The sequence below is a fragment of the Pseudarthrobacter sp. GQ63 genome (genome assembly GCF_059758765.1).
The window spans coordinates 1-52,130 of record NZ_JCAXEF010000019.1 but is presented as its reverse complement, the minus strand read 5'-3'; the positions used below and the strand labels follow the sequence as shown (position 1 = coordinate 52,130).

The following is a 52,130-nucleotide window of genomic DNA, read 5'->3' as shown; positions in this document are numbered from 1 at the left end:
CGGAGGGGGAGCCGTTCCAAGCGACCGGTCCGAGTACCAGTAGCGCGAGGTGGCCGTGTTGGTGGCCATAACCACAACACCCGTGGTGGCGTTCACCCCCTGTTTAGTGGTGGTGACATTGTTCATGTTTGCTGACGCGCCGTCCTGGATAACCGGTGTTCCCCGTCCGGTGCCGAAGACAGGACTGTCCATGGAGGCGGTCTTCTCGTAGATGCTGCCGGACATTCCCGAATATGCGCAGCCGGATACTGATGTTGACGGGGCTGTATAGAACGCCCTCACCTGGTTATTGGCCGTATCCAACAGGATTTGAGGTCGGGAAACACAGTCAGCAATGGTTGCGATAGTTGATTTTGTGAACGCACCTGTTCCGGGTTTGAAGACCAGTAGCTGCAGCTGGGGCAAGGTCTTATCCGATGAGGTGCCGTCAAGGCTGGTCTTTGTCGCTGCGTAGACCCGTCCTGCCGAATCAGCCAAGAGGGCTTTAAGGTTCAGGTGATCGTCGGCCTGGCCTTTGCCCTGGACGGCGGGCTGCACCTTCCACGACGATGCTGCTGTTGGGGACGTCCCGTCGGTGCGGGTGGCCCAATAAACGGCTCCCGCAGGCTGGTCGCTCCACATCACGCCGATCTTGTTGTTGCCGAAGGCAACAACTGCCGAGATGTCATCGGGGGCGGGGTTTGGATCCGTAACAGGTAGCACGAACGGAGACCCCCAACTGGTCCCGCCCGGTGCGGACGAGTTCACGTAAACGCTGCTGGTGTAGCCGGAGCTTGAGCTTCCTGCCACCTGCGTCCACGTCGCCCAGATGGCGCCGGTGGTGTCCTTGTCGATTGTCAAGGACTCGCTGCTGTTGTTGTTGATGTTTGTAGGAAAGCCGGAGTCGAGCGTGTACTTGCCGGCACTGTAGCTGTACCTGTAGAGCTTGGCGGGCTGCCCCGAGACTGAAGCTTTTGCGCCGGAGTCCCCGGACACCGTCACCACATGGGAGGCGATGTAGAGTTTGTTCCCATCCCACAACGTGTCCGCTGACGCAGTGCCGCGGCTGTCATTCGTAACACCCGTGCTCACCCAGGTCCTCGTGGCCCTGTCCAGCCTATAGATCTGCCAGCCGGTTCCGGTGGTCCACATCTGCGCCCACCACGATCCGTCATTCCACCACAGTTTGCTCTGCGGTTTATCAGCGGTCGGGGGGTTGTCCACGCCGGAGTAACTGATGCTCTGGTAGCCGTAATTCTCTGCCGCATGGGCTGGGCCGCCAGACGTCAGAAGGCCTAGGACAAGCGCAACGGCCAAGGCCAGGGCTTGCGGAACGGGATGGCGAACTTTTGCTGTGTGCATATTCAGGTCCTTGGTGGCGCAGGTAGTCCTTAACGGCGTACCGCTGCTCTGGCGTCCCTCGCTTGAGTACGGGTGGAAGCCAATGTAGACCTCCGAAATTGCCGGGGGCAATGGGGGAAACCGGGAGTAAAACCACTAGGGGATACGGGGCTGCGGACTATTTCCTCCGTGTTTCCTTGTTGCCTGTCAGGCTCCACTTGTTTCGTGGGTGTACCTGCAGTTGGGCCAGGGCCAAAATTCGGCAGCCCAAGGCTGTGCCGATGCACAGCGCATCCGCTTATCGGCGCAATTTACAGTGAGAGAAATGTGTGACCGGCCCCACTGGAGGGCGCGGTCCTCAATCTTTCCGGCAAGTACTACCTGCCGATCCCATCTGCATAACCACCGAAGGACGGCACTCCCATGCCCGCTGACCAGCAGTTAGCCAAGTCGCTTAAGCCGCGGCACCTGTCCATGATCGCGATTGCCGGCGTTATCGGCGCCGGCCTGTTTGTGGGCTCCGGCGCCGCCATCCAGCAGGCGGGACCGGGGATCCTGCTCGCCTACATGGCTGCCGGCGTCGTGGTCATCCTGGTGATGCGGATGCTCGGTGAGATGGCGGCGGCCAACCCGGAGACGGGCTCCTTTTCCACCTACGCGGACAAGGCGCTGGGCCGCTGGGCCGGCTTCAGCATCGGCTGGCTGTACGCCTGGTTCTGGATCATCGTGCTGGGCATCGAGGCGACGGCCGGAGCGGCCATCATGCACCGCTGGGTTCCAGGGATCGACCAGTGGGTCTGGGCGCTCATCCTGATGGTCCTGCTGACGCTGACCAACCTTGGGTCCGTGAAGTCCTACGGTGAGTTCGAGTTCTGGTTCGCTTCCATCAAGGTCGCTGCGATCGTACTTTTCCTGCTCTTCGGCGCCGCCGCCATCCTCGGGTTCGTCCCCGGCGTCGCCGCCCCGGGGCTCAGCAACCTCACCGGCAACGGCGGATTCCTTCCGAACGGGCCGGGAGCTGTGCTTGCCGGGATCCTGGTGGTGGTCTTCTCCTTCTTCGGTGCGGAGATCGCCACCATCGCCGCCGGCGAATCGGAGAACCCCGTGGACGCCGTCAAGAAGGCCGTCAAGTCCACCGTGTGGCGGATCCTGGTCTTCTACATCGGGTCGATCGCCATCGTTGTCACCCTGCTGCCCTGGAATGACGCCAGCGTTGCCAAGAGCCCCTACGTTGCAGTCATTGAACTGTTCGGAATCCCGGGCGCCGGCACCATCATGGACGTCGTGGTCCTCACGTCCGTGCTGTCCTGCCTCAACTCCGGCCTGTACACCGCCAGCCGCATGCTCTTCTCGCTGTCCAAGCGGGGAGACGCCCCGGCCGCGTGGACCAGAATCTCCCGGCGGGGCGTCCCCGCTGCTGCCGTGCTCGCCTCCACCGTGGTGGGCTTTGTGACAGTGGGCCTCAACTACATCGCACCCGACACGGTTTTCCTCTTCCTGGTCAACACCTCCGGTGCCATTGCCCTGTTCGTGTGGCTTGTCATCGCGTCCTCCCAGCTGATCCTCCGCAAGCGCATGGGTGCCGCAGGCAAGGATCTTGCGCTGAAGATGTGGCTCTTCCCCTACCTGACATGGCTTTCCATCGCTAGCATCGTGGCGCTGCTGATCGGCATGGTCATCCTGGAGTCCACCAGGGAGTCCCTGCTGCTGTCCGTGGCCCTGGCGGCTGTTGTGGTGGCTGTGGGCGTGTGGCGCTACCGCAAGTCCGGTACGGGCCCGAAGGGCGGGGAGCCGCAGGATCCCACAACCCGGGAGTCGGCTGTGGAGGCCGCTTCGGCGTCGTAATTTCCCCGTTTGTTCGCTTGCACGTTTTCCACATAGGAGCCGTTGGTGCTGCAGCCCCTGCCAACACGGTCATAGCCTTGTGTCAGGCGCGAATCGCCTATCCGGTCCAGATGCACTAAGATATTGAAGTCTGTGCTGTGTCCTGCCTCCGTTCCGGCGGCGGGGCCCTGCATGGCATCGCAAATGAACCTCCTGTTACGGAAATGCCGTAACCGCTTAGCCCAAAGGAGGTGGGTTCACATATGCGTCCTTACGAATTGATGGTAATCATCGACCCCGAGGTCGAAGAGCGTACCGTTGAGCCGTCGCTTCAGAAGTTCCTGAACGTCATCACCAACGATGGTGGAACCATCGAAAAGGTTGACATCTGGGGCCGTCGCCGTCTGGCTTACGAAATCAAGAAGAAGTCTGAAGGTATCTACGCCGTGGTGAACTTCACCGCCAAGCCGGACACCGCCAAGGAACTTGACCGCCAGCTGTCTCTTAACGAGACCATCATGCGCACCAAGATCACCCGCCCCGAAGAGCAGAAGGTTGTTGCTGAGTAATTTCTGCACCGACTCTTCAATCTTTAACGCAGGAACGCACCCTTCACCCAGGACAACAAGGAGGCAGTAGATGGCAGGCGAGACCACCATTACGGTCATCGGTAATCTCACCAATGATCCGGAATTGCGGTTCACACCGTCCGGTTCAGCAGTAGCGAACTTCACCATCGCTTCCACCCCGCGTACCTTTGATCGCCAGTCCAACGAGTGGAAGGACGGGGAAACCCTGTTCCTCCGCGCCGCTGTCTGGCGTGAAGCAGCCGAGAACGTCGCCGAGTCCCTTACCAAGGGAATGCGCGTGATCGTGACCGGCCGCTTGAAGAGCCGTTCCTACGAAACCAAAGAAGGCGAAAAGCGCACCGTTATTGAGCTTGAGGTCGATGAAATCGGCCCCAGCCTGCGCTACGCCAATGCCAAGGTCAACCGCACCCAACGCTCCGGCGCTGGGGGTGCCGGAGGCGGCGCCCAGGGTGGCTTCGGCGGCGGCAACAGCGGCGGCGGCTTCGGAGGCGGCAACTCTGGTGGAAACCAGGGCGGCAACTCCGGTGGAGGCTGGGGCGGTGGCAACCAGCAGGCTGCGCAGGACGACCCCTGGGCAACGCCCGGCGTCTCCAACGCAGGCGGCTGGGGCAACGGCCCCGATTCCGAACCTCCCTTCTAAACACCCATTCAGGCCCGACGCCGGGACAGCCGAAAGTGCCTCCGGGCACCCAGGTGACTGCCGCCGTCGGACCACCACCATCCCGTGGATCAACATCCACGGGCTCCCTAGAATAGGAGCTCCACGATGGCTAAGGCTGAACTCCGTAAGCCCAAACCAAAGTCCAACCCCTTGAAGGCCGCTGACATCACTGTCATCGACTACAAGGACGTAGCATTGCTGCGCAAGTTCATCTCCGACCGCGGAAAGATCCGCGCCCGTCGCGTCACTGGCGTCACGGTGCAGGAACAGCGCAAGATCGCCCAGGCAATCAAGAACGCCCGCGAAGTTGCTCTGCTGCCTTACTCCGGCGCTGGCCGCGGCTAAGGAAGGGATTAACTAACATGGCAAAGCTCATTCTGACCCACGAAGTAACCGGTCTCGGTGCTGCTGGCGACGTTGTCGAGGTCAAGGACGGTTACGCACGTAACTACCTCCTGCCCCGCAACTTCGCCCTGACCTGGTCGAAGGGTGGCGAAAAGCAGGTTGAGTCCATCAAGGCTGCCCGCGCTGCCCGCGAGCACGCTTCCCTGGAAGATGCTCAGAAGCAGGCCGCTGCACTGTCCTCCAAGCCGGTCAAGCTCGTCGTCAAGGCTGGCGAAACCGGACGCCTGTTCGGCACCGTCAAGCAGGGCGACGTCGCTGACGCCGTCGAGGCCGCCGGCCTTGGCAGCATCGACAAGCGCAAGGTTGAACTGCCCGTGCACATCAAGTCGGTAGGTTCCTACCAGGCCAACGTCCGTCTGCACGAGGACGTTGCCGCTGTCATCGAACTCGATGTTGTGGCTGGCAAGTAGTCCCTGACTGCTGGAAAGACCCCCGCTGCCGGATTCCGGCAGCGGGGGTCTTTTGCTTGATAGCTTCGTACGGTGAACAGCACCGAACTTCCAGCCCGCAGCCGCCCGTTCCACCAGGTCGATGTCTTCGCCCGCGAGCCCTACCGCGGAAACCCGCTCGCCGTCGTCGTTGATGCCGAGGGTCTGACGCCGGAGCGGATGCAGCAGTTCGCCAACTGGACCAACCTGTCGGAGACCACGTTCCTGCTGCCCCCAACCGATCCGCGTGCAGATTACCGGGTCCGCATCTTTACCGGCAGTGAGGAATTCCCCTTCGCCGGGCACCCCACCTTGGGGTCTGCCCACACGTGGCTTGAGCGCGGCGGAATTCCGCAAACGGACGGCTTCGTTGTCCAGGAATGCGGCGCGGGCCTGGTTCGCGTTAAGCGCGACGGCGGGATGCTCGCCTTCGCAGCTCCCCCTTTGACCCGTTGTGGTCCAGTGGACGGGGCTATCCGTCGCCGGATCGCTGCGGGGCTCCGCCTGGCTGAAACCGATGTGGTGGATGCGTCATGGCTGGTGAATGGTCCCGAATGGATCGGTGTGCTGCTGGGTTCCGCGGAGCAGGTCAGGGCTGTGAATCCTGACGTCGCGGCCCTGGGCGGCCTGAAAATCGGGATTATCGGGCCGGGGCCGGGGGATGGCGGCGCAGACTTCGAGGTCCGCACGTTCATCCCGGGCGACGCCATGGTGGAGGATCCCGTCACGGGCAGCTTTAATGCGGGTGCAGCGCAATGGCTGATCGGCAGCAACAGGGCTCCGCAGGAGTACGTGGCGGCCCAAGGGACGGCACTGGGCCGCGCAGGCCGCGTCCACGTCAAAGCCGACGGCAGCGACATTTGGGTGGGCGGACACTCCACCACCTGCATCCGGGGATCAGTGCTTCTCTAGCGGGAATACTCCGTAAGCTCCCACCGTTCACCGTATAGATGCATGTGCATATATGCTGGAATGATAGAGCAACAGGAGAATGCCATGGAGACCCGCCGCATCACAGTCCTTTCCGCCGGACTCGGCGTACCGTCGTCGAGCAGGCTGCTGGCCGACCAGTTGTCAGCCGCAGCCGAGCGGCACCTGGACGGCGCCGGCCTCGGCGTGCAGGTGGACGTCGTGGAACTCCGCGACCTGGCGGTGGACATCGCCAACAACTTCGTCACAGGCTACGCCGCGCCCCGGCTGGCCGAGGTGATAGCCGGCGTGGAAGCTTCGGACGGAATCATCGCCGTGACGCCGGTGTTCAGTGCGTCCTACAGCGGTCTGTTCAAATCCTTCATCGACGTCCTTGATCCCAAGTCGCTCGACGGCAAGGCCGTCCTGCTGGGCGCTACCGGCGGCACGGACCGCCACCAGATGGTCCTGGACTACGCCCTGCGCCCGCTGTTCAGCTACCTGCGGACCAGGATTGTAGCCACGGGCGTCTTTGCGGGTCCGCAGGACTGGGGCACCATGGACGACGGCGGCTCCTCACTTTCGGACCGCATCGACCGGGCCGCAGGGGAGTTCACGCGGCTCCTTGAAGGGGCCCAGCCCGGCCGGAAGCCCGCTCCAATGGAGTCCCTCCCCTTCGAGCAGCTTCTGGCCGGCATCTCCGGCAACGGGTGACGGCCGGCCGGCGCCACACATGAGGTAGTGTCCCGTTCGAATTAGGGGTTGCAATTAAGGGCTTCGCGGTTGACACTGATCGAGCGTGGGGACCGACGTTCAACTCCGGGGAGCGCACATGGGCGGACATGCTACAGGTCGGCGTATTCATGCTGAAAGCCGGGGAGGTGGTTGCCTGGACGGTGCCCGTTCACGCCGGCTGGGGATCCCATGGCTCACCGCCCTGCTGGCAGCCCTAGTGCTTGCCTTGGGTGTGGTGGTGGTGCCGGGTGGGGCGTCCGCTGCCGAGGGTGACGTCGGGGTCGAGGGCCCGTCGCACTCGGGGACGGGAACGCCGACTGGTACCAAGCGGGCGACGAGTGCGTTGTGGTTCAACGACGGGCTCTGGTGGGGGAACCTGTGGGACACCGCCAGTTCGGATTTCCATATCTTCCGGTTCAATACCGCCACGAGCGCGTGGGTAGACACCGGCGTGGCGACGGACACCCGCTCGAACACCCACCACGACGTCCTCTGGGACGGGGCAACGCTGCATGTGGCGAGCTACCGGTTCGTCAATGACGGTCTGCCGGCTGAGCCCAACTTCCCGTCGACGATGCGGCGGTTCAGCTACGATCCTGGTACGAAGACGTACTCGCTGCAGAGCGCTTCAAACATCAACAACTACCGCGTTGAGACACTGTCCATTGACAAGGACTCGACAGGCCGCGTGTGGGCCACCTGGCAGCAGGGAAACCGCATCTACCTGAACGTCACGGGCACGGATGGCAGGACGTGGGGGACACCGTTCCCGCATCCTGCATCGTTGAGCAACGTGTCTGTTGACGACTCGTCAGCGGTGATCGCGTTCGGGCCGGGCAAGATAGGTGTGATGTGGAGCCGGCAGCTCGATGATTCCTCCGACGGCATGTACTGGAGCTATCACGTCGACGGAGCCTCGAATACCGATTGGACCACGCCTGTTGCTGCTGTCTCCGGGGAGCGCAGCGGTGATGACCATATGAACCTGAAGTGGCTTGACTCCTCGGGTGGCCAGGTTTTCGCCGCCATCAAGACGTCGTTCACCTCGGCGGCCCAGCCGCTGATCCAGCTGTTGGCGTTGAACGGAACCACATGGTCGGCGCACACGATCGCGACTGTGTCGGAGTGCCCGAACCGGGTGATCGTCCTGATCGACGAGAGCACTCGAAGGCTCCGGACCTTTGCCACCTATCCGAAGCCGAGCGGCACCACGAACGCCGGCACCTGCACCAGCTCGGGCGGTGCGATCTACGAGAAGTCCACGCCGCTGGACAACATCAGCTTCAGCAGCGCTAAGACCGCCCGGATCGTCGACGCCGACCAGTACGTCCACAATGTGACGTCGACGAAGCAGAACCTCAACAGCGCGGCGCGGGGCACAGCCAGCAGTGGTCTGTTGCTGCTCGCGGATGTGAACGCCACCAGCCGGTACTGGCACTTTTACGATCCCAGCAGTGGTGGCGGTGGTGGTGATACGACGGCTCCGGTGGTGTCGGGCACGTCCCCGGATAATGGTGCCACCGGCGTGGCGGTGTCGGCGGACGTGACTGCCACGTTCTCCGAGGCGATGGATGCGTCCACCGTTGGGTCGGGCACGTTTACTTTGGAGTCCGGGACGGGGGCGGTGACGGCCTCGGTGAGCCTCAACGGCGCTGGCAACGTTGCGACGTTGAGCCCTGACGCGGACCTGGCGGCCGGCACCACGTTCACGGCCACGATCGAGGGCGGTTCCGCCGGGGTGAAGGATGCTGCCGGGAACGCACTGGCGTCGGATAAGACGTGGACGTTCACGACGGCTTCGGCTGGCGGTGGCGGCACACCGGAAAGCGTCACGCTCACGGCCACCGCGGACAGCTATGTATCAAGCACGGCGACGGGGACGAACTATGGAACAAGTACCGTGCTGGCCGTGGACAACAGCCCGGCGGAGGTCACGTACCTGAAGTTCGATCTCTCGGCGTATGCGGGCAGGACACTGGAGAGTGCCAACCTGCAGCTGCGCAGCGCCGGGAGCGGGTCGAGGGGTACGCAGAACGTCAAGCTGGTTGCTGATGACAGTTGGTCCGAGGGCGGAATCACCTACACCAATCGGCCCGCTCTCGGCGCCGGCCTCGGCACATTCGGTCCGACGACGACCAACACCAACTACAGCGTTCCGCTCACGGTGAGCGGCTTGTCCGGTGAGCTCGGCCAACAGCTCTCCCTGGGCCTGGACTCCAGCAGCAGCGACGGCCTTGACCTCAACTCCAGGGAGGCCGGCAGTGCTGCCGCACCCAAACTCGTCCTCACCATGTCCGGCGGGAATGGTGGCGGTGGTGGTGATACGACGGCTCCGGTGGTGTCGGGCACGTCCCCGGATAATGGTGCCACCGGCGTGGCGGTGTCGGCGGACGTGACTGCCACGTTCTCCGAGGCGATGGATGCGTCCACCGTTGGGTCGGGCACGTTTACTTTGGAGTCCGGGACGGGGGCGGTGACGGCCTCGGTGAGCCTCAACGGCGCTGGCAACGTTGCGACGTTGAGCCCTGACGCGGACCTGGCGGCCGGCACCACGTTCACGGCCACGATCGAGGGCGGTTCCGCCGGGGTGAAGGATGCTGCCGGGAACGCACTGGCGTCGGATAAGACGTGGACGTTCACGACGGCTTCGGCTGGCGGTGGCGGCACACCGGAAAGCGTCACGCTCACGGCCACCGCGGACAGCTATGTATCAAGCACGGCGACGGGGACGAACTATGGAACAAGTACCGTGCTGGCCGTGGACAACAGCCCGGCGGAGGTCACGTACCTGAAGTTCGATCTCTCGGCGTATGCGGGCAGGACACTGGAGAGTGCCAACCTGCAGCTGCGCAGCGCCGGGAGCGGGTCGAGGGGTACGCAGAACGTCAAGCTGGTTGCTGATGACAGTTGGTCCGAGGGCGGAATCACCTACACCAATCGGCCCGCTCTCGGCGCCGGCCTCGGCACATTCGGTCCGACGACGACCAACACCAACTACAGCGTTCCGCTCACGGTGAGCGGCTTGTCCGGTGAGCTCGGCCAACAGCTCTCCCTGGGCCTGGACTCCAGCAGCAGCGACGGCCTTGACCTCAACTCCAGGGAGGCCGGCAGTGCTGCCGCACCCAAACTCGTCCTGGCGCTGGGGTAGTCCTACAGGACCGGTCAGGTAGTCCAACATGACGGGGATGATCGGGCCGCCCCAGGGCGGCGAGGCGACCGGCCAGGCCTAGTCGTCCAGCAGTTCGATGAACTCCCGGGCCTGCTTCATGGAGATATCTGAGTGCCGCGTGAGCGCCGAGGCAGCAGCCTCCGTGTCGCCGTTGCGGGCCAGGGTGCGTATCCGGCCATAGATCTCGTCGTTGAGCATGTTGCTGCTGACCTCGCGGGTCACGTCGCCCTTGCTGGCGATCGCCCGGTAGCGGTAGGGGAACCTTTGGGGCTCATCATCCTCATCGTCCGGTTCCGGGGTAGCCGCCTCCGGGCCCCGGTAAGGCTGCGGGTGTGCCGCCAGCGCTCCTACGGCGTCTCGTGAGGCGCGCAGTCCGTCGCCTGTGGCTTCGTAGTACAGCTTGATGGCTGCCATGGCCTGGCCCTGTGCGATCAGGGCATAGAGCCGCCGGTGTTCGTCCTCGGAAAGTTTGGCGGCCGCCGTGCGGGCGAGGTCGGCGGAGGTGGCTGCGGGCGCCTGCGGCTCGGCGCCCGCGGAGGCCTTCCGCCTGCTGATGGCGCGGGCCGCCAACGTGACTCCGGCAGCCACGGCCAGGAGGATGAGGACAGGGACCACAAGCGATTCCATTTTCTAGCGCCGTTCTGTGTACTTCCTGGCTGGGGCCAGGTCTGAATGCATCGCCTGGGTGTTTTGGCTTGGCCTCGTGGTGGACTCCAGGCGTGCGCGGGCGGCCGTGGCAGCCTGGACCTGGGCCGCGTAGTGCTGCGCTGAACGTTCCGCCAGGTCACGCTGGTATTTCTCGGCATCGGACAAGCCCGTATCCCGCGGACTGAGGGCCGTGGCCAGGCCCCAGATGAGCGCCACCAACACAATCGCCGGCAGCAGTACCAGCACTAGTTCGCCCATGTATAGAGCTTATGCCAGATCCGGTTTATCCACAGCAACATTCATCTATGCGCATACTCAACGGTCCGCTGGGGCGTTGACCCCGGGACCCGGATAGCAACGGTCCGCAGCGGTCGCGGGATGAACTGCATCACTGCCACGGAGGGGGCGGTTTTACTCCACCGGTGCTGCCATGGGCTGTGGATGAAATTATCCGGAAGAAATCTTTACTCCACATGCTGGCGGCGACGTTTCTGCTGGTCAGCGCGCTTAAGGCGCGTAAAGTTTTTTGCTTTCCACAGCCTTTCCCACAGGCTGTGCACAAGCTATGCCCTTTAGTGCACAGGTTTTCCACAGGGCCTGGTGCCTGTTGACTTTGCCGCTGGGGCGCGGGGGACTAGCGTAGCGGGGTACCTGTTTTTCAGGGCTCCTGTGGTTCCGGACGGATGCCGGGAAGAGCAGCCGCAGGGCATCCGGAGCCTTAAGAAGAGGCCCATTGTGGAAAACCTGTGGATATGGGGATAACTCTCAAAATTCCCGGCTGCAGGGCTGGATCCCCAGCGATTGTCACACCCCGCTGGTACACCTGGACAGGTAGCGGAGCCCGGCTTTCGGGCAACGCCCTAGCAGGACGGTTAACCACCGGTGCCACCAAGGCCCCGGCTCACATGGAGGACGGCAGCTTTGTCAATCGCGCATCTGGATCCGGTAGAGACAACCCGCGGATCTGAAGCCAGCCGCAAGCCGCCGCAGGACATCCCTGCCGAGCAGTCCGTGCTGGGCGGCATGATGCTGTCCAAGGATGCCATCGCCGATGTCGTGGAAATCCTCCGCGGCCAGGACTTCTACCGCCCGGCGCACGAAACCATTTACGAAGCCATTATCGACCTCTATGGCCGCGGTGAGCCCGCCGACGCCGTGACTGTCTCCGATGAGCTCACCAAGCGAGCTGAGATCAACAGGATCGGCGGCCCTGCCTACCTGCACGAGCTTATCCAGACCGTTCCCACCGCCGCCAACGCCGGCTACTACGCAGAGATCGTTGCCGAACGGGCCGTGCTCCGGCGCCTCGTGAACGCGGGCACAAAGATCGTCCAGCTGGGCTATGGCTCCGACGGCGAGGTGGAGGACCTGGTGAACCAGGCCCAGGCCGAGGTGTACGCGGTGGCAGAGCGCCGCACTGCCGAGGACTACGTCGTCCTGAAGGACGTCATGGAGTCCACGGTGGATGAGATCGAAGCCTCCGGCCACCGCGGTGAGGGCATGACCGGTGTGCCCACGGGGTTCTACGAACTGGATGAGCTCACCCACGGCCTGCACCCCGGCCAGATGATTGTGATCGCAGCCCGCCCGGCTGTGGGTAAGTCCACCTTCGCGCTGGACTTCGCCCGCTCGGCAGCCATCAAGAACAACCTGGCCACAGTGATGTTCTCGCTCGAAATGGGCCGGAACGAAATTGCCATGCGCCTCCTGTCCGCCGAGGCCACCATCGGGCTGCAGGACCTCCGCAAGGGCACCATCAAGGACGAGCAATGGTCCAAGATCGCCACCACCATGGGCCGGATGAATGATGCCCCGCTCTTTATCGATGACAGCCCCAACATGTCGCTGATGGAGATCCGGGCAAAGTGCCGGCGCCTGAAGCAGCAGCACGATCTCAAACTCGTGATCCTCGACTACCTGCAGCTCATGAGCTCCGGTAAAAAGGTCGAGTCCCGCCAGCAGGAGGTCTCCGAGTTTTCACGTGCGCTGAAGCTCCTGGCCAAGGAGCTCCAGGTCCCCGTGATCGCTCTGTCCCAGCTCAACCGTGGCTCTGAGCAGCGCCAGGATAAGCGGCCCATGGTCTCCGACCTCCGCGAATCGGGCTCCATCGAGCAGGACGCCGACATGGTGATCCTGCTGCACCGTGAGGACGTCTACGACAAGGAGTCCCCCCGCGCAGGGGAGGCTGACATCCTGGTGGCCAAGCACCGCAACGGCCCCACCAAGGACATCGTGGTTGCCTTCCAGGGCCACTACTCACGGTTCGCCAACATGGCAGCCGACGCCGGCGGCGGCGGCTTCTAGGAGCGCCGCCGTGGGTGCCCCGGGCTTAGCCCCGGGCCAGCAGGTGGTTGGGCAGCCGGTTTCCCGGGGCCGTGCCCCTGATTTCCAGCAGTTCGCGGGCATGGGCGTGCAGTCTCTTGTCCTCTTCGCTGACCGGCACCCACGAGGGTACGGGGACGGAGTTACCGTCCGCGTCGCGCGCCACCATCACTGTCAGGCAATAGGTGGTGAGGTTCATTTCGCGGCTCTTGGGGTCGCCTGAGCGGACATGTACGGCAATGTGCATGCCTTTGGTGCCGGTGTACACCAGCCGCGCCTCCACCTCCACCACGTGGCCAATCAACAGGGGACGGTAGAACCGGACCCCGCCGGAGAAGACAGCCACGGTGTCCATGCCGCAGTACCGGGAGGCGCACACGTAGGCGGCCTCGTCGATCCACTTCATGACGATCCCGCCGTGGACCTTGCCGCCCCAGTTCACGTCGGTGGGTGCGGCCATGAACCGCAGGGTAACCCGTTCGGCCGTACCCGCGTCCGTATATTCCTGCCGGTTCATGGCTTCGACGATCTGTTCGCGTACCTTGATCCGTGCCAGCGCGTGGTCCCGCTGTTCAATCTCTTCGGCGGTGACGGGTTCGAACTGCTGGACCGGGATCGGTTTTCCCTCCTCGCCCACAGCTACGAAAATCACCATGCACTGGCTTCGCATGGTGGCCGGACCGCCCTTGGGATCCCCGGAGGAAACCACGGTCCGGATGTGCATCGAGGACCGTCCGGTGTAGACGATGGTGGCCTCGACCTCCACCATGTCGCCGCTGTTGACGGGATCGGCGAAGTGAATGTTTCCCACGTAGGCGGTGACGCAGTAAGACTTCGCCCACCCCACCGCAGCGGCATACGCGGCCTTGTCCACCCACTCCAGGACGGTTCCGGCGTCCACGGAGCCGCTGTGGCCCACATCCGTGGGAGCGGCCAAAAAACGGAGTGTCACGGAGTTGGAGGCAGGCGTCTCGGTCATGCTGTGATCATACTGACGCCCGGTGTTACCGGCGGGTTGCCTCCAAAACGGGGCCGGACATGGCGCTGCCCCGCCCGCCGGGCTGGCGGACGGGGCAGCGGGCAGATCCGGCGGGTCAGCCTGCGCGGGTGTAGACGATGTCCGGCTGGGCCGGAAGTTCCATCCCAACACCCACGTAGAAGCTGGGGTGTGGCGGCTGGTTGTACGAGACGTTCTCGCGTGCAACCGAGAGCCGGTATACGGGATCGTGCATCAGCGTCCGGAGCCGGACGTCGGTCCCGGCGGTGGTGGTGTAGATGCGCAGCTCCGTGCTGTCCGACGACGGCCACGCAATTTCCTCGCGCCAGTCACCGAGGAGGTCGGCCTGGATGGCCGGGGTTCCCTTGGTGCCGTTGTTGGACTTCGCACCGGTTGCCGTGAGCAGCCGGTCGCTGGATTCCGTTTCCCAGTTCCACTTGGCGATGCTGGGCGTGCCGGTGGTGGTTGCCGCGTTCCAGTCATGGTCAACGATCTCCCGCAGCAGGTCGCCGTCCCACCAGGCCAGGAAGTTGGCTGCCGGGATGCTGTTGGCGATCAGCTCGCCCCTTGCGGAGCGCAGCTCGCCCACCGGGGAGTTCCAGGCAGCGTCGCCGCCGATGGCCCAGCCCTCCGCCCCCGCGTGGCGCGGGTCGATGTCACCGGCGGCAGCGCGTCCGGTGTCCTTGGCGGCCGGGATGCTCCAGAGGATCTCCCCGGTGCGCGCATCACGGAATGTGGCTCCCCTGTTGCCGCTGGCCCCCATGTCCTCGTGGGCCGCGAACACTTCCAGGCCCGGACGGGACGGATCGAGGTCGCTGGTGTGGATGGCATCACCGTGGCCCAGGCCAGTGTTGTACAGCGGCTTGCCGTTGTCGTCGATGGTCATGGAGCCGAAGACGAACTCGTCCTTTCCATCGGCGTCCACATCCGCTACGGACAGGTTGTGGTTGCCCTGGCTGCGGTACTGGGCGCCTGCGGCGTCCGAGTCGAAGATCCAGCGCTTGCTGATTTTGCCGCCCACGAGGTCGTAGGTGGCAAGCACGGTGCGGGTGTAATAGCCGCGGCTGAACATCATGGACGGGCGCTCCCCGTCCAGGTAGGCCACTGCGCCGAGGAAGCGGTCAACGCGGTTGCCGTAGCCGTCACCCCATGCTGCCACGTCACCACGGGGAGGGTCGTAGGCCACCGTGTCCATGATGGTGCCGGTTGCCCCGTGGAAGACACTGAGGAACTCCGGGCCCGTCAGCACGTAGCCGCTGCTGTTGCGGTGGTCTGCTCCAGCGTTTCCAATCACCGTTCCGGCAGCGTCGCGCGTGCCGTCCGCCGTCTTCATGGCAACTTCGGCCCTGCCGTCGCCGTCGAAGTCGTAGGCGAGCAACTGCGTGTAGTGGGCGCCGGCGCGGATGTTCGGACCCATGTTGATCCGCCAGAGCCTGGTGCCGTCCATGCGGTAGGCGTCCACGTACACCAGTCCGGTGTAGCCCGCCTGTGAGTTGTCCTTGGAGTTGGAGGGCGACCACATCTGGAGGATCTCGTACGTTCCGTCGCCGTCCAGGTCAGCCACGCTGGAGTCGCCGGCGGAGTAGCTGTAAGGCTGTCCGTCCTTCGTGTAGTCATCCGCGGGCTTGTCCAGCTTTACGGCCAGGTAGTTCTGCGCCAGCGGCGTGAACTCGGCGGTGAGCTGTTCCCCGCCGTTGCCCACGGTCTTGACGGCGTACCGGGACGATGAGGTCCCGGAGGGGTCCAGGAACGTGGTGCTGCTGCGGATCGGCTCCTCGGTGAGCTGGACGCCGTCGCGGATGACATGGAAGCCGATCTGTTCAGGGTCCAGGCCGAGCATGCGCCAGCCCACCCGCACGCCTTCGCCGGTCAGCAGGGCCACCGGTGCCCGGTCCAGGTTTTCCATCTGCCGGTTCACTACGGTGACCTTTTCGGTTCCCACCACGGGTGAGGGCGCGGATTCGCCGCCCTTGTTCACCGTGGTGACCCGGTAGTAGTACTTGATGGTGGTCAGGACCGAGTAGTCGGTGTAGTTCACTTCGGTGGCACGGCCCACGTAGCCGAAGGGGCCGTCGGGTGAGGTGGACCGGTAGACGAGGTATGCGGCAGCGCCGGACACCTTCTGCCACTTGAGCATGACGCTCGTCTTCTCCACTGCCTTCACGTCCACCTTGCCCGTGGCAGCGGGCACCGGAGTGGCGGGGTCAACCAGGGCGGTCTCCACCGTGTTGGACGGAACGGACTCGAGGCCGGTGTTGTCCAGGGCGCTGACGAAGTACTTGTACGTCAGTCCCGCGAAGGCAGTGGTGTCCTGGAATGACGCAGTGGCCACGTTCTCGGCGATCAGCTGCGGTTCGGCTTCGAAGGACGCCTGGCGGAACACCTTGTAGCTGGCGGCGTCTGCCACGGCGTCCCAGGCGAGGTCCACGGTGGGCGGCTCGGAAGCGGCATTCACACCAGTGGTGTGCAGGTTGGTGGGTCCCACGAGCAGCGGAGTGACCTCCAGGCCGTTGAGCCGCTGGCCGGAGCCGCTGATGGTGAGGTTGAGCTGCCCATCGGAGACCAGGACCTGGTTGATGATCTTGGTTGCCGACGATGCACGGCCGGACGAGACCTGGCCGTAGGCGGTGCCCTCGGCCGCAACGTCGGTCCTTGTGGAGCCGATCCAGTCGCTGTGGTAGGTCTTCAGTGCGTAGGTGCCGTTGGGGACGTCCAGCTGGAATTCGAAGCTGGAGCCGCTGAGGACGAAGTCCCGCAGCAGGTTGCTGGTGACCGCTCCCCGATCCCGGTCGCTGAGCACCGAGATGTCCTTGAACCCAAAGCCGCGCCCGGCGGCGTAGCCCATGGTCCGGTTGACTTCGGTGTAGCCCGCCTCGACCGGAGCTCCCACGGGCCCAAAGTCGAACTTGTACTTTGCCTGCTTGGTGGTCACGGTGAGCATATCGCTGGGTTCCGAAAGCCCCTTGCCGTTCATAGCGGCGACGCGGACGTCATACGCGGTGCCCTCAGCCAGTCCGCCGAGGTTGGCAGTGGGAACCGTTGCTGTGGTGGTCAGCTTGTAGGCGCTGTCCGGCTCGGAGGCCAGCTTGCGGTACACCTTGTAGATGTCCGCGCCTTCAACGGGCTGCCATTTGAGGAGCGCGCCGGCGTTGGACACGCTTCCGGCCACCAGTCCCTGCGGCTTGGCGGGAACGGACGACGGCGGTGCGACTTCCTCGACGCGGGAGGCCAGCGGAACGTCGAGCTGCTTTACGCCTCCCGCCACCAGCCGGGCAATCTGGATGGCGCCGTACTCCTGGAAGTGGGTGTTGTCCACTGTCCCGGTGGGGCGGTTAGGGTACACGCCGGCATCGACGTGGAGGAATACGGATTTGGTGTCCTCCTGGCCGATCTCGTCGTAGTAGGCGCGGCTCGAGGCGGACAGGTCCACCAGGGCCACGTTCTCCTCGGCAGCGAGTTCCTGCATCTTGGCCACATACTCGGGGAAGCTGACGCGGAACTTGCCGGTGGCTTCGTCGTAGTCCCGGCGTCCCACGGGGGTCACCAGGACGGGGGTTGCGCCGCGCTGGCGGGCGCCGTTGACGTACGTGCGTAGGTATTCCTTGTAATCGGCGGGGGAGGCGTAGCGGTCGTCCACGCCGATGGTGGCGTCATTGTGGCCGAACTGGACCATCAGGTAATCGCCCGGATTGATGACCCGCAGGATCTCATCAAGGCGTCCCTGGGTGATGAAGTTCTTGGAACTGCGCCCGCCGATCGCGTGGTTCTTGAAGGAGACGCCGTCCTCGAAGTACCGGTCGATCATCTGGCCCCAGCCTGCCTGCGGGGCGAAGCCGGGGTCGTAGGTCTGCACCGTGGAGTCGCCAGCGAGGTAGACGCCCGGGTCCGTGGTGGCCGTGCGCGGCGCCCGCGCCGCAACCACCAGGGAATTGATTTTGGCCGCTGTGCCCGTGAAGTCGAGGTTGAGCTGGCCGTCCACCAGGGAGATGGGGAATTCCATCTCCAGGTACTGGCCCGCCGGCTTGTCGGTGAGCTGGACCTTGGCCATCTTTTCGGCCGTGATGGCAATGTTCGTGGCTTCGGTCGCGTCACCGGCAATGAGCTTGACGGTGTAGTCGCCATTGGGCAAGTCCACCTGGAACGTGCTGCCCTGCGCCTGGACAAAGTCGGACCGCAGCGGGTCTCCGGTGCCCCGGTCCACACCGGAGGTGGCGGCCGTGTCCGTGAAGCCGAACCTCGCGGCGGCGGAGTACTGGCTGGTGGCCCCTACCGGCGTGTAGCCGTCGGCTGTGGCTCCGGGGCCGAAGTCGAACGTGAAGCCGCTGCCCACTGCAGGGAGGGCGGTGTCTGCCTGAACTGCGGGGAGCCCTGTGAAGGCGATGGCGGCAGAGGCAACGGCCGCCGTCACGGCTTTTGCGCCGGCCGGCAGCCTGCGGCCGGACGGAGGCCCTTCCTGTGGAAGCGTGGTCAGTTGCGGGGGTCGATTCACGAACATCTCCTTCGATGAGCGGTGGCAAGGCGGACCCAGGATTTTTGGAACGATTCAAAGACGCGCCGGCGCGTTAGTCGGACGTATACCGCGAAAGGTTCCGGGTGATGATTCGGGGAATGGCTGAGACCTGGGAAGGGTGCCGCAGTTTTGACTGCGGCAATCTTGGTTTACCAGCCCGGATGCCGTCATGGCAAGCGTTTTCCCAACTTTCCCGTGACTTTATGGGGTTAGATGTTCGGGATTGTTAGGGGTGCGTGGGCCCTGCAGCAGCCCGGCGGCGGCGGAATCGCCGGAAAGCGCCCGCTTCGCCGTCCCGGAACGGCGAGCCCGCAGTCTTCCGGCGATCCGGCGGTTCCGGGGGCGGGTTGGGCGGGTTAACGGCCGACGGCGGACGCGCACCGAGGTGCCCATCCGCCGTCGCGCGTTTCCGGACTCGAGCCGGAGGTGGTGGGTCAGGCCAGGACGGCAAGCCTTGAGTTGCTGCGGCCGAAGAGGGCGCGGTCCACTGAGGCGCGGCCGGCGCCGGTCAGGGCCAGGGCAAAAGCTCCAGCTGCGAGGAGCAGCACCAGCTCGTACCCGCCGTTGGCGGCAAAAACGCCGGCCGGGGCGTGAACCAGGAAGAGGGCGCCCAGCATGTTCAGGGCCAGCAGTGCTGCCACCACGCGGGTGAGGATGCCCAGGATCAGGGCGATGCCGCCTGCAAGTTCCAGCACAGCAACGGCCGGTGCGGCAATTTCCGCTGCCGGAACGCCCATCTTGACGAACGAGGCCTGCGTTCCCGCAATGGTCCATTCGTTGAACTTCTGCCACCCATGGGCGGCGAAAAGGAAGCCCAGGACAATCCGGAGGGTGGTGATGGCGGTGGTGGTGAGTCGTGACTGATTCATGGTTCCAGTGTCCACGGTAGATAGTTGAAGAGTCAACTATTAACGTCATAATGTGTCCCTAGTCATGCAAGTCGGCCTGCCTGCGGCCGGCCGATTAGGCTGACAGCGTGCCTTACCTGCCTGCCCCCGCCACCGCTGCGCCGCGTAAGGGGCAGGCCCGCGAAATCCTTCGGCTGGCCGTCCCGGCCTTCGGTGCGCTTGTGGCCGAACCGCTGTTCCTGCTTGCCGATTCCGCCATCATCGGTCACCTCGGAGTGGCGCAGCTGGCCGGGGTTGGACTGGCTTCGGCGGTGCTGCATACCGCTGTGGGCCTGATGGTTTTCCTGGCCTACTCCACCACTCCCGCCGTGGCCCGTGCCATCGGCGACGGCCAGCTGGGGAAAGCCCTGGCGGCCGGGCGCGACGGCGTGTGGCTGGCACTGCTGCTCGGCGTGGTCCTCGCAGTGGCCGGCTTCCTGGCGGCGGATCCGCTGGTCGGACTCCTGGGGGCGGACGGCGAGGTGCGCGCCTTCGCCGTCGATTACCTGCGCTGGTCCATGCCGGGGCTGGTGGCCATGCTGCTCATCTTTGCCGGCACGGGCCTCCTCCGCGGACTGCAGGACACCCGGACGCCGCTGGTGGTGGCCACTGCCGGCTTCGCCCTGAACATCGTGCTGAACCTGTGGCTTGTCTATGGGCTGGGATGGTCAGTAGCCGGCTCCGCGGTGGGCACCAGCGTGGCGCAATGGGCCATGGCCGGCGTCTACCTGGCCATCGTCAGGCGGAACGCGGTGCGCAACGGGGTGGGCCTGCTGCCCAGCTGGCGGGGCATCCGCAGCATGGCGCGCGTGGGATCCTGGCTGATGCTGCGCACCCTGAGCCTCAGAATCGCTATCTTGGCAACGGTGGTTGTGGTGACCTCGCAGGGCGCTGTCAACCTTGCCGCCCACCAGCTGGCAATGACCATATTTTCCTTCCTCGCCTTCGCCCTGGATGCGCTGGCCATTGCCGCCCAGGCGCTGATCGGCAAGGAGTTGGGAGCCTCGAATGCCGGCAAGGCGCGGCTCCTCACCGGAACCATGGTCCGCTGGGGGCTTGGCTTTGGCGCAGTGACGGGACTACTCCTCGCGGTAGCGGCTCCGTGGGCCGGTGCCCTCTTCACTTCCGATCCCGAGGTGAGGTCGGCGCTGGCCCTTGCCCTGTGGGTCCTCGCCGCGGGCCAGCCCCTCGCCGGGTACGTCTTCGTCCTGGACGGGGTCCTGATCGGCGCCGGGGACGCCAGGTACCTTGCCCTGGCCGGTGTGATGAATCTCGCCGCCTACGTGCCGTTGCTTGTGGCCGTTGCACTGCTGGGAGCCTCGGGCGGTGCGGGCCTGGCCTGGCTCTGGGCCGCCTTTGCCCTCGGCTACATGGCGGCCCGCGCCGTGACGCTCGGCCTGCGCGCCCGGTCGGACCGCTGGATGGTGCTCGGGTCCGCATGAGCGCCGGCCGGGATGCGTGCGAAGTTCGGCTGGCGCCGAGCCGCCACTAAACTGGACCGGTGACGCAACCAAGGACACCCGCAGGCACCACTTCCGGAACCGACGCCGGGCCCGGCCTTTGGCAGCCGGTCCTGCTCCGCTCGGCCGCAGCCCTGGTGTTCGGTGCCCTGACCATCTTTTGGGCGGCGCCCTCCATCGAGGTCATGGGATGGGCCGGAGGACTGTACCTTCTGGCCACCGGCGTGCTGCTGCTCCGCACTGTTCCCGCCGCCGGGCTGCCCCAGGGAGCCGCGCCGGGCAAGATGCTCTCGGCCGCGGGTGCGGTGATGGCAGGCGCGGGATTTGCCCTGGTGCTGATGCATGGGGACCTGCTGTTTGGCGTGGTCGCTGCCGTGGGCCTCGGCCTGGCGGGAGCGCTTGAGCTGGCCATCGGGCTGACGCTCCGCGGCCGCCACGTCCTGGCCCGCGACTGGATAACTTCCGGAATTATTGGCCTCGGCACCGCAGCCCTCCTGCCGTTCTTTATCGGGCTGGGCGCCCACGCGCTGCTGGGCGTGGCCGGCGGAGGGGCGATTATTTCGGGTGTCCTGTGGGTCCTGTCAGGCCTGACTCTCCGGCACGATGCCCGCAGCGCCGCCGGTAAGCCGTAAACTAGGAAAGCGCGGTTCTACTTCTTGTAGAAAAAATTGCCGGGCAAACCACCGCAACACTTAAACCAGGCCGGCCGGCGTGCCGCCTGCAGGGAGGAACCACCGTGGCAGACCAGCATCCAGGAAAACCGCGCAAGCTGCGGACCTCGGTGAGGGGCCCGCTGATGTTCTCCGCGTTCTGGGCCGTAATCGCTTTCCTTGCCGTTGTCATCTTCGCTTCCGGCGGCAGCGCCCGTGCCCCCCGCTTTGACCTGGCCTTCACCGCGGCCGGCATCGCATTCATCGTCACGCTGGTGGTGGCGGCAATGCTCTCCATGAGCCACAAGGAGAACGCAGAGCACCTGGGCAAGGGCTCAGGCGTGAACCTCAGTTCAGCCCGGAAGCCGTCCCATGGCTACGGCGCAGCCCCAAGCCTGCAGGACCCGCCGGCTGACGGCACGGACACCCGGGGCAGCCACTAACCGGTGGCCGCCTGCCGCGCCCGGTAGGCGGCGACGTGCGCGCGGTTGGCGCAGTTGCCCGTATCGCAGTAGCGCTTTGACCTGTTCCGGCTGAGGTCCAGGACGGCGGCATCACAATCCTCCGCCTCGCAGGTCCGCATCCGGTCCATCTCCTTGCCGCGGATGACATCCGCCAGGGCCATCGCGGCCTCCGTGCTCATCCTGTACACCAGCGGAGCCTCCGGCGTGGTGGCGTGCAAGTGCCAGTCCCAGTCGTCGTGCTTGACCAGCTGGGGCAGGGCGCGCGCCTCCCGCAAGAGGCGGTTTACCGTTTCCACCGCGGCGTCCTCATCCGCCGTCCACAGCTCGGAAAGCTCGTGGCGCAGGCGGCGGACGCTTTCCAGCTCATCCCCGTCCCGGGTGCGGGACCCGCTGAAGCCCTCGGCCGCCAGGAAGCGGTCCAGGTCCGCCTGGGTGGCAAGGCCCTCGCTCCCGTTCGCAGCTGAATTGACCAGGTTCACCACGGTCCGCAGTGCCACCTCAGTGTCAGGGGCAAAAACCATCTTGACTCCTTACAGCGCCGTCCCGTACTGTCATGACCATAACCCCATTTTACTCCTGACAGGAGGCGACCAATGTCCTCTGCACGCCGCGCGCCCGGCCGTCTGCCCGCAGCCAGGCGCGGCTTCCTCGCCTCCGGCCTGGGCATTGCACTGTTCTCCTCCGCGGTCTTCGGCCTTTCCGGGTCCTTCGCCAAGGCGCTCCTGGAATCGGGGTGGACGCCGGGGGCGGCCGTCACGGCCCGGCTCACCGGCGCAGCCCTGATCCTTGCCGTGCCCGCCATCCCCGCGCTGAGGGGCCGCTGGCATCAACTGCGGGACAACTGGGTGACCATCGGGCTGTTCGGGCTGATCGGCGTCGCAGCCTGCCAGCTCTTCTACTTCAACGCAGTTGCGAGGCTGTCGGTAGGCGTGGCGCTGCTCCTCGAATACCTTGCCCCGGTGATCATTGTGCTCTGGCTGTGGGCCGCCAGCCGGAAGCGGCCGCGACTGCTGACCTTTGGCGGGACGCTGCTGTCCCTCGCCGGCCTGGTCCTGGTCCTTGACCTGACGGGCGCCGTCAAGATCGATGTTGTTGGCGTCCTCTGGGGAATGGCTGCTGCCGTGTGCCTTGCCATCTACTTCTTCATCACCGCGAAGGAGAATGACACACTGCCGCCCATCGTGCTGGCCTCGGGCGGGCTGTTTGTCGGTGCCGCCGTGATGTGGCTTGCGGCTGCCACCGGCCTGCTGCCCATGGCATTCAACACGGCGGACACCAGGCTGGGACCCTGGATCACACCCTGGTGGGTGCCGCTGGCGGGGCTGGTGGTCCTGGCAACCGTGCTGGCCTACGTCTCCGGCATCATGGCCGCACGGGCGCTGGGCTCCAAGGTGGCGTCCTTCGTGTCGCTGACCGAGGTCCTCTTCGCCGTCGTGTGGGCGTGGCTGCTGCTCGGTGAACTGCCGGGGGCCATCCAGCTCCTCGGCGGCGTCCTGATCGTGGGCGGCGTGGTACTGGTCCGGCTCGATGAGCTGCGGGGGCTGGCCGCCGGCCGCGCAGCGGGCGGGGAGGAGCCTCGCGGCCAGGAACTGCCCAGGGCGGCGTCGCCGCTGGAACACGCGAACGACGTCGAACCCGTCCCTTAGCCGTTGCGGCACCAGGCCGGGCCGGCCCTTAAACGCGGCGGGGCCCGGACACCCGTGGGGTGTCCGGGCCCGCCTGACGGACCTTGCGCAGTGCGCAGGGACTAGTTGGAGGCCTGCTCCTGCTGTTCGGCGTTGCGCTTGGCCTTGGTGCCGGCTTCCCTAAGCGCGTCGGCCACCTTGGTCAGCATGGTGGTGTGGGTACCGGACCATTCGTCGCGGAACTTGTCCGCGTCCGGTCCCTTCCAGTTGGTGCTCTGCAGAAGGCTGTTGAGATTGGACTTCTGGTTGTCGATCTCGGTTGCACCTGCCTGAAGCTTGCTGCCCAGCTGACGAAGCTGCTGAACGTCTGCACCCCAAATAGCCATCAGTTTCTCCTCATAGAATCGTGGATCCGAACCAGGTCGGCATCCCCCTCGGCCCCCCGGCTCATCCGGAAGATCCATTGCCTAAAACCTACCCCGGCCCCTGAGGCAGCGTCGATGGGCAGCCCTGCCCATGCCGGGCTCCTCATGGCCGGTGCGTGTGCAAACCGTTCCGAGGGGGGTCGATCCCAGGCGTTCCAGAGCCTAGCATGGCTGTATGTGCCGGAATATCCGAACCCTCCACAACTTCGAACCGCACGCCACCTCGGAGGAAGTGCACGCCGCCGCACTGCAGTACGTGCGAAAGATCAGCGGCAGCACCAAGCCGTCCAAGGCCAACCAGGAAGCCTTCGATGAGGCCGTCCACGAGATCGCCCACATCACCCAGCACCTTTTGGACGCCCTTGTTTCGCAAGCGCCGCCCAAGGACCGGGAGGCAGAGGCAGCCAAGGCCCGGGCGCGGGCGGCCGTTCGCTACGGCGCCGCCTGAGCGCGGAAGCTGCGTGGCGTGCCATAGCCGGCCGGCGGCTGCTTTCCGAAGCTTCGCAGCCGCAGGGAGTTGGCCACCACCAGGACCGAGCTGGCGGCCATGGCGGCCCCGGCGATCATCGGGTTGAGCAGGCCCAGGGCAGCGACCGGGATTCCCACGGCGTTGTAGAAGAATGCCCAGAAGAGGTTGGTCTTGATGGTGGCCAGGGTCCTGCGGGAGAGTTCGATGGCCTGCGCCACCTGGGCAAGGTTGTTGCCCATCACCGTCAGGTCCGCGGCTTCGATGGCCACGTCCGTGCCGGAACCCATCGCAATACCCAGGTCAGCCTGGGCCAGTGCGGCTGCGTCATTCACGCCGTCTCCGGCCATGGCCACGGTGGCGCCGCCGGCCTGGAGCTTGCGCACCGCCTCCACTTTCCCTTCGGGCAGGACTCCCGCGTAGACGTCGTCCTTGTCTATGCCGACGGCGGCCGCCACCTGGGCGGCAACGGCCGCGTTGTCACCGGTGAGCAGGATGGGGCGCAGGCCCAGCCGCTTCAGGTGTGCGATGGCGGCGGCGGAGCCTTCCTTGAGGGTGTCCCGAAGGCTGATGATGCCGGCAACGAGACCGTCCACGGCCACCCAGATGGCGGTGGCGCCGGAGGCTTCCGCAGCTGCCAGTGAAGCCTGCTGCTCCTGCGGGATGGTGATGTTGTTCTGCTCCAGCCAGCCTGTCCGGCCTGCCAGGACCACCCGGCCCTCAACGGTTCCGGTAACGCCGCCGCCGGGCGCGGAACGGAAGCCTTCCACGGCAGGGAGGGCGCCGTCGTCGTCCGCTGTGCGCAGCCCCCTGGTATCCGCACGTGCCGCGGCAGCGATGGCCCTGGCCACCGGGTGCTCCGACGCTGCCTCCACGGCGCCCGCCAGGCGCAGCACCTCGCGTTCCCCGAAGTTCCCGAAGGCAAGCGTCGCGTCCACGGCAAGGACGCCGGTGGTCACGGTCCCGGTCTTGTCCAGCAAAATGGTGTCAACGGTGCGGGTGTCCTCCAGAACCTGCGGCCCTTTGATGAGGATGCCCAGCTGGGCGCCGCGCCCCGTTCCCGTCAGCAGGCCAACCGGGGTGGCGAGGCCCAGCGCGCACGGGCAGGCAATCACCAGGACGGCGACGGCGGCGGTGAACGCCGAGCGGAGGTCGTCGCTGCCCACGTCCGGTCCCGTGAAGAGGAGCCAGAGGACGAACGTGAGCGCGGCAATGGCCAGGACCACCGGAACAAAGACTGAACTGATGCGGTCAGCGAGGCGGGCAATGGGTGCCTTGCCGGTCTGCGCCTGCGATACGAGCCGTGCCATCTGGGCGAGGGTCGTCTCGGAGCCAACGCGGGTTGCACGCACCAGCAGGCGGCCCGAGGTGTTGATGGTGGCGCCCGTGACCCGGCTTCCCGGGCCTACCTCCACGGGCACCGATTCGCCGGTCACCAGTGAGGCGTCCACGGCCGAGTCCCCGTCCGTCACCACGCCGTCGGTGGCGATCTTTTCACCGGGGCGGACCACCAGGACATCATCCACCTGAAGGCGGTCGGCCCGGATGCGCTGTTCCTTGCCGTCACGGAGGACGGTGGCATCCTTGGCGCCCAGGTTCAGCAGTGCATGCAGGGCATCGCCGGCCTTTTGCTTGGCATTGGCCTCAAGGAAGCGGCCCAGGAGCAGGAACGTGGTGACGACGGCTGCCACCTCAAAGTAGAGGCCGCCGGTTTCCATGCCTTCCATCCCCGGATGTTCAGTCAAGCGGGGATCTGCGAGCAGCTGCCAGGCGGAGAACAGGTACGCCGCCGTCACGCCGATGGACACCAGCGTGTCCATGGTGGATGCAAAGTGGCGGGCGTTAATGGCCGCGGCCCGGTGGAATGGCCAGGCTGCCCAGGTCACCACCGGCAAGGCCAGCAGGGCTGCCACCCAGCCCCAGTGCGGGAACTGGGCTCCCGGCACCATCGAGATGACGAAGACAGGGACAGTCAGAACCGCTGCAAGGATCAGGCGGGGGCGGAGCTTCGCTGCGGGGAGGTCCCCGGTTTCGCTGGCCGGGCTTTGGTCCTGTTTGAGTGGCTGGCGGATGGTTGCCTTGTACCCCGCGGCCTCCACTGTTGCCGTGATCTGCTCGTCAGTGATGCCTGCCGGCACCGTGACGTGGGCTGATTCCAGGGGTAGGTTGACCGAGGCCTGCACGCCGTCGAGCTTGCCAAGTTTCTTCTCCACCCGGTTGACGCAGGAGGCGCAGGTCATGCCCTCGATGTCGAGTTCCACCACCCGGGTAGCGGGCTGGTGGAGGAGTTCCTGGTTGCTCATGGGGTCCCCTGTTTCAGTGGCGTTCTTAGGCTTCGTTGGCGACGACGAGGTAGCCGGCCTCGGCGACCGCTTCCCCGATCTCTGAAGGGGACAGCTCCGAGCTGGAGGTGATGGTCACTGTGGAGATGCCTCCGGCGTTCAGTTCCACGGTTACCTCTTCGACGCCGGCCAGCGCTTCGAGTTCTTCGCTGACTGCCGAAACGCAGTGGCCACAGGTCATTCCCGAGACGCTGACCCGTGTGGTGGTGGGGGAGGTGGTGCTCATGGCTGCTCCTTCAGGTTTGCCGGCGGTAACCGGCGCTTGTTGGGTAGGTTTTTCGTCAGCGGAGCAGCCGGCCGATGGCGTCGGCGGCTTCCTTAACCTTGGCGTCGATTGCGTCGGCGCGGGCTGCCGGGTCGGGTTCGGAGGCGGCCCCCACCACGCAGTGGCCGATGTGCTCTTCCACCAGGCCAAGGCTGACGGCGTGCAGGGCCTTGGTGACGGCCGCGACCTGCGTGAGGATGTCGATGCAGTACTTGTCCTCATCCACCATGCGCGCGATCCCGCGGACCTGGCCCTCGATGCGCTTTAGCCGGCGGAGGTAAGCCTCTTTATTGCCCGTATAGCCGTGCGGCGGCTGCAGGTCCGTGGCGTGCCCGCTGACTGCTTCTTCAATTCCGCTCATGGTCCCACCCTATACCCCCTTGGGGTATACCAGCAAGTACCCCCAGGGGGTATGGGCCGCCCTGGGCGGCCTCGAGGCCGGGGCACAAAAAAGCTCCGGAGTGCGTTATTGGGGGATACGCACTCCGGAGCAGCTTTTGGGCAATATCCGGGTTCCATCGCGCTGGAACCCGTCTTGCTTGATTCAGCATACTGGCTGGTAGTCCGGTCCGCCAGCACCCCGAATAACTACTTTCGCTTTAGTTTCACGGCCGGTCGTCATGGGCAGGCATCCGGTAGGGAACTATGAGGACAGGCCTGCTTTGGTGGTGCGTGAGCCAGGCACCCACGGACCCGCTGAGGGCTTCCGCCAGGCGATGGGAGAAGCCGCGCTCAGAGGTTCCCACGATGATCATCGGCGCGTCGCTTTCGGCTGCGAGCCGGGCGAGTGCGCGGGCAGGATCCCCGGCGAGGGTCTGCAGGGTCCATTCCGCCGCTGCGGTACCGGGCGGGACGCCTGCCACCGCCGCTTCTATGGCCGACTTAAGCTCCAGTGCCACGGCTCCGATGTTGGCGTCGTCCGTGTCGGGGTGCAGGGAAAGCCGGTGGGCGGGCCGCGCAGGGTCCCAGTCCACCAGGAAGCTGGCCTCATCCACATAGGCGCAGAGCAACCGCGTCCCCAGGCGGGCGGCGAGTGAGACGGCGGTCTGCAGGACTTCCGCGTGCTGTCCGGGTGCGATGCCCACCACCAGGGGCGGGTTACTGCTCATCTGTTCCGGGCTCATAGCTTATTTTCAGCCTCCTTGAATGCTCTTGGATAGGGCGTGTGGAGAGCGTGTGCCTTTCGGGCCGTCAGGGAACGGCGGGCGAGGCTGTGACAACCACGTTTTTCCCCCATGGGTCCTCCGTGTAGCAGCTGATCAGGACCAGGCGGTTGGGCACGATCTCCCAAATGGGGCTGTCCTTGAGGGTGGCCTTGAGGTACGTGGTGACGGTGTCCACCTGGTAAGGGATGGTGCCGGTTGCGGTGTCCACCTCGAACCGGTCACCCACTGTTGCCGCTGAACTCAGGTGATTAAAAGGTGCCTCCGCGCCGTCCCAGCTGTGGCCGATGACGTAGGTGGTGTTGGCTGAGCCGTGGCCGGGGGTGCCGAAGGGCGCCAGCCAGTAGCCGTCCTTGGTTTCGGGCGGCACAACGGTCTGGTTTGCCTGGGCGTCGCTATCCAGGTCCAGGCGGTGGACGGGGACGTCGAAGCCGGCGGATGGGTAGCGTATGCGGCGGGGCTCTGCGGCTTCGGGCAGCAGGGGGGCCGCAGCGGGACTGGCGGAGGAGTCGAAAGGCGCGGCGGTTCCTTCCGCTGTACCCGTAACCGCGATAGGCGCCGGGTCTGTGGCCGGGACGCCTGCGGCGGCTGGCTGGACAACCACCAGCGAACCCTCCGTGCTGACATCCGGGGCCGTGTGCGTCAGGAGTGGTGCGCCAAAGGTGATGGACAGGAACGCCAGGATGCCGCACAGGAGAATGGTCAGGTCCCCACGGTTCCAGCGCCGCGGTGCGCGCTTCGCGCCCGCTGCGTGCCGGCTGTGGACCTTGGCCATGGTGCTCCTCGATATTTACGAAGGGATTAGACGAAAGGAGGGAAGACGCCCCGCCGGGCACTGGCGGGACGCCTTCCCTGTCAAGGGCCGCAGCCCAGTCCGTGTTGACCAAGCCACGAGCCAGGGCTGCGGCGGTGCTGCCCCTGCTGTATCAGCCGGCCGGGGTGAACGGGCGGGACCGGCGGCGGAGAGCCACTGCCGCTCCTGCTGCCGCCAACGCTCCCAGCCCGGCCAGCCATGACGGGGTGCTGTCAGAACCACCGACGGCGGTCTGGGCGTTGTACCCCTGATTGGTACCGAGACTGGTGGCCCCGGTTACAGCGGTTGGCTGCTGGACGGCTGCCCGCTGAGCAGGCGCAATGGGCGCGGCTGCCTGCGGGGCCACACCGGGCGCTGCTGCCGGCGGAACCACCGCGGACTGCTCGGCAGCAGGTGTCAGCGCGGGTGTCTCCCCGGCGGGCGTCTGAACAACAGGCGTTTCCACCACCGGCGTTTCCACCACAGGTGTTTCCACTACCGGCGTCTCCACCACCGGTTCCTCCACCACCGGGTCCTCCTCAGCCGGCTCCTCCTCGTCCGGCACCTCCGGCAGTGTTTCGCCCGGCGGCAACGCCGCGCACTTGTCGACGTAGAGAAGTTTTCCGGCGTCGGTCCAGTTCTTGCCGGGCGACTCGGAGGTGGGCGGAATGATGTCCAGCGGGTGCTGGTCGTGGCCGTTCAGGCCGTTGATGTTGAATTCCAGCGGCGCCCAGCTGCCTCCGTCGTTGTGGCAGACGATGACTCTTTCAGGCGCTGCCATGGCCGGTGCCGTCACGCTGAGCAGCCCCAGCCCGACGACCCCCACAGTCACAAAGGTACGTTTCATTGTTTTCTCCCCAGGTTCTTTTGGTGAAACGGACCATGATGAGGAGGCCAGCACTTGCGCCGAATGCCCCAGCAACACGGTCAGCTTGCTTGAGTTTTCAGGCTAGGGGTGGCGGCCGGAGGCAGTCCTGAGTAGGGGGTACTCGTCTTTTCCGGCGGCCCGTCCATGCGGTTACTTGCGGGTACCCGCATCACCGGCGGACTCCCTGCACTGGCTACCTGCCTGCCACAGGTGTGTCTTGTCCGCGCATCCGCCCGGGCCTAACGTTGGAACATACGAAAGGTGCATAAAGTCATGGAAATCTACATGTGGTGGCTGGACCTGGACCTGGCAAGCAAGGAATGGCTGCGGGAAAACCTTCGGGCCGATGAGCTGCCCCTTCCGGTGCTCCAGGGGATTGCGGAAGCGGGCGGCCCGCATCCGGACAATCCGGCGGCCGTCCTGACCCCGGCGGACTGGGACTTTATCGAAACCCAGTCGGAGTTCGTGGACTAGCCCTCCGCACGCCCGGCAGAGAGGCAAAATAACCATTGCGGGCTGCTGTGCGCGGTGGTTGCATGGTGGGCATGGCAACCGCAGAGAGTTTTGTCTTAGCGATCGGGACCAAAAAGGGCCTCTGGCTGGCCACCAGCAAGGACAGGCAACAGTGGTCTTTCACCGGCCCGCATTTCCTGATGAGCGAGATCCCCAGCATTGGCATAGACACCCGGGAAGGCCGGACCAGGATCATGGTGGGCGTCCGCAGCGAGCATTGGGGTCCCACCGTTGCACACTCCGATGACCTGGGCGCCACCTGGTCCGAGCCCGAGCAGGGCGCCGTCAGGTTTCCGGAGGACACGGGTGCCGCGCTGGAGCGCATCTGGCAGATCTATCCGGACGCCGAAGCGCGGCCGGGCGTCGTCTGGGCAGGAGCGGAGCCCATCTCCGTCTGGAAATCCACCGACGGCGGTGAACACTTTGAACTGAACCGCGGGTTGTGGGACCACCCCCACCGCAGCGAGTGGGGCGCGGGCTACGGCGGTGCCGCCGCGCACTCCATCGTGGTCCATCCGGCCGGGGACACGGTCCACGTGGCCATGAGCACGGGAGGCGTCTACCGGTCGCTCGACGGCGGCACGTCCTGGGAGCCGCGCAACCGCGGCATTTCGGCCTACTTCATGCCCGATCCCAACCCGGAGTTCGGGCAGTGCGTGCACAAGATCGCAGCGGATGCCGCCGTCGACGGCCGCCTCTATGCCCAGAACCACCACGGCGTCTACCGCACGGATGACAACGCGGACAGCTGGGACTCCATCGCGGAGGGGCTGCCGGCGGATTTCGGCTTTGTAATGCTCACCCATCCCCGCCGGGAGGGGACAGCGTGGGTCATCCCCCTGAAAGCGGACGGCGAACGCATTCCGCCGGACGGCGAACTGGCCGTCCACCGCACGGACGACGCCGGATCCACCTGGCAAAGGCTCAGCAACGGCCTGCCCACCGGGGAGTACAACAGCGTCCTGCGCGATGCTGCCTCCGTGGACACAGCGGAGCCGGCCGGGGTCTATTTTGGGACGCGCGGCGGCTCGGTCTACGCGAGTGCGGACGAAGGCGGGACGTTCCAGGAGGTTGTGTCCCATCTTCCGGATGTGCTCTGTGTCCGGGCAGCCGTGATTGCCGGTGCCTGACAGCAGCTTGCGGGAAATCAGGGTGGTGCTTCCCAGCGTCCTGCAGCCGCTGGCCGGCGGGCAGTCCGTCCTGACTGCGCCCGCCGACGGGCCGGTTACGGTGGAAGAACTCCTCGATGCGGTGACCTCGGACTTCGCAGTGCTGGCCCGGCGGCTCCGTGACGAGACCGGCGCGCTGCGGCGCTTCGTGAATGTGTACGTCGGCGGGGACGAGGTGCGGCGCTTGCAGGGCCTGGAAACCGAGGTGGCTCCTGGCCAGGAGGTGCTGGTCATCCAGTCGGTTGCCGGAGGCTGAACGGCCCTGGTGTCGAAGATTCCGGTGCGGCGGGCAGCCCTTGCTGGCTACACCCGGGCCGCGGATCCCGACAATTTCAGGCGAGCCGCCAAACGCTGCATTCGTCCGTATTGATGGCTTTGCGCAGGCCGGTGAGCCGGTCCAGGATCCAGACCACGCCGATGCCCGGCGCGGTTTCCTGGACACTTCCGCGGCGGATCACAACGTCGTCGTAGGAAGGGCCCACGGAGAGGCGGGCTTCAATCTCGTCGCCGCGATGGAGCTGGTCCAGGGCGCGGACTCGGGTCACATGTGGTGTCGCTTTCTGCTTCATGGCGGGGCCTCCTGGCTGGGGCTGGTGCCGGCTCTTGCCTGCAGAATCCAGTGTGCCCAGGCAATGTTGCGCCCGCGTTTCCCCGCGGTTAGGCGCGGGTTAGTTCTTCGCGCCGGAGCTGTTTCCCGGACAGCGGTTCCCGGGCACCGCAGCAGGACTGGGCAAGGCCCGACGGCGGCCGCGGCCTTGTGGGGCTAGGGCAGTTCCACGCTGGCGCGGTATGCCGCCAGGAAGGTGGAGATGCGGTGCACAGCCTCCCGGATGTCCAGGACGGACGGAAGGATCACAAACCGGAAGTGGTCCGGCGTCGGCCAGTTGAACGCGGAACCATGCGAAACGAGGATCTTCTGGTCCTTCAGCAGGTCCAGGACAAACTGCTCGTCGCTGCTGATGGGGTAGAGCTCCGGATCGAGGCGGGGGAACAGGTACATGGCTCCCGCCGCGGGAACACACGTCACGCCCGGTATCTCGGTCAGGAGCTGGTAGGCGAGATCGCGCTGTTCACGGAGCCTGCCCCCGGGCCGCACCAGGGCGTCGATGCTCTGGTAGCCGCCAAGGCAGGTCTGGATGGCATGCTGGGCCGGGACGTTGGGGCATAGCCGCAGGGAGGCCAGCAGCTCCAGTCCTTCGCGGTACGCGGCGGTTGCGGCAAGTGGTCCGGTGATGGCAACCCAGCCTGCCCGGTAGCCGGGCATGCGGTAGGCCTTGGACAGTCCGCTGAACGTCAGGCAGCAGACGTCCTCGGCTACGGCCGCAGTGTGGATATGCTGGGCCTCCTCATAAAGCACCTTCTCGTAGATCTCGTCCGAGAACAGGACCAGGTGGTGTTTCCGGGCCAAAGCCGCGAACTGCTCCAGGATGTGCCGCGGGTAGACGGCGCCCGTGGGGTTGTTGGGGTTGATGATCACAATCCCCTTGGTGCGGCTGGTGATCTTTGCCTCGACGTCGGCCATGTCCGGCCACCAGTTCTCCCCTTCGTCGCAGAGGTAGTGCACCGGCTTGCCCCCTGTCAGCGTGACCGCGGCAGTCCACAGCGGGTAATCCGGTGCCGGGACCAGGATCTCGTCGCCGTTTTCCATAAACGCCTGCAGGCACATCGATATGAGCTCGCTGACGCCGTTGCCGACGAAGATGTCCTCCACCCCGATCTGCATCAGGCCGCGCGTCTGGTAGTACTGCGAGATGGCGGTCCGTGCGGAGAAGATTCCCTTCGAGTCGCTGTATCCCTGGGCGCCCCTCAGGTGGTGGATCATGTCCACCACCACGGACTCCGGCGTTTCCAGGCCGAACGGCGCCGTGTCCCCAAGGTTCATCTTGAGGATCCGGTGCCCTTCCGCCTCCATGGCCTTGGCGGCCTGGAGGATGGGTCCGCGGAGTTCGTAGCGGACGTTCTGGAGCTTGCTGGAGTGCTGCATGGGGCGCATGGTTGATTTTTTCACACCCGGGCGCCGACGACGTGCCGGCTACGGTCGGAGTACCGGTGGCCGTGCAGCCCCGGCACAGTTGCGTGGTGCTTCAACGGTGCCTGCTGCCTACCGCCGGCGGCGGTCCCGGCGCACGCCGCGGACGCCGAGGATGATCCCGCCTGCCATGAGCACCGCACCGATGCCCTGCAGGCCCGGGGAATCATCGGCGCCGCCGAGCACGAAGACGGCCCCACCGAGCACCACGACGAGCAGTGGGACCACCCACCTCACGAGATCCCCTTCCCGTCGCCGGGAGTACCTTGGGCAGTAACGTGAGAGCCGTAGTCCACCGAGGACCCCGCCGCCAAAGCCGCCGCTAAAGCTGCCAGCGTCATGGCGCCAGCCTGTCCCCTTTGCGGTGGAGGCGGTACCAGCGGTAGCCGTATCGTTCCAGTTCCACGGTGAAGCCGCCGTCGGGATTCAGGGTGACGTCGTCGCCGTCGAACAGGTCCAGCAGGGTGGCATCCCTGAACGCATTCGCGGGCCCGTCCTCAGCGCCCACCGTCCCCTTCACCTTCACGGGCTCCTCCCCAAAGTTGTGCAGGAGCACCAGTGCGCCGGTGTCCGTGCTGCAGGTGTGCGCGAAGACCGCCGGCTCGGACTGCTCAATGATGGCGAAGTCCCCCCAGCCAAGCTCTGCGGATTCCCGGTAGCGGCGGATCAGGGTGACCATGAAGTTGAACAGCGAGCCGGGGTCGCGTTTGGCGGCCGCGGCATTGACGTGCTCGGGACCGTATTCTCCCCGGGCCAGCGGTGCCACCAGGTCCGCGGCCTTGGCCGTGGAAAAGCCGCCGTTTTTCCCGTCGTTCCACTGCATCGGCGTGCGCACCGCTGCCCGGCTCTTTTGCCGGAGGTCCTCGCCCATGCCGATTTCCTCACCGTAGAACAGCACCGGCGTGCCGGGCAGTGCGAACATCAGCGAATAAACCATGCGGAGGCGCTCAGGGTCGCCGCCCAGCATCGGCGGAAGCCTCCGGCGCAGCCCTCGTCCATAGATCTGCATGTTTTTCCGGGGCCCGAAAGCGGCGAACACCTCCTCGCGCTCGCCGTCGCTGAGCTTGTCCAGGGTCAGCTCGTCATGGTTGCGCACGAACATGGCCCATTGGTTGTCCGGGTGCAGCGGCGGGCGGCTCTTGAGCGTTTCAGCCAGGGGCCGGGCATCCCCGCGGGCCAGGGACAGGTAGATGTACTGCATGGACATGAAATCGAACTGCATGTTGAGTTCGTTGCCGTCCGGCCCGCCGAAGAACTCCACCTGTTCCTTGTAGGGCAGGTTGACCTCGCCCAGCAGCACGGCGCTGCCGTTACGGCGGCTCACGAAACTGCGCAGGGCGGCAAGGAAGCCGTGCGGATCCAGGTTGGCCGCCTCGTCCCTGGGCTGCCCCCTGGTTTCCAGGAAGAAGGGCACCGCGTCCAGCCGGAACCCGTCCAGGCCCAGTTCCAGCCACAGCCCCATTGCCTTGGCGATCTCGTTCCGCACGGAGGGGTTGGTGACATTGAGGTCCGGCTGGTGCTTGGCGAACATGTGCAGGTACCACTCGCCGGTGGTTTCGTCCTTTTCCCACAGCGAGTCCTCTTCGCCCGGGAACACAACCTCCGAGGAGGTGTCCGGGGGAGTGTCGCTCCGCCACACGTAGTAGTCGCGGTACTTGTTGTCCGTGGATTTCCTGGCTTCGATAAACCAGGGGTGCTGGTCCGAGGTGTGGTTCACCACGAAGTCGGCGATGACGCGCATGCCACGGTCCCTTGCCGCCCGGATGAACTCCACCAGGTCCCCCATGGTGCCCAGCCGGGGATCCACGGCGAAAAAGTCCGTCACGTCATACCCGTCGTCCCGGTCCGGGGAGGGGTAGAACGGCATAAGCCAGATGCATGTCACTCCGAGCGCGGCCAGGTAGTCCACGCGCTGGGTGAGGCCGGCGAAATCGCCGGTGCCGTCGCCGTCGTCGTCAAAGAACGTCTCCACGTCCAGGCAGTACACGACGGCGTTCTTCCACCAGAGGTCCGAAGTTTCGGCGAGCCTCATGCGGGTGCCTGCGCCGGCGCCTGGACCTGCGAGCCCTGCAGCTGAGGAAGCACATCCGCTGCAAACGCATCAATGAACGGGGCCTGCTCCTGACCCACAAAGTGCAGGTAGAGTTCGTCGAAGCCCAGGGCCGCGTACGCCCCCAGCCACTCGGCGTGCTGGTCCAGGCTTGCCGAGACGTTGACCGCCTTCCTGACCTGGTCCTCGCCGATATGCCCGCTCACGCCGTCGAAATGCCCCGCTGTGGGGAGGTCCCACGGGACCGGCGGGGCGAAGGTGTTGGTCCGCCACTGGTCCAGGGCAATGGCTGCCGCGTCCTGTTCACGGGGGGCCCAGGACAGGTGCACCTGCAGCGCGGCCTTGCCGCGGCCGCCGTTGTCCCGGTAGGCCGCCAGCATGTCCTTGAGCTTGTCGGCGGGCTGGTTGATCGTTACCAGGCCGTCCGCCCAGGCGGCGGACCGGCGGGCGGTCTCCACGCTGATGGCCGGGGCGATGATCGGCGGCGGGGAGTCCGGCACGTCCCAGATCCGGGCCTGTTCCACGGTAACAAGGCCATGGTGTGTGACCTCTTCGCCGCGATGCAGCCGCCGGATTACCTCAACACACTCCTCCAGCCGGCGCTGCCGTGTTTCCTTCGGCGGCCAGGCGTCACCGGTGACGTGCTCATTCATGTTCTCCCCGCTTCCGGTGGCCATCCAGAACCGTTCCGGAAACATGCCGGCAAGGGTGGCAGAGGCGTGGGCGATGATGGCGGGGTGGTACCGCTGGCCCGGCGCGGTCACCACGCCAAAGCGCAGGCTGGTGGTGGCCAGCGCCGCGCCCAGCCAGGACCAGGCGAACCCGGAGTGGCCCTGCCGGGCGGACCACGGCTCAATGTGGTCAGAGCACATGGCGGCATCGAATCCTGCCTGTTCCGCGTGCTGGACGTCCTTGAGCAGTTGGGCGGGACTGATCTGTTCGTGTGAGGCGTGGAAGCCGACAGTAACCATCGTTAACCTCTACCGTCCGCAGGGGTGCCGTGTCGAGGGCTGCCCTGCCCGGCGCCACTTGTCAGATAAGTTTGGAGCTTGTAGTACTGCGCGTCCCGGAATTCCTGCGCAGGCGGCGGAGCTGGAAGGACGTACCACTCGTGGGCGGTGTGCTGGTGGGGCTGGCGGTCATCGGCGCGGTCATCGCCGTGGGGTACATTGCCGCGCGCTGCGGGCTGGGCGGGGAGCCCACGGTGTCGGCGCTCACGCGGACTGCCTTCTTCATCACCAACCCCGTCCTGCTGTTCACTGTGGTCCTGGAATCGGACCTCACCGTGGTCTTTTCCGCCTACGTTCCGCTGGCCCTGGCCACGGCGTCGGCCACCGCACTGCTGTACGTGCTGGCCAGCAGGCTGTGGTTCCGGCGGCCGCTGGCCGAGACCGCCATCGGTGCGATGGCCAGCTCCTACGTCAACGCCAACAACATAGGCATCCCCATCACGCTGTACGCCCTGGGCGACGCCACCCCGGTGGCGCCGGTCCTGCTGGTCCAGCTCCTCCTGTTCGCGCCCGTGGTCCTCACCTTGCTGGACTTCTCCGCCGCCGGCCGGGTGTCGCCCAGGCTGCTGCTCTCCCAGCCCTTCCGCAACCCGATGATCATCGCGTCACTGCTCGGCGTGGTCCTGGCCGCGTTCAAGGTGGACCTTCCCGATCCGGTGATGGCACCCCTTACCCTCCTGGGCGGGGCTGCCGTCCCGGTGGTGCTGCTGGCCTTCGGCATGTCCCTGCACGGCACCCGGATGCTCCGAAGCGGCGGGCACACGGCGGAGATCCTGACGGCCACAGCACTGAAGTCCGCGGTGATGCCGGCGGTCGCGTTCGCCGTGGGGCATTTCCTGTTCAACCTGGACCACCACATGCTCCTGGGCGTGGTGCTCATGGCGGCACTTCCCACGGCCCAGAACGTGTTCCTGTTCGCCGGCAAGTACGGGCGCGGGGTTGCCGTGGCCCGGGAAACCGTCCTGCTGTCCACGGCGGCAGCGGCGCCGTCGCTGATCCTCATCGTGTGGCTGCTGGCGGGCTGAGCCTGCCGTCTGCTGACCGTGGTCTTACGCCGGAGCACCTTCCCGGGCAAGAATGGGCAGCATGGAACTTCCCGTGATGCCGCCCGTCCCGCCCATGCTCGCCAAGGCCGTCAGCGGTATTCCTGGTGTTGCAGGAGGCGGGGAGCTCAGCTACGAACCAAAGTGGGACGGCTTCCGGTCCATCATCTTCCGCGACGGCGACGACCTGGAGATCGGCAGCCGCAACGAGAAGCCCATGACGCGCTACTTCCCCGAGCTCGTTGAGGCACTGAAGGAAAACCTGCCCCCGCGCTGCGTGGTGGACGGCGAGATCATCCTGGTGGGCGCCTCCGGGGACCGCCTCGATTTCGAGGCCCTGCAGCAGCGCATCCACCCCGCTGCCAGCCGGGTCAAGCTGCTCGCTTCCCAGACGCCGGCCTCCTTCGTGGCGTTCGATCTTCTGGCCCTGGGGGACGACGACTACACCGGGAGCCCCTTCACCGAGCGGCGGGCGGCCCTGGAAAAGGCCCTCGCGGCAAGCAAGGCCCCGGTCCACCTCACCGCCGCCACCACGGACAAGGACACGGCGGAGCGATGGTTCCGGCAGTTCGAGGGCGCCGGGCTGGACGGCGTTGTGGCCAAGCGCCTGGATGGCCGGTACGAGCCGGACAAGCGGGTGATGTTCAAGACCAAGCACGAGCGCACCGCCGACTGCGTGGTGGCCGGATACCGCCTGCACAAGAGCGGGCCGGATGTGATCGGCTCGCTGCTGCTGGGGTTGTACAAGGACGACGGCGGCCTGGCCAGCGCGGGCGTGATCGGCGCCTTCCCCATGAAGCGGCGCAAGGAACTGTATGAGCAGCTCCAGCCGCTGGTGACCACCTTCGATGACCACCCGTGGGCGTGGGCCAAGCAGGAGGAGGGGGAACGGACGCCGCGCAACGCCGAGGGCAGCCGCTGGAGCGCTGGCAAGGACCTGTCCTTCGTGCCGCTCCGCCCCGAGCTGGTGGTGGAGGTGCGGTACGACCACATGGAGGGGGAACGGTTCCGGCACACGGCCCAGTTCAACCGCTGGCGGCCGGACCGGGACCCGGAATCGTGCACATACGCGCAGCTGGAGGAACCGGTCGGCTTCAACCTGGCGTCGGTGCTGGAGACCGGCCGGCCGTAGGTTTGGGGAGGCCGCCGGCGTCCCCGGCCACCCGGGGTCGTGTCTTGCTGCCCCCGGCGGCGCCGGAACAGCCCATTTTTTGACGGGGAAAGCCCGCCATATGGGGGGAATGGCGGGCTTTCCGGTTCCAAAACCGGGCTGGACGGTTCTTCCAGCCGGGCGGGGTTCTACTTGAGGCCGAGCTGCGTGGTGGGGATCTTGTAGGACTCCTTGGCAGTCAGGGCGGAGATGGCCGCGATGCCGCAGATGACGGCGGTGAAGATGCTGATCTGGACCCAGCCGCCGGGCCTGATCCCGCCCATGGCCGCCACGATCGCCGGGGCGAAACCTGCCATCAGGAAGCCCAGCTGGGTGCCGATGGCCAGGCCGGAGAAGCGGACCTTGGTGCTGAACATCTCGGCGTAGAAGGACGGCCAGACGGCGTTGGAGGCTGCGTAGCCGCAGGAGAAGAAGCCGATGGCGGCCAGGAACATCAGCGGCACGCTGCCGGATTCAAGGCTCAGCAGGAAGACGGGCGTCAGGATGGCGCTGGCCACCGCCCCATAGATGAAGACTGGCTTACGGCCGATCCTGTCCGCCAGCATGCCGAAGAGCGGCTGGGTGCCCAGGGCCACGAGGTTGGCGCCGACGACCAGCCAGAGGGTTGTGGTTCCGTCCACGCCCGCCACGGTCTTGGCGTAGCTGATGGCCAGCGTGCCGAAGACTGTTGAGACGGCGGCGATGAAGGCGCAGCAGATCACGCGGAGGACGTCGCGCCAGTGGGCCTTGAGCAGGTCGGCAACCGGGAGCTTGGAGATCTGGGCGGTCTTCTGGGCTTCCTCGAAGGCCGGGGGCTCGTGCAGGGTGCGCCGGATGAAGAAGGCAACAACAACAACCACGGCGCTCAGCCAGAACGGAACGCGCCAGCCGATGCCGTACTTGATCTCGTCCGGGAGGGCCAGGACGGGGATGAAGACCAGGGCTGCGAGGATCTGGCCGCCCTGGGTGCCAGTGAGGGTCCACGAGGTGAAGAAGGACCGGCGGTTGTCCGGGGCATGCTCAAGGGTCATGGAGGAAGCACCGGCCTGCTCGCCGGCGGCGGACAGGCCCTGGCAAAGCCGGGCCAGCACCAGCAGGGCGGGAGCCCACCAGCCGACGGTGTTGAAGTCCGGCAGGCAGCCGATGAGGAAGGTGGAGGCACCCATCAGGAGGAGGGTGAACATCAGGACCTTCTGCCGGCCCACCCTGTCGCCGAAGTGACCCAGGATCACGGCGCCCACGGGGCGGGCCACGTAGGCGAAACCGAACGTGGCGAAGGACATGATGGCCGCGTTTGCGTCAGCATCCGGGAAGAAGACCGTGGGAAAGATCAGCGCGGCGGCGGATCCGAAAATGAAGAAGTCGTAGTATTCGACGGCGCTGCCCAGGAAGCTGGCGAGGGCTGCCTTCTTCGGCGTCCCGGCCGGGGCGGCAATGCCTGGCTCGGCGGACGGAAGTGTCTGGCTCATGGAGTTCCTTAGATGTGACGACTTTGTCGCGGATGGATCAGGGGGCTCGCGGCCGGCGCTGCCTTCAGGTGGAGGCGCGGCTCGGCAGAGGTGCGGGATAACCCGGGCAGTAGCCACATGGTGGGAGCTACTTGTGCGATACAGCAATAGTGACTGTGAGTGCGGTCACCTGTCAAGAAAATAATCACTATCTAGAAATAACTCTCACTATGTGGGAACATCGATGCATGAGTGTGAACCATGCCACAGTGGACAAAGACGTAGCTGCTGAGACCCCCGCAGACACCAAGGCGGCCAAGGCGGACCGCACGGACATGGTGGGCAAGGCCCTGGGCCTCCTGGTCCTCCTGGGCGATGAGCCGCGCGGGGCCAGTGCCGCAGAGATTTCACGGCGGGCCGAGCTGCCTTTCAGTACCACGTACCGCCTGCTGGGGTCGCTGACCCGCGACGGCTTTGTGGACTACGAGCCGGACGGCCGCCGCTACCACCTGGGCCTGCGGATCTTCCAGCTGGGCCAGCGGGTCTCCAATCACCACGGTTTCGCCGGCACCGCAATGCCGGTCCTCCGCCGGGTCACGGAACAGACGGGCGAGGCCACCATCCTCAGCGTCCGCGACGGCCTCCACCACCTCACGGTCAACAAGGTGGACGGTCCGCAGATGTTCCGGGTGACCAGCGACCCCGGCCACCTGGGCTCGCTGTCCACCACCGCGGTCGGAAAAGTGCTGGTCGCCTTTGCGGAGGATGCCGAGCGCGAGCGGCTGCTTGAGGACCTTCCGCTCGATCAGCTCACCGAAAAGTCCATCGCGGACCGGGACGCCTTCCGCGCGGAAGTCGAAAAAGTCCGGCGCCAGGGGTATGCCGTGATGGATGAGGAGAACGAGATGGGCATGCGTGCCGTCGCCGTACCCCTCCTCAACACCCAGGGTCATGCCTTCGCTTCCCTGGCAACGGCGGTCCCCGTCTTCCGCATGGGTTTGGAGGAACTGGCAGCGTGCGTCCCGCTGCTGCAGGAGGCCGCCGCTGAGCTCGCGGCGCGCCTACCGCAGCGCTGAACCAAGTTGTTCGAATGTAGAACAACAGTGCGCTGAGTGAACAAATGATGTACCGTAACTTTCAACACCGCAGCAGCAGCACCCGCTTGGCGCACTGCTCCTGCCCGGTGCCGTACCAAAGGAGCTGCACGGATGAGTAATCGAACTGAGTCCTACCTGGTGGGACTGGTCGGCGATGGCGTGATGCCGTCACTCACCCCGCCCATGCACGAGCGCGAAGGGGATGTGCAGGGCCTGCGCTATCTCTACCGGCCCATCGACCTTGTGGAACTTGGCCTTCCCGGCGAATCCGTGGGAGAGCTGCTGCGCAGTGCCAGGAACCTCGGCTTCAACGGCCTGAACATTACCCATCCCTGCAAGCAGCTGGTCCTGCAGCACCTGGATGAGGTAACCCCGGACGCCGTGCGGCTCGGTGCAGTCAATACCGTGGTGATCGATGATGGCCGCTTCATAGGCCACAACACAGACTTTTCCGGCTTTGCCGCGGCCCTCTCCTCAGGACTTCCCGGCGCCAAGCTGGACCGCGTGGTCCAGCTTGGCGCCGGCGGGGCGGGTTCCGCCGTGGCCTACGCCCTCCTCACCGCCGGGGTCCGCCACCTGGACCTCGTAGACATGGACGCCGCCCGCAGCGCCGCCCGGGCAGCGGAACTGGCCGGCTTCTTCCCGGACAGCACCGTTGCGGCGCACACGACGGCGGAGCTGCCGCAGCTGATGCCGCTGGCCGACGGCCTGGTGCACTGCACCCCCGTGGGCATGGCCGCCCATCCCGGCGTTCCGCTGGACCTGGAGCTGCTGGAGTCCCGGCACTGGGTGGCGGACATTGTCTACCGCCCCATCGACACCGAACTCGTCCGGGGCGCCCGCGCCAAGGGCTGCAAGGTCCTGGACGGCGGCCGGATGGCTGTGGGCCAGGCCGCAGACGCCTTCCGCATCTTCACGGGCCTGGAACCCGATCCGGACCGCATGCGCTCGCACTTCCTGGAGCTCGTGGCCGCAGAAGGGGTGGCTGCCTGATGCGCACCGGAATCGCCACCGTCTGCCTCTCCGGCACCCTGAAGGAGAAGATGCAGGCCTGTGCCATCGCAGGGTTCGACGGCATCGAAATCTTTGAACAGGACCTGGTCACCTCGCCGCTGAGCCCGGGGGACGTCCGGTCCATGGCGGCAGACCTTGGCCTGGGGCTGGACCTCTACCAGCCGTTTAGGGATTTCGACGGCGTGGCCCCGGACCTGCTGAAGGCGAACCTCCGGCGGGCCGAGGCGAAGTTTAACCTGATGTCCCGCCTGGGCATGGACACCATCCTGGTCTGCTCGAACGTTGCCACGGCCACGATCGACGACGACGGCCTGCGTGCCTCCCAGCTGGCGCAGCTGGCCGAACTTGCCGGCGACCACGGCATCAAGGTCGCCTACGAAGCCCTGGCCTGGGGCAAGTACGTCAACGACTACGAGCACGCCTACCGCCTGGTGGAGATGGTGGACCACCCCAATCTCGGAACCTGCCTGGACTCCTTCCACATCCTGTCCCGCGACTGGGACACCGCGCCAATAGAAAAGCTCAACCCGGACAAGATCTTCTTCGTCCAGGTTGCGGACGCCCCGAAACTCACCATGGACGTGCTGTCCTGGAGCCGCCACTACCGCGTGTTCCCGGGCGAGGGGCAGTTCGAGCTGGCCAAGTTCATGGGCCACGTGGTCCGGGCGGGCTATTCCGGCCCGGTCTCCCTTGAGGTCTTCAACGACGTCTTCCGCCAGTCGGACGTGGACCGCACGGCCGTGGACGCCATGCGCTCGCTCATCTGGCTGGAGGAACAGAGCGCCACATGGCTGGCAGGCAGCGCGGAAGCCGCAGGGGGCGGCAGTGTTGCCTCCCGCCGTCGTTATCCCATGGAACTCGCCACGCTGCCCAAGGTCAGCGAACCGGCGGGCTTCAACTTCGCCGAGGTCAAAGCTGACGATACCGCCCGGCTTGAGAAGCTCCTGGGGCAGCTCGGCTTCGGGTTCGAGGGCCGGCACCGCACCAAGGACGTGCAGCTGTGGACCATGGGCCAGGCGCGCGTGATCATCAACGAGCAGGCGGCATCGCACGCCGAACCGTCAATCGCCGCTTTGGGGTTCGACGTCGATTCACCCGTGATTGCCTCCGCCCGGGCCCAGCAGCTTAAGGCTCCCGTGGTGGCCCGCAAGGTCCAGGCCGACGAGGAAGTCTTCCAGGGCATCTCCGCGCCGGACTCAACGGAAATCTTCCTGTGCCAGGGCAGCCCGGACGGTACGGCAGCCTGGACCCGCGAATTCGGGGAAGGCCTGGAGCGCCGCACTCCTTCCGGGGGACCGGGTGCCGCTGCGGTCATCGACCACGTCAACCTCGCCCAGCCGTGGCAGCACTTCGACGAGGCCGTCCTGTTCTACACCAGCGCCCTGGCCCTGGAACCGCAGCCCTTCGCCGAAGTCCCCAGCCCCAGCGGGCTGGTGCGCTCGCAGGTGATGACCACCTCCGACGCCGCCGTCCGGCTGGTGCTGAACCTGGCGCCGGTGCAGCAGGCCCGCAGCGAAGTCCGCAAGACCTACCAGGAGCACATCGCGTTCGCCGTGGGAGACCTCGTGGCCACCGCCCGGGCCGCCCGGGACCGGGGCCTTGAATTCCTGCAGATCCCCGCTAACTACTACGAGGACCTGGACGCCCGGTTCGACCTCGAACCCGGGTTCCTGGCCACCCTGCAGGAGCTCAACCTCCTCTATGACCGCGATGCCGACGGCGAATTCCTCCACTTCTACACCGCCACGGTGGGCAGTGTGTTCTTCGAAATGGTGGAACGCCGCGGCGGCTACGACGGATACGGGGCGCCCAACGCCCCGGTCCGGCACGCGGTCCAGTACGACTCGCTGCACCGAACCTGAGCCGGGCCGTCGAACCACCGTCCCTGACCAAGTGCCCAATGAATTACAACGAAAACCAGAAAGGAGCCAGCCGTGCCGGAAGAAACCAACGCCCAGCTTGATACCGACGAGTCTGTGCCGCCCGCCGAGCCGAAGGCCGCACACATGCCCCTGGACCGCGCCATAGAAACCCAGGCTGACCTCAGTGCAGAGATCAACGCCCTGGGCGACGCCTACGCACGGGCCCTCAAAGAGGGTTCCCCCGCCGAGACCCAGCCGCGGCTGGACTACCCGCCCTACCGCTCCAGCATCCTGCGGCACCCCACCAAGAGCCTGCACCACGCGGACCCGGAAACCATCGAGCTGTACTCGCCGGCCTTCGGCCACCAGGACGTGCACGCCCTCGAGTCGGACCTGACCATCCAGCACAACGGCGAGCCCCAGGGCGAGCGGATCATCGTGGCAGGCCGGGTCCTGGACGGTGACGGCCGCCCCGTTGCCGGCCAGCTGGTGGAAATCTGGCAGGCTAACTCCTCCGGCCGGTACATCCACAAGCGCGACCAGCACCCGGCGCCGATCGACCCGAACTTCACGGGCATCGGCCGCTGCATCACCGGCCCGGACGGGTCCTACCGGTTCACCACCATCAAGCCCGGGGCGTACCCGTGGAAGAACCACCTGAATGCCTGGCGCCCCGCGCACATCCACTTCTCCCTGTTCGGAACCGAGTTCACCCAGCGGATCATCACCCAGATGTACTTCCCGGGCGACCAGCTGTTCCCGCTGGACCCGATCTACCAGACCATCGTGGACCAGGACGCCCGGGACCGGCTGGTAGCCACCTACGACCACAGCCTCACCGAGCCCGAGTGGGCCCTTGGGTACAACTGGGACATCGTCCTGACGGGCCCCAGGCGGACGTGGACCGAAAACGAGGCACTTGGTGCCGCAGGCGACGAGGAATAGGCAGAGGACCAGTCAGATGAACAACCAGACCAAACTCGTCCCCACCCCCGGTCAGACCGTGGGCCCGTTCTACGGCTACGCGCTCCCGTTCGAGAAGGACAACGAGCTCCTGGCCCCCGGCTCACCGGGCTCCATCCGCCTGCAGGGCACGGTGTATGACGGCGCCGGCCACACCATCCCGGACGCCATCCTGGAAATCTGGCAGCCCGACGCCGAGGGCAACATCGTCCAGAAGACCGGTTCCCTGGTCCGCGACGGCTACACCTTCACCGGCTGGGGCCGCGGCGCGGTGGGGAACTCGGGAGTCTTCACTTTCACCACCGTGAACCCGGGCCCCACGTCCCCGGGTTCGGCGCCCTTTATCTCCGTGGCCATCTTCGCCCGCGGGCTCACCAACCGGCTCTTCACCCGCATCTACCTCCCGGAGGACACCGAGGCGCTGGCCAACGATCCCCTGCTCAGCTCCCTGGATCCCGAGCGCCGCAGAACACTGATCGCCCGCCGCGACGCCGACGGCGGCCTCACCTGGGACGTCCGCCTCCAGGGTGAGGGCGAGACAGTCTTCCTGGACTTCCAGTGACCGGGTCCGCCGGCCTGGGAGATATGGGCGCCTTCGGGGGAGAGGGCGACGCCGGCCTGCTCAGTCCCGTCTCGGCGTCGCCCCTGGTGGGGGCGCTGACGGGTGACCGGGCTGTGCTGGCGGCGATCCTCGCCGTCGAGTCCGGCTGGGCCGCCGTGCTGGAGAAGGCGGGCCTGGCGCCCGCCGGTTCCGCCGCCGTCGTCTCCGCCGCGGCCGAGCCTGGCAGGTACGGCGTGGCAGGTATAGCCCGCCGCGCCCAGGGCGGCGGCAACCCGGTGATCCCGCTGCTGGCGGACCTTCGGAAAAACGTCCAGGCACTGGACGGCACCGGCATCGGCGCCGGAAAGGCAGTCCACACGTCCCTGACCAGCCAGGACGTTCTGGACACCGCCCTGATGCTGCTGGCACGCAACACCGTGGAGGCGCTGCTCGGCGACCTGAAGCGCACCACGGCGGCACTCGCCAGTTTGGCGGAAGAACATGCGGACACGCTGTGCGTGGGCAGGAGCCTCACCCAGCACTCGCTCCCCTTCACGTTCGGGCTCCGGGCTGCACAATGGTTCCACGGCGTTGCCGCCGCGGGACGCCAGCTGGAGGGCCTGGCCTATCCGGTCCAGTTCGGCGGCGCGGCGGGAACCTTGGCCGCCGGAACCGTCCTGGCCTCCGGCTCCCCAAACACCCCCTTCAGCCTGGCCGATGCCCTGGCGGCACAGCTGGGCCTCGCCGCCGCCCCGGCGCCCTGGCACACCAACCGGCTGGTGGTCACGTCGCTGGGCAACGCCCTCGCGGCAGTACTGGACGCGTTCGGCAAGATCGCCGCGGATGTGCTGTTCCTGAGCAGGCCCGAGGTGGGCGAGCTGGCCGAACCGCGCGCCGCCGGCCGCGGAGTCTCCTCAGCCATGCCGCAGAAACAGAACCCCGTACTGTCCGTCCTGGTCCGCAGCGCGGCGCTGCAGGCACCCCAGCTCGTGGCCCAGCTGCACCTGGCGGCAGCCAGCTTCAACGATGAGCGCCCGGACGCCGCGTGGCACACCGAGTGGCCGGCCCTCCGGCAGCTCCTGGCCCTGGCACTCGGGGCGGCCGGACACATCCGTGAACTCGCCGGCGGCCTGCAGGCCTTCCCGGACGCGATGCGCCGCAACCTGGACCTCGCCGGTCCGCTGCTCCTGGCCGAGGGAGTGGGCGCGGCGGTGGCGCCCCTGCTTGGGACGAAGGACGGCCTCACCGGCAAGGAACAGCTGCAGGCCGTGGTGGACCAGACCCTGCAGGCACCTTCCGGGGAGCAGGCGGCCACCTACCGCAAGCTGCTCCGCGACGCCGCGCCCGCCGGGGTGCTCACCGACCTCCGGCTTGAGGAGCTCCTCAACCCCGCCAGCTACCTGGGCGAGGCGGCAAACATTTCCCGCCGTATCCTGGCCGCCTTTCCGGAATATGCGGCGACCCCTGCACTTCCCGATACTGATCCGAACGGAGGCCCCCGTGGCTAAACCTGCCCTGAAAGCCGCCCTGCTCTCGCCCCAGCGCCCCCTGGGCGACCATCCGCTGCTGGTGGTGGGGCCCTCCCTGGGCACCACCACCATCCTGTGGAACCGCACCGCCTCGGTGCTCGGCAACGATGTCGACGTCGTGGCCTGGGACCTGCCCGGCCACGGGGTCTCACCCGCAGCCACCGCGACCTTCGATGTTGCCGCCCTGGCTGATGCCGTGGTGGACCTCGTAGACTCCATCGCACCCGGAGAGGCCTTCCATTACGCGGGCGTCTCCCTGGGCGGTGCCACCGGACTGCAACTGGGCATTAAGCACGGGGAACGCCTCAAGAGCCTGTCCGTCCAGTGCAGCGGCGCCAAGCTGGGCACGCCCGAAGGGTGGCTGGAACGCGCTGAAACCGTCCGCACCCAGGGCACCCCGGTGATGATCCAAGGCTCGGCGGAACGCTGGTTCGCCCCCGGTTTCATGGAACGCGAGCCGGAGCTCAGCAGCCGGCTGCTGCATGCCCTGCGCGATGCCGACCGGTTCAGCTATGCCTTCTGCTGCGAAGCCCTGGCAGCCTTCGACGTCCGGGAGGACCTGGGCAGCATCCGGGTGCCCACCCAGGTCATCGCCGGGGCGCTGGACGGGGTGGCCCCGCCGTCGTTCGCTGAAGAAGTGGCGGCCGGCATCACGGCCGGCGGCGGGACGGCCACCGCTGTCACCCTGGAGGGCGTGGCCCACCTTGCCCCGGCCGAAGCCCCCGCCCACGTGGCCGAGCTGATGCGCAGCCTCATCACCTGGACCGAATCGCAGGGAGCAGCCAAGTGAACGGCACTGGCGCGAAGAACCCCGACCGCAACGGTGCGGTCCAGCCGGGGGCCACCAGCCAGGACATTTACGACGGCGGCATGAAGGTGCGGCGCGAAGTGCTGGGCGACGCGCACGTGGACCGGGCCAATGCCGCCAAGGACGAATTCACGGACGACTTCCAGGACATGATCACGCGGATCGCGTGGGGCGGGATCTGGACCCGGCCCGGCCTCACCCGGCAGATGCGCTCCGCCGTCACCATTACCGCCATGGTGGCACACGGGCACTGGGAAGAGCTGGCCATGCACATCCGGGCAGCTCTCACCAACGGACTCAGCAGGGACGAGATCAAGGAAATCCTGCTGCAGACCGCCATCTACTGCGGAGTGCCCTCCGCGAATACGGCTTTCAAGACCGCCCAGCAGGTGTTCAAGGACATGGACGCGGACACCCCACCCAACTAGGTAGCAGCAGATGTCGCTATGGGCCCCCAAAACGACATCAACTGCTACCTGGTTGGGCAGACCAGTCAAGAATGTAGAGGAACAGTGATGAACCAGGCTTTTGTGTACGACGCCGTGCGCACCCCGTTCGGTAAGTTCGGCTCCGGCCTCGCCGGGGTCCGCCCGGATGACCTCGCCGGGCACGTGATCAGGGAATCCGTGAAGCGGGCCCCGGGGCTCGATCCGGAGCGGATTGACGAGGTGGTCTTCGGCAACGCCAACGGTGCCGGTGAGGAGAACCGGAACATCGCGCGGATGGGCACGCTGCTGGCCGGCCTGCCGGTCTCGATCCCGGGCACCACGGTCAACCGCCTCTGCGGTTCGTCCCTGGATGCGGCGATCATCGCCTCGCGGCAGATCAATGCCGGTGACGCAGAGCTGATGCTGGTGGGCGGGGCGGAATCGATGTCCCGGGCCCCGTGGGTGCTGCCGAAGACCGAGAAGCCCTACCCGGCCGGGGACATGACCCTGGCCTCCACCACGCTGGGATGGCGCTTGGTCAACAAGGCCATGCCGAAGGAATGGATCATTTCCCTGGGCGAGGCCACCGAGCGGCTCCGCGAGAAATACGGCGTGAGCCGCGAAGCGCAGGACGAGTTCGCCGCTGCCTCGCACAACCTCTCCGCCGCGGCGTGGGACGAGGGGTTCTACGACAACCTGGTGGCCCCGGTGCCGGGCACGGACCTGGTCCGGGACGAGGGCATCCGTGCCGGCTCCTCGGCGGAGAAGCTCGCCGGGCTGAAGACGGTGTTCCGGACCGAGGACGGCACGGTCACCGCCGGGAATGCTTCGCCGTTGTCCGACGGCGCCTCCGCGGCCTGGGTGGGCAGCGAGGCTGCCGCCGGGCTGCTGGGGCTGGATCCTTTGGCCCGGATCGCCGGGCGCGGCGCGCACGCCAATGACCCGCAGTTCTTCGGGTATGCCCCCGTGGAGGCGGCGAACAAGGCACTCGCGAAGGCGGGCATTGGCTGGGACCAGGTGGGCGCCGTCGAACTTAACGAGGCGTTCGCCGCGCAGTCCCTGGCGTGCATCAACGCCTGGGGCATCGACCCCTCCATCGTGAACCGGCACGGCGGCGCGATCGCCATGGGTCACCCGCTCGGTGCTTCCGGAACCCGCATCCTGGGCACCCTCGCCCGGTCCCTGCAGGCCTCCGGCGAACGCTGGGGCGTCGCCGCGATCTGCATCGGCGTGGGCCAGGGCCTCGCCGTCGTCCTCGAAAACGTCACCGCCTCCGCAGGCACCAGCACAGGAAAGGCCTAGGCAATGCTGAACTTCGTAGAGTCGGTCCAGGAAGCCGTCTCCGGAATCAAGGACGGTTCCACTGTGATGATCGGCGGGTTCGGCAACGCCGGGCAGCCGTTCGAGCTGATCGACGCGCTGCTGGACTGTGGCGCCACGGACCTGACGGTGGTGAACAACAACGCGGGCCAAGGCGACCAGGGCCTGGCCCTGCTGATCAAGGAAGGCCGGGTGCGGAAGATGATCTGTTCCTTCCCGCGCCAGTCAGACTCCTGGCATTTCGACGCCAAGTTCCACGCAGGCGAGATCGAGCTGGAACTGGTGCCGCAGGGCAACCTGGCCGAGCGGATCCGGGCCGCCGGGGCCGGGATCGGCGGGTTCTTCACTCCCACCGGATACGGCACCATGCTCGCCGAAGGCAAGGAAACCCGGATCATTGACGGCCGCGGCCAGGTGTTCGAGACCCCCATCCACGCCGACGTCGCACTCATCAAGGCGCTCAAAGCGGACGGGAAGGGCAACCTGGTGTACCGCAAGACCGCCCGGAACTTCGGGCCGATCATGGCCGCGGCGGCCAGGCAGACCATCGTGCAGGTCTCCGAGATCGTGCCTGTCGGGGCACTGGACCCGGAAAACGTGGTGACTCCCGGAATCTACGTCAATACCGTGGTCCGCGTTCCCGCTGCTGCCGGCAATACCGTCGGCAGCACCACTGGCACTGAAGAGAAGGTGGCCTGAGATGGGCGTCATGGAATCGAGCATCAAAACCTCCGAGGCCCCGCTGAGCCGGGACGACCTCGCCCGCCTGGTGGCCAGGGACATCGCCCCGGGCTCGTTCGTGAACCTCGGCATCGGCCAGCCCACGCTCGTGTCCAACTACCTCACCGAGGACCAGGACATCACGCTCCACACGGAGAACGGGATGCTGGGCATGGGTCCGGAGGCCAAGGGCGATGAGATTGACGAGGACCTCATCAACGCCGGCAAGATCCCCGTCACCGAACTCCCGGGGGCGTCCTACTTCCACCACGCCGATTCCTTCGCGATGATGCGCGGCGGGCACCTGGACATCTGCGTGCTCGGCGCGTTCCAGGTATCGGTGACCGGCGACCTCGCCAACTGGCACACCGGCGCACCCGGCGCCATTCCCGCCGTCGGAGGCGCCATGGACCTGGCCACCGGCGCCAAGGACGTGTTCGTCATGATGACCCTGCTCACCCGCGAAGGCGCCTCCAAGATCGTGGAGTCCTGCACCTACCCGCTCACCGGCGTCGGCTGCGTCACCCGCGTGTACACGGACAAAGCCGTCTTCCTCACCGGGCCCGGCGGCATCACCGTCCGTGAGACCTTCGGCTGCACCTTGGAGGAACTCCAGGAACTGGTGCCTGTTCCGCTCAAGGCGGCCGCCGCGGCCTGAGCCGGCCCTAGGATTGGTAACCATGACCGACGCAGCATCAGCGGGTGCCCCGCAGGCCAGTGACCAGTACGTCCAGTCCCTGGCCCGCGGGCTCGCCGTCATCCGTGCATTCGATACGGACCACCCGGTGATGACCCTGACGGAGGTGGCAGCCCGCACGGGGCTGACGCGCGCCACTGCCCGGCGGTTCCTGCACACGCTGGTGGAACTGGGCTACGTTCGAACGGACGGTAAAACCTTCGCGCTGACGGCCAAGGTGCTCCAGCTGGGTTACGCATACCTGTCCGGGCTGTCGCTGCCGCAGATGGCGCAGCCACACCTTGAGGAACTGTCCCTGAAGCTGGGGGAGTCCACCTCTGCCGCAGTGCTCGACGGGGCTGACATCGCCTACATCGCGCGGGTGACCACCCGCCGGATCATGAACGTGGGCATTACCGTGGGCACCCGCTTCCCGGCGTACGCCACGTCCATGGGCCGCGTTCTGCTCGCCGGGCTGCCTCCGGCGGACCTGAAGGCCTACCTGGCCACGGCCGAGATCAAACCGCTGACCCCGCGCGCCCTGGGCACTGCCAAGGACCTTCTGCCAGTCCTTGAGACGGTCCGGGCGCAGGGCTGGTGCCTGCTGGACCAGGAGCTGGAGCTGGGCCTGATGTCCGTGGCCGCCCCCGTGTACGACAGGTCCAGGGTTGTGGCGGCCGTCAACGTGTCCCTGCAGGCCCAGTCCGTGGCTGCCAAGCCGGACCCGGACGCCTTCCTGGCCTCGGTGGCGCAGGAGATCATCGCGACGGCGAAACTCATCTCCGCCGATCTCAGCGCGCGGGGTTAGCCGCTCCAAGGGTGCACACGGCTGGG

The 52,130-nt window shown here is 66.3% G+C and carries 51 protein-coding genes; 31 read left to right on the top strand and 20 right to left on the bottom strand.

All coding sequences use genetic code 11. The annotated features are described in order from the left end of the window. The coding region (locus AC6CHP_RS19750; protein WP_498231754.1) for a hypothetical protein at positions 1-1,203 on the bottom strand (1,203 nt) is incomplete at its 3' end. Between the two features lie 540 nt (positions 1,204-1,743). On the opposite strand from AC6CHP_RS19750, the gene AC6CHP_RS19745 reads away from it, so the two are divergent. The 8 genes from AC6CHP_RS19745 (at position 1,744) to AC6CHP_RS19710 (ending at position 10,020) form a co-directional block, all read left to right on the top strand. Next, positions 1,744-3,165 carry an amino acid permease gene (locus AC6CHP_RS19745; RefSeq protein ID WP_427116606.1) on the top strand — a complete coding sequence of 474 codons (1,422 nt, stop codon included), beginning with the start codon at positions 1,744-1,746 and terminating at the stop codon, positions 3,163-3,165. A gap of 242 nt (positions 3,166-3,407) precedes the next feature. Continuing rightward, positions 3,408-3,713 (top strand): 30S ribosomal protein S6, encoded by a 306-nt coding sequence (rpsF, locus tag AC6CHP_RS19740; protein ID WP_011693941.1) that lies wholly within the window; start codon positions 3,408-3,410, stop codon positions 3,711-3,713. 70 nt (positions 3,714-3,783) lie between these two features. Then, a complete protein-coding gene (locus tag AC6CHP_RS19735; protein WP_188728389.1) occupies positions 3,784-4,374 on the top strand; it encodes a single-stranded DNA-binding protein in 591 nt (196 codons plus the stop codon). Positions 4,375-4,500: 126 nt separating this feature from the next. After that, entirely contained in the window at positions 4,501-4,740 is a 240-nt protein-coding gene (gene rpsR, locus AC6CHP_RS19730; RefSeq protein WP_003800144.1) for a 30S ribosomal protein S18, read from the top strand. 17 nt (positions 4,741-4,757) lie between these two features. Next, positions 4,758-5,210, top strand: coding sequence for a 50S ribosomal protein L9 (gene rplI, locus AC6CHP_RS19725; protein WP_104186774.1), 453 nt, complete (start codon positions 4,758-4,760; stop codon positions 5,208-5,210). A 72-nt stretch (positions 5,211-5,282) separates the two neighbouring features. After that, positions 5,283-6,140: a PhzF family phenazine biosynthesis protein gene (locus tag AC6CHP_RS19720; protein ID WP_498231750.1), complete on the top strand. Its 858-nt coding sequence runs from the start codon at positions 5,283-5,285 to the stop codon at positions 6,138-6,140. Between the two features lie 84 nt (positions 6,141-6,224). Next, complete coding sequence (locus tag AC6CHP_RS19715) at positions 6,225-6,851, top strand: FMN reductase (protein ID WP_498231748.1); 627 nt, start codon at positions 6,225-6,227, stop codon at positions 6,849-6,851. Positions 6,852-7,089: 238 nt separating this feature from the next. Further along, on the top strand, positions 7,090-10,020 hold the full coding sequence (locus tag AC6CHP_RS19710; protein ID WP_498231746.1) for a CBM96 family carbohydrate-binding protein: 2,931 nt from the start codon (positions 7,090-7,092) through the stop codon (positions 10,018-10,020). A 78-nt stretch (positions 10,021-10,098) separates the two neighbouring features. Here AC6CHP_RS19710 and AC6CHP_RS19705 read toward each other — a convergent pair whose 3' ends face one another. Both AC6CHP_RS19705 and AC6CHP_RS19700 read right to left on the bottom strand, forming a co-directional pair. Further along, positions 10,099-10,668 (bottom strand): hypothetical protein, encoded by a 570-nt coding sequence (locus AC6CHP_RS19705; RefSeq protein ID WP_188728381.1) that lies wholly within the window; start codon positions 10,666-10,668, stop codon positions 10,099-10,101. A gap of 3 nt (positions 10,669-10,671) precedes the next feature. Next, positions 10,672-10,947, bottom strand: a complete 276-nt coding sequence (locus tag AC6CHP_RS19700; RefSeq protein ID WP_104186784.1) for a hypothetical protein — start codon at positions 10,945-10,947, stop codon at positions 10,672-10,674. Positions 10,948-11,610: 663 nt separating this feature from the next. Between AC6CHP_RS19700 and dnaB the strand changes: the two genes are divergently transcribed. After that, entirely contained in the window at positions 11,611-12,993 is a 1,383-nt protein-coding gene (dnaB, locus tag AC6CHP_RS19695) for a replicative DNA helicase (protein WP_066272593.1), read from the top strand. Positions 12,994-13,018: 25 nt separating this feature from the next. Here dnaB and AC6CHP_RS19690 read toward each other — a convergent pair whose 3' ends face one another. The 3 genes from AC6CHP_RS19690 to AC6CHP_RS19680 all read right to left on the bottom strand — a co-directional run bounded on the left by AC6CHP_RS19690 (position 13,019) and on the right by AC6CHP_RS19680 (position 19,387). Further along, the gene (locus AC6CHP_RS19690) at positions 13,019-13,990 is read right to left on the bottom strand and encodes an acyl-CoA thioesterase (RefSeq protein ID WP_188728377.1); all 972 of its coding nucleotides are present in this window, start codon (positions 13,988-13,990) and stop codon (positions 13,019-13,021) included. A gap of 115 nt (positions 13,991-14,105) precedes the next feature. After that, the gene (locus AC6CHP_RS19685; RefSeq protein WP_498231743.1) at positions 14,106-18,503 is read right to left on the bottom strand and encodes a rhamnogalacturonan lyase family protein; all 4,398 of its coding nucleotides are present in this window, start codon (positions 18,501-18,503) and stop codon (positions 14,106-14,108) included. Positions 18,504-18,952: 449 nt separating this feature from the next. Beyond that, positions 18,953-19,387 (bottom strand): DoxX family protein, encoded by a 435-nt coding sequence (locus AC6CHP_RS19680; RefSeq protein ID WP_427116599.1) that lies wholly within the window; start codon positions 19,385-19,387, stop codon positions 18,953-18,955. A gap of 107 nt (positions 19,388-19,494) precedes the next feature. Here AC6CHP_RS19680 and AC6CHP_RS19675 point away from each other — a divergent pair, with 107 nt between their 5' ends. The 3 genes from AC6CHP_RS19675 to AC6CHP_RS19665 all read left to right on the top strand — a co-directional run bounded on the left by AC6CHP_RS19675 (position 19,495) and on the right by AC6CHP_RS19665 (position 21,958). After that, a complete protein-coding gene (locus AC6CHP_RS19675) occupies positions 19,495-20,847 on the top strand; it encodes an MATE family efflux transporter (RefSeq protein WP_377192564.1) in 1,353 nt (450 codons plus the stop codon). A gap of 59 nt (positions 20,848-20,906) precedes the next feature. Continuing rightward, a complete protein-coding gene (locus AC6CHP_RS19670) occupies positions 20,907-21,497 on the top strand; it encodes a hypothetical protein (protein ID WP_427116596.1) in 591 nt (196 codons plus the stop codon). Positions 21,498-21,601: 104 nt separating this feature from the next. Next, positions 21,602-21,958, top strand: a complete 357-nt coding sequence (locus tag AC6CHP_RS19665) for a hypothetical protein (RefSeq protein WP_498231740.1) — start codon at positions 21,602-21,604, stop codon at positions 21,956-21,958. Here the strand turns inward: AC6CHP_RS19665 and AC6CHP_RS19660 are convergent. Further along, positions 21,955-22,500, bottom strand: a complete 546-nt coding sequence (locus AC6CHP_RS19660; protein WP_104186797.1) for a CGNR zinc finger domain-containing protein — start codon at positions 22,498-22,500, stop codon at positions 21,955-21,957. The genes AC6CHP_RS19665 and AC6CHP_RS19660 overlap by 4 nt on opposite strands. A gap of 72 nt (positions 22,501-22,572) precedes the next feature. On the opposite strand from AC6CHP_RS19660, the gene AC6CHP_RS19655 reads away from it, so the two are divergent. Continuing rightward, positions 22,573-23,625 (top strand): EamA family transporter, encoded by a 1,053-nt coding sequence (locus AC6CHP_RS19655; protein ID WP_188728366.1) that lies wholly within the window; start codon positions 22,573-22,575, stop codon positions 23,623-23,625. 101 nt (positions 23,626-23,726) lie between these two features. Here AC6CHP_RS19655 and AC6CHP_RS19650 read toward each other — a convergent pair whose 3' ends face one another. Next, entirely contained in the window at positions 23,727-23,990 is a 264-nt protein-coding gene (locus AC6CHP_RS19650; protein WP_104186801.1) for a WXG100 family type VII secretion target, read from the bottom strand. A 214-nt stretch (positions 23,991-24,204) separates the two neighbouring features. Between AC6CHP_RS19650 and AC6CHP_RS19645 the strand changes: the two genes are divergently transcribed. After that, positions 24,205-24,477, top strand: coding sequence for a DUF2277 domain-containing protein (locus AC6CHP_RS19645; RefSeq protein WP_174177798.1), 273 nt, complete (start codon positions 24,205-24,207; stop codon positions 24,475-24,477). On the opposite strand, the gene AC6CHP_RS19640 is transcribed toward AC6CHP_RS19645, so the two are convergent. The 6 genes from AC6CHP_RS19640 to AC6CHP_RS19615 all read right to left on the bottom strand — a co-directional run bounded on the left by AC6CHP_RS19640 (position 24,462) and on the right by AC6CHP_RS19615 (position 29,905). Then, positions 24,462-26,798: a heavy metal translocating P-type ATPase gene (locus AC6CHP_RS19640; RefSeq protein WP_498231737.1), complete on the bottom strand. Its 2,337-nt coding sequence runs from the start codon at positions 26,796-26,798 to the stop codon at positions 24,462-24,464. The genes AC6CHP_RS19645 and AC6CHP_RS19640 overlap by 16 nt on opposite strands. Before the next feature lie 25 nt (positions 26,799-26,823). Beyond that, a complete protein-coding gene (locus tag AC6CHP_RS19635; RefSeq protein WP_188728363.1) occupies positions 26,824-27,063 on the bottom strand; it encodes a heavy-metal-associated domain-containing protein in 240 nt (79 codons plus the stop codon). Between the two features lie 55 nt (positions 27,064-27,118). Then, positions 27,119-27,463, bottom strand: coding sequence for a metal-sensitive transcriptional regulator (locus AC6CHP_RS19630; RefSeq protein ID WP_188728362.1), 345 nt, complete (start codon positions 27,461-27,463; stop codon positions 27,119-27,121). A 244-nt stretch (positions 27,464-27,707) separates the two neighbouring features. Continuing rightward, on the bottom strand, positions 27,708-28,226 hold the full coding sequence (locus AC6CHP_RS19625) for a universal stress protein (protein ID WP_104186814.1): 519 nt from the start codon (positions 28,224-28,226) through the stop codon (positions 27,708-27,710). Between the two features lie 67 nt (positions 28,227-28,293). Beyond that, on the bottom strand, positions 28,294-29,040 hold the full coding sequence (locus AC6CHP_RS19620) for a class F sortase (protein WP_188728360.1): 747 nt from the start codon (positions 29,038-29,040) through the stop codon (positions 28,294-28,296). A gap of 151 nt (positions 29,041-29,191) precedes the next feature. After that, on the bottom strand, positions 29,192-29,905 hold the full coding sequence (locus AC6CHP_RS19615; protein ID WP_498231733.1) for a hypothetical protein: 714 nt from the start codon (positions 29,903-29,905) through the stop codon (positions 29,192-29,194). 294 nt (positions 29,906-30,199) lie between these two features. On the opposite strand from AC6CHP_RS19615, the gene AC6CHP_RS19610 reads away from it, so the two are divergent. The 3 genes from AC6CHP_RS19610 (at position 30,200) to AC6CHP_RS19600 (ending at position 31,864) form a co-directional block, all read left to right on the top strand. Beyond that, positions 30,200-30,400 (top strand): hypothetical protein, encoded by a 201-nt coding sequence (locus tag AC6CHP_RS19610; RefSeq protein ID WP_104187071.1) that lies wholly within the window; start codon positions 30,200-30,202, stop codon positions 30,398-30,400. A 62-nt stretch (positions 30,401-30,462) separates the two neighbouring features. Continuing rightward, the gene (locus tag AC6CHP_RS19605; protein ID WP_188728356.1) at positions 30,463-31,569 is read left to right on the top strand and encodes a WD40/YVTN/BNR-like repeat-containing protein; all 1,107 of its coding nucleotides are present in this window, start codon (positions 30,463-30,465) and stop codon (positions 31,567-31,569) included. A 7-nt stretch (positions 31,570-31,576) separates the two neighbouring features. Further along, on the top strand, positions 31,577-31,864 hold the full coding sequence (locus AC6CHP_RS19600; RefSeq protein ID WP_188729167.1) for a MoaD/ThiS family protein: 288 nt from the start codon (positions 31,577-31,579) through the stop codon (positions 31,862-31,864). 76 nt (positions 31,865-31,940) lie between these two features. On the opposite strand, the gene AC6CHP_RS19595 is transcribed toward AC6CHP_RS19600, so the two are convergent. The 5 genes from AC6CHP_RS19595 to AC6CHP_RS19575 form a co-directional block, all read right to left on the bottom strand. Then, positions 31,941-32,177 (bottom strand): hypothetical protein, encoded by a 237-nt coding sequence (locus AC6CHP_RS19595; RefSeq protein ID WP_066272548.1) that lies wholly within the window; start codon positions 32,175-32,177, stop codon positions 31,941-31,943. A gap of 194 nt (positions 32,178-32,371) precedes the next feature. Then, complete coding sequence (locus tag AC6CHP_RS19590; protein WP_188728354.1) at positions 32,372-33,601, bottom strand: pyridoxal phosphate-dependent aminotransferase; 1,230 nt, start codon at positions 33,599-33,601, stop codon at positions 32,372-32,374. 108 nt (positions 33,602-33,709) lie between these two features. Beyond that, a complete protein-coding gene (locus tag AC6CHP_RS19585; RefSeq protein WP_188728351.1) occupies positions 33,710-33,874 on the bottom strand; it encodes a hypothetical protein in 165 nt (54 codons plus the stop codon). Positions 33,875-33,974: 100 nt separating this feature from the next. Beyond that, positions 33,975-35,669: an alpha-amylase family protein gene (locus AC6CHP_RS19580; RefSeq protein WP_498231730.1), complete on the bottom strand. Its 1,695-nt coding sequence runs from the start codon at positions 35,667-35,669 to the stop codon at positions 33,975-33,977. After that, positions 35,666-36,658: a TIGR03885 family FMN-dependent LLM class oxidoreductase gene (locus AC6CHP_RS19575; protein WP_498231728.1), complete on the bottom strand. Its 993-nt coding sequence runs from the start codon at positions 36,656-36,658 to the stop codon at positions 35,666-35,668. The genes AC6CHP_RS19580 and AC6CHP_RS19575 overlap by 4 nt, the downstream gene beginning before the upstream one ends. Positions 36,659-36,798: 140 nt before the next feature. Between AC6CHP_RS19575 and AC6CHP_RS19570 the strand changes: the two genes are divergently transcribed. Both AC6CHP_RS19570 and AC6CHP_RS19565 read left to right on the top strand, forming a co-directional pair. Further along, positions 36,799-37,722, top strand: a complete 924-nt coding sequence (locus tag AC6CHP_RS19570; protein WP_188729166.1) for an AEC family transporter — start codon at positions 36,799-36,801, stop codon at positions 37,720-37,722. A gap of 61 nt (positions 37,723-37,783) precedes the next feature. Continuing rightward, positions 37,784-38,872 (top strand): ATP-dependent DNA ligase, encoded by a 1,089-nt coding sequence (locus AC6CHP_RS19565; RefSeq protein ID WP_498231726.1) that lies wholly within the window; start codon positions 37,784-37,786, stop codon positions 38,870-38,872. Positions 38,873-39,039: 167 nt separating this feature from the next. Here the strand turns inward: AC6CHP_RS19565 and AC6CHP_RS19560 are convergent, their stop codons facing one another. Further along, positions 39,040-40,359: an MFS transporter gene (locus AC6CHP_RS19560; protein WP_104186834.1), complete on the bottom strand. Its 1,320-nt coding sequence runs from the start codon at positions 40,357-40,359 to the stop codon at positions 39,040-39,042. 227 nt (positions 40,360-40,586) lie between these two features. Here AC6CHP_RS19560 and AC6CHP_RS19555 point away from each other — a divergent pair, with 227 nt between their 5' ends. The 12 genes from AC6CHP_RS19555 (at position 40,587) to AC6CHP_RS19500 (ending at position 52,104) form a co-directional block, all read left to right on the top strand. After that, on the top strand, positions 40,587-41,414 hold the full coding sequence (locus AC6CHP_RS19555) for an IclR family transcriptional regulator (RefSeq protein ID WP_498231724.1): 828 nt from the start codon (positions 40,587-40,589) through the stop codon (positions 41,412-41,414). Between the two features lie 132 nt (positions 41,415-41,546). After that, entirely contained in the window at positions 41,547-42,428 is an 882-nt protein-coding gene (locus AC6CHP_RS19550; protein WP_498231723.1) for a shikimate dehydrogenase, read from the top strand. After that, complete coding sequence (locus AC6CHP_RS19545; protein ID WP_498231721.1) at positions 42,428-44,311, top strand: bifunctional sugar phosphate isomerase/epimerase/4-hydroxyphenylpyruvate dioxygenase family protein; 1,884 nt, start codon at positions 42,428-42,430, stop codon at positions 44,309-44,311. Before AC6CHP_RS19550 ends, AC6CHP_RS19545 begins: the two co-directional genes overlap by 1 nt. Positions 44,312-44,383: 72 nt before the next feature. Next, positions 44,384-45,256: a protocatechuate 3,4-dioxygenase subunit beta gene (pcaH, locus tag AC6CHP_RS19540; RefSeq protein ID WP_498231720.1), complete on the top strand. Its 873-nt coding sequence runs from the start codon at positions 44,384-44,386 to the stop codon at positions 45,254-45,256. A 16-nt stretch (positions 45,257-45,272) separates the two neighbouring features. Then, on the top strand, positions 45,273-45,836 hold the full coding sequence (gene pcaG, locus AC6CHP_RS19535; RefSeq protein ID WP_498231718.1) for a protocatechuate 3,4-dioxygenase subunit alpha: 564 nt from the start codon (positions 45,273-45,275) through the stop codon (positions 45,834-45,836). 23 nt (positions 45,837-45,859) lie between these two features. Continuing rightward, positions 45,860-47,323 (top strand): lyase family protein, encoded by a 1,464-nt coding sequence (locus tag AC6CHP_RS19530; RefSeq protein ID WP_498231756.1) that lies wholly within the window; start codon positions 45,860-45,862, stop codon positions 47,321-47,323. Next, positions 47,316-48,134 carry an alpha/beta fold hydrolase gene (locus tag AC6CHP_RS19525; RefSeq protein ID WP_498231716.1) on the top strand — a complete coding sequence of 273 codons (819 nt, stop codon included), beginning with the start codon at positions 47,316-47,318 and terminating at the stop codon, positions 48,132-48,134. The genes AC6CHP_RS19530 and AC6CHP_RS19525 overlap by 8 nt, the downstream gene beginning before the upstream one ends. Further along, positions 48,131-48,580 carry a 4-carboxymuconolactone decarboxylase gene (gene pcaC, locus AC6CHP_RS19520; protein WP_427116579.1) on the top strand — a complete coding sequence of 150 codons (450 nt, stop codon included), beginning with the start codon at positions 48,131-48,133 and terminating at the stop codon, positions 48,578-48,580. The genes AC6CHP_RS19525 and pcaC overlap by 4 nt, the downstream gene beginning before the upstream one ends. Before the next feature lie 87 nt (positions 48,581-48,667). Continuing rightward, a complete protein-coding gene (locus tag AC6CHP_RS19515; RefSeq protein WP_498231714.1) occupies positions 48,668-49,882 on the top strand; it encodes a thiolase family protein in 1,215 nt (404 codons plus the stop codon). Positions 49,883-49,885: 3 nt separating this feature from the next. After that, positions 49,886-50,599 carry a 3-oxoacid CoA-transferase subunit A gene (locus AC6CHP_RS19510; RefSeq protein WP_498231712.1) on the top strand — a complete coding sequence of 238 codons (714 nt, stop codon included), beginning with the start codon at positions 49,886-49,888 and terminating at the stop codon, positions 50,597-50,599. Between the two features lies 1 nt (position 50,600). After that, positions 50,601-51,278, top strand: coding sequence for a 3-oxoacid CoA-transferase subunit B (locus tag AC6CHP_RS19505; RefSeq protein WP_188810780.1), 678 nt, complete (start codon positions 50,601-50,603; stop codon positions 51,276-51,278). Positions 51,279-51,300: 22 nt separating this feature from the next. Further along, a complete protein-coding gene (locus tag AC6CHP_RS19500) occupies positions 51,301-52,104 on the top strand; it encodes an IclR family transcriptional regulator domain-containing protein (protein ID WP_188728323.1) in 804 nt (267 codons plus the stop codon). Positions 52,105-52,130 lie beyond the last annotated feature (26 nt).

Excerpts from the sequence above, each read along its gene's own strand:
- AC6CHP_RS19745 (WP_427116606.1), top strand. The coding sequence starts at position 1,744 with ATGCCCGCTGACCAGCAGTTAGCCAAGTCGCTTAAGCCGCGGCACCTG.
- rpsF (WP_011693941.1), top strand. The coding sequence starts at position 3,408 with ATGCGTCCTTACGAATTGATGGTAATCATCGACCCCGAGGTCGAAGAG.
- AC6CHP_RS19735 (WP_188728389.1), top strand. The coding sequence starts at position 3,784 with ATGGCAGGCGAGACCACCATTACGGTCATCGGTAATCTCACCAATGAT.
- rpsR (WP_003800144.1), top strand. The coding sequence starts at position 4,501 with ATGGCTAAGGCTGAACTCCGTAAGCCCAAACCAAAGTCCAACCCCTTG.
- rplI (WP_104186774.1), top strand. The coding sequence starts at position 4,758 with ATGGCAAAGCTCATTCTGACCCACGAAGTAACCGGTCTCGGTGCTGCT.
- AC6CHP_RS19715 (WP_498231748.1), top strand. The coding sequence starts at position 6,225 with ATGGAGACCCGCCGCATCACAGTCCTTTCCGCCGGACTCGGCGTACCG.
- AC6CHP_RS19705 (WP_188728381.1), bottom strand. The coding sequence starts at position 10,668 with ATGGAATCGCTTGTGGTCCCTGTCCTCATCCTCCTGGCCGTGGCTGCC.
- AC6CHP_RS19700 (WP_104186784.1), bottom strand. The coding sequence starts at position 10,947 with ATGGGCGAACTAGTGCTGGTACTGCTGCCGGCGATTGTGTTGGTGGCG.
- AC6CHP_RS19690 (WP_188728377.1), bottom strand. The coding sequence starts at position 13,990 with ATGACCGAGACGCCTGCCTCCAACTCCGTGACACTCCGTTTTTTGGCC.
- AC6CHP_RS19685 (WP_498231743.1), bottom strand. The coding sequence starts at position 18,503 with ATGTTCGTGAATCGACCCCCGCAACTGACCACGCTTCCACAGGAAGGG.
- AC6CHP_RS19680 (WP_427116599.1), bottom strand. The coding sequence starts at position 19,387 with ATGAATCAGTCACGACTCACCACCACCGCCATCACCACCCTCCGGATT.
- AC6CHP_RS19660 (WP_104186797.1), bottom strand. The coding sequence starts at position 22,500 with ATGGTTTTTGCCCCTGACACTGAGGTGGCACTGCGGACCGTGGTGAAC.
- AC6CHP_RS19655 (WP_188728366.1), top strand. The coding sequence starts at position 22,573 with ATGTCCTCTGCACGCCGCGCGCCCGGCCGTCTGCCCGCAGCCAGGCGC.
- AC6CHP_RS19650 (WP_104186801.1), bottom strand. The coding sequence starts at position 23,990 with ATGGCTATTTGGGGTGCAGACGTTCAGCAGCTTCGTCAGCTGGGCAGC.
- AC6CHP_RS19645 (WP_174177798.1), top strand. The coding sequence starts at position 24,205 with ATGTGCCGGAATATCCGAACCCTCCACAACTTCGAACCGCACGCCACC.
- AC6CHP_RS19640 (WP_498231737.1), bottom strand. The coding sequence starts at position 26,798 with ATGAGCAACCAGGAACTCCTCCACCAGCCCGCTACCCGGGTGGTGGAA.
- AC6CHP_RS19635 (WP_188728363.1), bottom strand. The coding sequence starts at position 27,063 with ATGAGCACCACCTCCCCCACCACCACACGGGTCAGCGTCTCGGGAATG.
- AC6CHP_RS19630 (WP_188728362.1), bottom strand. The coding sequence starts at position 27,463 with ATGAGCGGAATTGAAGAAGCAGTCAGCGGGCACGCCACGGACCTGCAG.
- AC6CHP_RS19625 (WP_104186814.1), bottom strand. The coding sequence starts at position 28,226 with ATGAGCCCGGAACAGATGAGCAGTAACCCGCCCCTGGTGGTGGGCATC.
- AC6CHP_RS19620 (WP_188728360.1), bottom strand. The coding sequence starts at position 29,040 with ATGGCCAAGGTCCACAGCCGGCACGCAGCGGGCGCGAAGCGCGCACCG.
- AC6CHP_RS19615 (WP_498231733.1), bottom strand. The coding sequence starts at position 29,905 with ATGAAACGTACCTTTGTGACTGTGGGGGTCGTCGGGCTGGGGCTGCTC.
- AC6CHP_RS19610 (WP_104187071.1), top strand. The coding sequence starts at position 30,200 with ATGGAAATCTACATGTGGTGGCTGGACCTGGACCTGGCAAGCAAGGAA.
- AC6CHP_RS19605 (WP_188728356.1), top strand. The coding sequence starts at position 30,463 with ATGGTGGGCATGGCAACCGCAGAGAGTTTTGTCTTAGCGATCGGGACC.
- AC6CHP_RS19595 (WP_066272548.1), bottom strand. The coding sequence starts at position 32,177 with ATGAAGCAGAAAGCGACACCACATGTGACCCGAGTCCGCGCCCTGGAC.
- AC6CHP_RS19590 (WP_188728354.1), bottom strand. The coding sequence starts at position 33,601 with ATGCGCCCCATGCAGCACTCCAGCAAGCTCCAGAACGTCCGCTACGAA.
- AC6CHP_RS19580 (WP_498231730.1), bottom strand. The coding sequence starts at position 35,669 with ATGAGGCTCGCCGAAACTTCGGACCTCTGGTGGAAGAACGCCGTCGTG.
- AC6CHP_RS19575 (WP_498231728.1), bottom strand. The coding sequence starts at position 36,658 with ATGGTTACTGTCGGCTTCCACGCCTCACACGAACAGATCAGTCCCGCC.
- AC6CHP_RS19565 (WP_498231726.1), top strand. The coding sequence starts at position 37,784 with ATGGAACTTCCCGTGATGCCGCCCGTCCCGCCCATGCTCGCCAAGGCC.
- AC6CHP_RS19560 (WP_104186834.1), bottom strand. The coding sequence starts at position 40,359 with ATGAGCCAGACACTTCCGTCCGCCGAGCCAGGCATTGCCGCCCCGGCC.
- AC6CHP_RS19555 (WP_498231724.1), top strand. The coding sequence starts at position 40,587 with ATGAGTGTGAACCATGCCACAGTGGACAAAGACGTAGCTGCTGAGACC.
- AC6CHP_RS19550 (WP_498231723.1), top strand. The coding sequence starts at position 41,547 with ATGAGTAATCGAACTGAGTCCTACCTGGTGGGACTGGTCGGCGATGGC.
- AC6CHP_RS19545 (WP_498231721.1), top strand. The coding sequence starts at position 42,428 with ATGCGCACCGGAATCGCCACCGTCTGCCTCTCCGGCACCCTGAAGGAG.
- pcaG (WP_498231718.1), top strand. The coding sequence starts at position 45,273 with ATGAACAACCAGACCAAACTCGTCCCCACCCCCGGTCAGACCGTGGGC.
- AC6CHP_RS19530 (WP_498231756.1), top strand. The coding sequence starts at position 45,860 with ATGGGCGCCTTCGGGGGAGAGGGCGACGCCGGCCTGCTCAGTCCCGTC.
- AC6CHP_RS19515 (WP_498231714.1), top strand. The coding sequence starts at position 48,668 with ATGAACCAGGCTTTTGTGTACGACGCCGTGCGCACCCCGTTCGGTAAG.
- AC6CHP_RS19510 (WP_498231712.1), top strand. The coding sequence starts at position 49,886 with ATGCTGAACTTCGTAGAGTCGGTCCAGGAAGCCGTCTCCGGAATCAAG.
- AC6CHP_RS19505 (WP_188810780.1), top strand. The coding sequence starts at position 50,601 with ATGGGCGTCATGGAATCGAGCATCAAAACCTCCGAGGCCCCGCTGAGC.
- AC6CHP_RS19500 (WP_188728323.1), top strand. The coding sequence starts at position 51,301 with ATGACCGACGCAGCATCAGCGGGTGCCCCGCAGGCCAGTGACCAGTAC.